Raw genomic sequence first — 54620 nt, 5'->3', positions numbered from 1 at the left:
CTGGCGACTACATCGCCTACCCCGGCGACGTGCCCCACCTGTTCAAGGCACTCGTCGCCAACACCACCGCAGTACTGGTCTCCGAGACGTCGTAGCACCTCGCGAACGGCGTCAGGCCTTGCGGCAACACCGTCCCGGGGACGGTGTCAGACCTTGCGGGCGATGCCGCCGGCGATGCACTCCTCGATCTGGCTGAGCGGCTTGACGCGGGGACCGTCCGGCCACCACTCGTCGCACAGGACCAGGCCGGGCTCGACCATCTCCAGGTCGCCGAACATCGCGCGGATGTCGGGGTACGTGCGGAACAGGCCGCTGCCCATCGGGCTGTGGGTGAACCGCTCCTCCAGCGCCCGAGCCGTCTTGGCGTGCTCCGGCGTCTCCGGGTCGAGGAAGTGCGAGATCACCACGTAGGAGCCGGACACCAGCGCGTCGGCGTACCGCTTGACCAGGTCGGGCGCGTCGTCGCCGAGGTAGTGGTGCAGGGTGCCGTTCTGGATCAGGGCGATCGGCTGGCTGAAGTCGAGGAAGCTGCGGACCTCGGGGTGGTCCAGGATCTCGTCGGGCTTGAAGATGTCGGCGCTGATGAACAGCGTCTTGTCGTTCTCCTCCAGCAGCGCCCGGCCGTGCGCGAGCACCACCGGGTCGTTGTCGACGTAGAGCACCTTGGCGTCCGGCTGCAGCCGCTGCACGATCTGGTGGGTGTTCTCCGCCGTCGGCAGGCCCGAACCACAGTCCAGGTACTGCGTGATGCCCGCCTGGCCGGCCAGGAAGCGGCAGGCCCGGACCAGGAAGTTGCGGTTGGACCAGGCCAGGTCGGTGACCTCGGGGGCGACCGTGGCGACCTGGCGGAGTACCTCGCGGTCGATCTCGAAGTTGTCCTTGCCGCCCAGGAACGCGTCGTAGACCCGGGCGATGCTGGCCCGCGTGGTGTCCACGCCGACCGGAACCGAGCTCGGGGACATCTTGGCGTCGGGCATGGGCGACCTCGCAGATCGTGGTGGGTCAGGAGTGGGAAAGGCAGAGCCTACTAACAGTAGGGGAACGATTCCAGGTCTTGGGGGCGCGTCGGCCTGCCCCGGCCTGGCCGTAATCGTGAAATGATCCATCACAGCGTCAGGGACAGGGAGGACGGGCGGTGACGGAGCAAGGCACGCCAGGCGGGCCGACCGCGTTGCGGATCATGCTCGGTGCCCACCTCCGCCGGATGCGCGAGGAAGCCGGCATCACCCGCGCGGAGGCCGGCTACGCCATTCGCGGCTCCGAGTCGAAGATCAGCCGGCTCGAGCTGGGCCGGGTCGGCTTCAAGGTCCGCGACGTCGAGGACCTGCTCAGCCTGTACAAGCTGGCTGACGAGGACGAACGCGCGCGGCTGATCAACCTGGCCAAGGAAGCGAACAACCCGGGCTGGTGGCAGCGCTACGACGACATCACGCCGAACTGGTTCCACTCCTTCCTCGGCCTGGAGATGGCCGCCGAGCTGATCCGTACCTACGAGGTCCAGTTCGTCCCCTGTCTGCTGCAGACCCCCGACTACGCCCGCGCGGTGATCCGGCTCGGCCGTGGCGAGCGGCCGCTGCCGTCGGCCGAGATCGACCGGCTGGTCGCGCTGCGCGAGACCCGCCAGCGGATTCTCCACAGCTCCTCGCCGGCCCGGCTCTGGGCGATCGTCGACGAGGCTGTACTCCGCCGCCCGATCGGCGGCCGGGCCGTACTGCGCGCGCAGCTCGAACATCTCGCCGAGGTGTCCCGGCTGCCGAACGTGACGCTGCAGATCCTGCCGTTCTCGGCCGGCGGTTATGCGGCCACGGGTGGAGCCTTCACGCTGCTCCGGTTCGGCGACCCGGACCTGCCCGACGTGGTCTACATCGAGCACCTGACCAGCGCCGTCTACGTGGACAAGCGGGAGGATGTCGACGAGTACGTGATCACGATGGACTCGCTGTCGATCGCGGCCAGTACGCCGCGCAAGACCCAGGAACTGCTCACCGAGATCACCAAGAGCTTCACCTGAGGGTGCAGCCGGTGATGACGGGCGCGCTGGGTGACATCGCGGCGACACTGCGTCAGTAAACGTCAGGCCTTGGTTAACCGACAACCAAGTGCACCCTGAGTACGTCATATTGTGTGCGCCCAACTCTCCCTTGGACGGAGTTGTAGACACACCGATGCCGAGCGACGATCACGAACCGGAACACTCACGGGGCCGCGCCCGGCGATCCGCCCCGCGGCGGCGAGCCAACCGGCCGCGCACCGCAGGCACCGTCGCCTGGATGACGCTGCTCGGAGCCGTCGTCCCGGGTACCGGCTACCTGCTGGCCGGCCGCAAGAAGCTCGGTGCGGCGGTGACGACGATCTCGGTCGGTCTGCTGCTGCTGGCCGGCTACCTCGGCCTCACCCAGCGGGACCGGATCCTCGAGGTGGCTGTCGCGCCTCGGCAGTTGCAGTTCGCCACGATCGGGCTCTGCCTGCTCGGCACCCTCTGGATCGTCGTCATCGTCACCTCCCACCGGGCCCTGCGCTCCGGTACGGCGAGCAAGGGCTCGCGAGTCGGCGGCGCGGTCCTGGTCGGCCTGCTCAGCTTCGCGGTCGCAGTACCGACTGCTCTGGCTGTGCAGACGGCGCAAACGCAGCGGGACCTGGTCCAGACCGTCTTCGCCGGTGGCAACAGCAAGAGTGCGACGCGACCGACCATCAAGAACAAGAAGGATCCGTGGGCCGGCAAGCCGCGACTCAACGTGCTCCTGCTCGGTGCCGACGACGCCCAGGGCCGCGATGGCGTCCGGACCGACACAGTGATCGTCGCGAGCATCGACACGGTGACCGGCAACGTCTCGCTGATCTCGCTGCCCCGGAAGCTGATGTTCATGCCGTTCCCGAAGGGCACCAAGCTGCATGAGGCCTACCCGAACGGGTTCGGCAAGGAGGGCATCAGCCTGCAGGAGCGGCTGGAGTGGATGCTGGACGCGATCTACAAGAACGTGCCCGCGGAGCACCCGGGCATCGTCGGGGAGTCCGACAACGAGGGCGCCGACATCCTCAAGCTGACCGTCGGCGAGGCGACCGGGTTGACCATCGACTACTACGTCCAGATCAACCTGGCCGGGTTCACCGAACTGGTCAACGCGCTCGGCGGGATCACCGTCAACATCAACTACCCGATCCCGGTCGGTGGCAGCGACGACGACAAGCGGCCGCCGAACTACTACCTCAAACCCGCGCAGAACAAGCATCTGTGGGGCCTCGAGGCACTCTGGTACGCCCGCGGCCGGTACGGCATCGCGAACCCGGACGACGCCCGCAGCGCCCGGCAGCGGTGCGCGATCCACGCGATCGCCGAGGCCGCGACACCGCCGAACCTGCTGAAGAGCTACCGCAACCTGGCCAAGGTCGGCAAGAACATGCTGCGCACCGACATCACCGAGGACCTGCTGCCGGCCTTCCTCCAGCTGGGACTGAAGGTCAAGTCGGCGAAGGTCTCCGAGGTGCCGCTGGACGGGCGCAAGCTCAAGTTCGCCTACCCGCATCCGGACTACGACGGACTGCGAGCGACGGTCGCGGCAGCACTGTCGGGCACGCCGGCTCCCACCACCCCGGGCGCCACTACGCGGCCCCGCAAGACCGCACCCGTCACGCCGGCCGTCCCGAGCTCCAAGCCGACCACCCGGCCGACCACGGAGCCGACCGGCCCGGCAACGGGCAAGCCGTCGACGGGACAGGCCGACCTGGCCGACGCCTGTGGGTACCACCCGGAGCAGACGCCGTAGTACGGGCGTCTGGCCAGTGCTGGACACCTGATTGCGGCGGTTTGGCACTGGGCTCTACGGTGGTCGCCATGTTTGAAGGGTGGGGAGGCCGGGGACGCCGGCGCGTGGAGTCGAGTGTGGCGTGGCTGCGGGAGACTATCGGCCACAGTGAACTGGCTGCTGCGCTGCGGACGCCGGCTGTAGTCGCACAACTGGATCAGCACGCTGCGGCGGTGCGGGACATCCTGACCTTCGGCGTACCGTCCGGAGGCGGTGTGGATCAGAAGGTGTTGCTGGCCGGGTACGGGCGCGGTCTGGTGGATCGGGCCGCCGAGCTCGGCCGCCCGGTCGGTCGAGTGGGGCACTGGGCGCACGCGGAGTGGCTGGACCTGCGGCTGGCCGCTGTCTGCCTGCTGGCCGACGAGTGGCGCGCGCCGGGCTGGGACGAGGGGCTACTCCCCCAGCCATGAGCGACGGCCGGTCGGGAGCCGACCGGCCGCCATGTGCTGTGCCTTGCTCTCTGTAGTTCTCCCAGTCAGTAGCGGTTCGGGTTGTCGTAGCCCGGTTCGCCGGTGGAGCCACCGGTCGGCCGCATACCGGACGTCGACGTCGAACCGGACCCTGACTGACCCGGCATGGACTGACCCGGCATGGACTGACCCGGCGTGGTCTGGCCCGGGGTGGTGTAGCCCGTCATGGGCTGACCTGCCGCATGCTGACCGGCCATGTGCTGCCCCGTCGCGGACTGCTCGCTCGTGGACTGACCGGTGGGCTGACCCGTCGTACTGCGCGCAGCGGCGTCCTCGCGACCCCGCTGGTACGCCTCGGCCTGCGCCCGGGCTGCCGGCAGCTCGGCGTCGGCGCGGTCCAGCCACCGCTCCCACCGCTGCTGCATCGGGCGGATCAGACCGCCACCCGCACCGACGACGATCACACCGCCGACAGTGGCCAGTACGGCGATCAGCACCGGGGTGGTCACCGTGGTGGCGACACCGATCTGGTTGAGCGCCGCGATGATGCCCAGCGCCCAGATGAACACCGACGCGATGGTGGCCACCGTCTTGCCGTAGGACAGACCGCTCAGCGCGTTGCCGACCAGATCCTTGACGGCCCGCGCGATGGCGCCGGCGATCACGACGATGATGATCGCGACAGCGGCCCGCGGCAGCCAGGCCACGATGTCGGTGAGCAGGTCACTGACCGGGTTGGGTCCCCAGACCCCGAAGCCGATCTGCAACGTGATCAGCAGGATCGCGTAGTACACCAGCTTCGCGATGATGTCGGACGCGTCGTACTGCGACCGGGCCAGCGCCTGTTTGATCCCGCCCCGCTCGACCGCCCGGTCGAACCCGACCCGTTCGAGCGCCGTGTTGACCAGTTTGGCCACGACTTTGGCAATGATCCAGCCGATCACCAGGATCGCCAGGAAGATGATCAGCTTGGGCACGAACGTCGCTATCGCACTCCACGCGTCGTTGAGGCCTTGTTCGATATCCACTGTCTGCTCCTTCCGGTCCGGCACACCTCGCGAGACGGGGACGTGCCTGTCGCCGACCCGGTACCCCGTCTCGCCGTGCAAACGCACGAGCAGGCGGTACCCGTGGAGCTGAGGGCCATTCGGCGTGCATAAGTTTCGCCGCGCGCCGGCCGTCAGGAGCGGGTCAGCCGGCGGCCGGGAGCAGTTCGGCGAGCAGGGCGCGGACCCGGGAGTCGATCTCGTCGCGGATCGGGCGGACGGCGTCGAGACCCTGGCCGGCCGGGTCCTCCAGCTTCCAGTCGAGGTACCGCTTGCCGGGGTAGTACGGGCACTCGTCCCCGCAACCCATCGTGATCACCACGTCGGACGCCCGGACCGCTTCGTCGGTCAGCGGCTTCGGGAACTCCTTGGAGATGTCCAGCCCCAGCTCGGCCATCGCCTCGACGACCGCCGGGTTGAGCTGGTCAGCCGGCTGCGACCCGGCCGACCGTACGACGATGCGCCCGGCCGCGTGATGATCGAGCAGTGCCGCGGCCATCTGTGAGCGGCCGGCGTTGTGGATGCAGACGAACAAGACCTCAGGCGTGCTCTCGGACATGACGCTCACTCTCCTCGACTGGGTAGAAACGGCGCCTCGCCCACAGCGAGACGGAGACCAGGGCAACCAGGACCGGAACCTCGATCAGCGGCCCGACGACACCGGCCAGCGCCTGGCCCGAGGTGACGCCGAAGGTGCCGATGGCAACGGCGATGGCAAGCTCGAAGTTGTTGCCGGCGGCAGTGAACGCCAGCGTCGCGGTCTTCGGGTAGCCGAGGCCGAGCCGGTGACCGAGCAGGAACGAGCCGCCGAACATGATCCCGAAGTACGCGAGCAGCGGCAGCGCGATCCGCGCGACGTCGAGCGGCGCGCTGGTGATCGCGTCACCCTGCAACGCGAACAGCATCACGATCGTGAACAGCAACCCGTACAGCGCGACCGGCCCGATCCGGGGCAGGAACCGCGACTCGTACCACTCCCGACCTCGGGTCAACTCCGCGATCGTGCGGGTCAGAAACCCGGCCAACAGCGGAATCCCGAGGAACACCAGCACACTCACCGCGATCGCGCCGACCGAGAACTCCGCGCTGGTCGTCTCGAGGCCGAGCCAGCCGGGCAGCGTCTGCAGGTAGAACCAACCCAGCCCCGCGAACGCGACGATCTGGAAGACCGAGTTGATCGCGACCAGCACGGCGGCCGCCTCGCGATCGCCGCAGGACAGGTCGTTCCAGATCAGCACCATCGCGATACACCGGGCCAGCCCGACGATCACCAGACCAGTCCGGTACTCCGGGAGGTCCGGCAACAGCAACCAGGCCAGCGCGAACATGAGGGCCGGACCGAGCACCCAGTTGAGCACCAGCGAGGAGACCAGCAGCTTGCGATCGCCGGTGACCCGGCTGGTCTCGGAGTACCGGACCTTCGCCAGGACCGGGTACATCATCAGTAGGAGTCCGATCGCGATCGGCAGGCTCACCGAGCCGATCTTGACCGCGTCGAGTGCGTCGTCCAGCCCCGGCACGACCCGGCCGAGCAGCAATCCGAGGGCCATGGCGGCGATGATCCAGACCGCGAGGAAGCGGTCGAGGAACGAGAGTCCGGCGGCGACGGGCGGCGTACCGGCCGGTTGGTGGGCGTCAGGCAGCGCCTCGGCAGAGGTGGGCAAGGCGTGATCTTCCTGGTGAGGGGACGCTTGGCCGGCTTGGCTCAGCGAGCGAGCGCGGCGGCTTCGGGGACGGCGAGCAGGGCGGAGACCCACTGCATGCGCTCGGGCTTCGGCCAGTAGTAGACCCAGGTGCCGCGGCGTTCGCAGTCGACCAGCCCGGCCTGGCGCAGTACCCGCAGGTGGTGGGAGATGGTCGGGCCGGACACGTCGAACTGGCCGGTGAAGTCGCAGACGCAGATCTCGCCGCCGGCCGAGGCGATGATCGACATCAGCCGGAGCCGGATCGGGTCCGACAGCGCCTTGAAGACCGCGGCGCCCTCGGCGGCCTGCGCCTCGTCCAGGGCCGAGACGGAGATCGGCGCGCAGCAGCCACCGCTTCGCTGACCGGCGCTTTCGGCAATCTCCTGATTCGACATGCGTCTATCTTGACTCTCGTCTAATCAAAAGGCAAGCTGGGCATCGCTGATTAGATGAACTTCAACATAGTGGAGACGGGAGACCGATGAGCGAGCAGAACACCGCCGCAGTCGCAGGTCAGGCAGCACAGGCGAGCGAGGCGGCGCAGCCGGTACGGACAGCGCCGGAGGGTCCGGTCGTGGTGATCGGGGCGGGTCCGGTGGGGCTGGCCGCGGCCGCCCACCTGGCCGAGCGGGGCGTGGAGTTCCTGGTGCTCGAGGCAGGGCCCGGCGTCGCGGCCGCGATCGACGAGTGGCGGCACGTGAAGCTGTTCAGCCCATGGCGCTACGACATCGACTCCGCGGCCCGCCGGCTGCTGGAGCAGTCCGGCTGGGTCGAGCCGGACCTGGGCGCCCTGCCGACCGGAGGCGACCTGATCGACTCCTACCTCGAGCCGCTGACCAAGACGCCGCAGCTGAACGACCGCATCCGCTACAACGCGGCCGTCGTCGCAGTGACCCGGGCCGGCTTCGACCGGGTCCGTACTGCGGGCCGCGAGCAGGCACCCTTCCTGATCCGGCTGTCCGACGGCAGCGAGATCCTCGCCTCCGCGGTGATCGACGCAGCCGGGACGTGGCGCCGGCCGAACGTCCTGGGCGGCTCCGGCATCCCAGCCCGCGGCGAAGCCGAGGTTGCCGACGGCATCGCTCGCGCCCTGCCCGACGTACTCGGCCGTGACCGCGACCGGTACGCGGGACGCCGTACTGCGGTAGTCGGCGCCGGCCACTCCGCCGCCACGACTCTGCTGGACCTCGGCGCGCTGGCGGACGAGGTCCCCGGTACAGAGATCGTCTGGGTGGTGCGCGGGACGGACCAGGCACGCACCTACGGTGGCGGCGACGCGGACGAACTCCCCGCTCGGGGCGCGCTGGGCAGCCGGCTGAAGAAGCTCGTCCAGTCCGGTCAGGTCGAGCTGGTGAGCAGCTTCCGCATCGAAGCCGCCACCCGGACAGCTGACGGCCGGATCGAGTTGGCCGCTGGCGAGCGGCGCGTGGTTGCGGACACGGTGGTGAACTCGACCGGGTTCCGTCCTGACCACGACATGGTCGGTGAGCTCCGGCTGGACCTCGACTCGATCATGGGCTCGACCAGGGCGCTCGCCCCGCTGATCGACCCGAACAAGCACTCCTGTGGCACTGTGCCGCCGCACGGGGTGGACGAGCTGGCTCACCCGGAGACCGGCTACTACGCGATCGGTGCGAAGTCCTACGGCCGCGCGCCGACCTTCCTGCTCGCCACTGGGTACGAGCAGGCCCGCTCTGTCGTTGCTGCGGTGGCAGGCGACTGGGAGGCAGCCCGCGACGTGCAGCTCGACCTGCCGGAGACCGGGGTCTGCTCCTCGAACCTCGCCTACGGTGACGCCAGTGGCGACGAGGCCAGCGGCTGCTGCGGACCGGCGCCGCAGGCAGTCTCTGCTGGCCGGGGGCTCTCCACTGGCATCAGTGGCGGGCTGTTGACCGTCATCGAGACCAAGGCTCCCGCCCAGTCGAGCTGCTGCGGCTGATGAACCACCCTGCCCCGGCGACCGCCACAGGCCTCGGTACTGGCCTCGGTACTGGCGGTCGCCGCGGCACCCAGCGCCGCGACATCGTCGCAGCGCTCGCCGTCACCACCACCATCGGCTACGGCGTCCTGTACTACGCGTTCAGCGCCCTACTCGCGCCGATGAGCCGCGACCTCCAGATCTCCACCACTACGGCGACTGGAGCACTGACCACCGCAGTACTCGTCAGTGCGGCCATGGCCATCCCTGTCGGTCGCGTGCTCGATACCCGCGGCGGCCGCGGGATCATGGCAACAGGCTCCATCCTGGCCACCATCGCCGTACTGGCCTGGTCACAGGTGCAGAACGCGACCCAGCTGTACGCCGGCTTCGTGCTCATCGGCGCGGCCTCGGCGATGGTGCTCTACCAGCCGGCCTTCACCGTCATCGTCGCGGTCACCGAACCTGCGCGACGTGCCAACGCCTTGCTGGGCGTCACGCTGGTGGGCGGCTTCGCGAGCTCGATCTTCATCCCGCTCACCGGCCAGCTCATCCAGGCCATCGGCTGGCGCGACACCCTCCTCGTCCTGGCGATCATTGTGGCCGTAGGCACCATTCCCCTGCATGCGATCGTGCTTCGCCGTACGGGACCGCCGGCGCCGGCAGCCGCTCATGAACGCCGCTCACCGGCCCGCGTACTACGAGACGCCGGCTTCTGGCTGATCGCCATCGCGTTCGTGCTGCACAGTGCGTCCCAAGCAGTGATGGCGGTGCACCTCGTCACTTACCTGACCCAGCTTGGCCATTCACTGACCACCGCGGCCGGCCTCACCGGCCTGCTCGGACTCCTGTCGGTCACCGGCCGCATCCTGACTACAGTCGTCCAGCGCTGGATATCCATCACCCTTGTCGCCGCCGCCGTCTACACCCTGCAGGGCATAGCGATCGCCCTGCTGCCCTTCATCGGCCAAAGCGTCGGCGGTGCCACGGTCAGCCTTGTCCTCTTCGGCCTAGGCTTCGGCGTCGCGTCGATCGCGATCCCCGCCATCCTGCTCGACCGCTACGGCGACGACGGCTACGCGACCATCTCCGGCATCCTCGGCACGCCGACCACCATCAGCCGCGCCACAGCCCCACTCGCGGCCGCCGCGATGGCCACCACCATCGGCTACCGCCCCTTGATCCTCACCGCCGCCGCAGCCTGCCTGATCGCCGGCGCCGCTCTCACTTACTCCAGCGGAGCAAGGCTGCGACCGGCACGCCACCCAAGGCGGCTCGCGGAAGAGTGACGACCTCGGCCGTGGTCCGGACAGCCGCCGCTACCAACGCTTGGTCCGCACGAAGCGGCTGATCGACCGGTACGGCGCCAAGGTCCAACCCAGGATGGTCCTGTACCACGACCTCGTGAGCGGCCGTCTCGCCCGGATCCAGCAGCAGCGTCTCCACCTGCCCGCGGACGAAAGCGCCGGCTACGTCCCGGACACCGGTGGCAACCGCGAAGTCCTGACCGAGCCGGTCCTTCAACCGATGGACGAGCTCGACCTGACGCGTGACGGAGTGCGCCATCAGCGCCTCGCGAATCGCCTGCGCCTGGGCCTCGTCACCACCGTCCTCGGCCCGGCCACCGGACTCCAGGTGCACCACGGTCGCCTCGGACTTCTCCAGGCGATCCATCACCTGGCCGACAGACCGGGGATCGCCCGCCACCAGGATCAGCCGTACGCCGCGACGGATCACCGACTCCAACTCGGTCACGACCGCGTCGGCGTTGCGGCTCCAGACGTTCTCCGTCTCGTGCTGGTAGCGCAGCGCGGACCAACCGCCGACCGGCACCTTGTGCACGTGATGGGTCTCGCCGCCGGCCGAGGTCTGACTCTCCGGTTCCGGTACGTCGGAGTTGTAGACCGCGACGTCACCGCCCTCGTGGTCGACCAGGGCCAGCGCGAACCGGATGTTGCGGTCGGCCAGCCGGATCCACTCCGCCAGGTCGGGCAACGGCCCCCAGCTCACCACCGGCTGATCCACCCGCTGGTGCGTGACCTCGTCGAGAAGCGTTCCCGTCACGTTCGCCACCACCATCCTGGCGGCCGGGGCCGGCGCCTCGACCTGCTCGGTCAGCCGCTCGGAGACCGACCGGACGACGGCGTCCGGCGCACCCGCGGAGGCCAGTTCATCGGCTGCGGCCCGCGCCCGCAGCTCCTGCTCGTGCGCACCGGACTCGGACTCACGGCTCACGTCCAGCAGCACACTCGCGAACGGGCCGTCTTCGGCAAAGACATTGCTCAGTCGCGTGGCATCCATGCCGCCCGGGTACCCGGGAAGGCGATCGGAAAACATCTATCCGACAAGGAGTTTGATCGATGACGGAGCGACTGAGGGTCGCGACCTTGAACATCTGGTGCCGGCACGGCGACTGGCCGGCCCGGCGAGAAATCCTCCGGGACGGATTCCGCGCACTGCAGCCCGACCTGGTGGCACTGCAGGAGACGGTGGTCGGCGACGGCGACGACCAGGTCGCGGAACTCTTCGACGACGAGTACTACGTGATCCACCAGGGCCGGCGTACTCCGGACGGCGTCGGCTGCTCGATCGTGAGTCGGTGGGAGCCGGTCCGGGTGGACGAGATTGACCTGTGTGTCACCGAACGGGTCGACCCGGAGGACTTCCCGGGCCGGTCCACGGTTGCCGAGTTCGCCACGCCGCTGGGTCCGGTGCTGTTCGTCCAGCACAAGCCCGACTGGCAGGTCGACCGCGAACGCGAGCGGGAACTGCAGGCGGTCACCACCGCGGCGGAGGTCGAGAAACTGGCCGCCGACCGGGACGTGCACGTCATCCTGGCCGGCGACTTCGATGCCCGACCGGAGACCGCGAGTGTGCGGTTCTGGACCGGCCGGCAGTCGCTCGGTGACCTGAGCGTCAACTACCAGGACGTCTGGGAATTCGCTCGTCCCGGCGAGAGCGGCCATACCTTCACGCTGGAGAACCCGCAGATCGTCGCGGAGGCCGACTGGGGCCGCATCCCGCCCCGGCGGATCGACTACCTGATGGTCCGCTGCAACGAGCGCGGCCCGACCCTGCGCATCCTGTCGGCGGACCGGCTGTTCGACACCCCGGTCAACGGCGTCTTCGGCAGCGACCACTTCGGCGTCACCGCGGAGCTCGAACTCCCCTGACGGCGCAGTAAGGTGTCGTCGATGGACAGGGTGCGGATCGGATCGGGGCTGCTCAAAGCCCTGATCGCCGCCTGCCTGCTGGCCGGCGTCTTCACGATGCACGGCCTCACCGGCAACCACGACGCCGCCATGGCGCTGGTCCACCAACTGCCAACGCAGGTCGGCGTACAGCACTCGGACGGGTCCACGCAGGTTGGCGTGCCGCACTCGGACGAGTCGACGCTGGTTGGCGCGTCGCACTCGCACGGGTCGACGCAGGTTGGCTTGCCGCATTCGGACGAGTCGGCGCCGCACACCGGCGTACCGGTGTTGGCTGTCGGGCAGGCGGTCGTCGAGATCGGTCCGTTCGAGGATCACGGCCACATCCACTCGATGGAAGACGTCTGCCTGGCGATGCTCGTCGCGCTGCTGCTCGCGCTCGTCGTCGCCGTAGCCCTGCGCAGTTCGGTGACCGCGCACCCCGCAGTACTGGCTGCTGCCCCGGTCCGGGTGGTCGCCGACGGGCCGTCGCCGCCGTGGCGCCGGCCCACCTTGTCGAAACTCTGCGTACTCCGTACCTAGGCCGAGCCCTGCCCAGAACCGGGTGATCGGCCCGCTGGCGCGTGCGCTGCACCCGGAGTTCTCGCAGTACTCAGCTTTCGACGACAAGGACCACTCATGCGACACCACCTGTGGAAAAGCGCTGCCCTGATCCTGCTGTCCGGCCTGGTTCTGGCCGGTTGCGGCCACGACACCGACGGCGGCTCACCGGCGAGCGGCCACGGAGCAGGGCACGGCAGTTCGACCACCGTGACCGCGAAGACCGGGGACTTCAACGACGCCGACGCCACCTTCGCGGCTCAGATGATCCCGCACCACCGGCAGGCCCTGCAGATGACCAGCATGGCCGGCCGCAAGGCGACGACGGCCGAGGTCAAGAAGCTCTCCGCGGCGATGGCCACCGCGCAGCAGGCCGAGATCACGACGCTGTCCGGCTGGCTCACCGACTGGGGCAAGCCGGTGCCGACGCCGGCCCCGCACGACGACCACAACATGACCAAGATGCCCGGGATGATGACCGAGGCGCAGATGTCCGACCTCGGCAACGCCACCGGTCCGCTGTTCGACCGGATGTGGGCCCAGATGATGATCGAGCACCACCAGGGCGCGGTGGTGATGGCCAAGACCGAGCAGACCGCGGGCAAGAACGCGGCCGCGATCGCGCTGGCCCAGAAGATCGAGACCGACCAGAACGCGGAGATCGCGACCATGCGGCGACTGCTCGGCCGGATTCCCGCCAACTGATCCGGGAATACCCCCATAGGGTATGCTGTTAACAGTGTCGGGAGGCCCCGGAGTCCGTTCGTGGCCTCCCGGCACACCGGACGCTCGAGAGGACACATCATGGTCAAGGCAACCGACCAGGGCCACGATCACCACCACCCTGACAACGCACCCGCCACCCACCAGCACGCCCCGGCCCACGCTCCGACGCCCACCGAAGCCGGCCACCAGGCGCACGGCGAGCAGACCCACGCGTCGCACGGTCAGCACCAAGCCCTGGGCGATCACGGGTCACACGGCCACGAGACTCACGGCGGGCACGACTCGCACGGGCACGGCGCGCAGACCCACGGATCGCACGGGCACGACGCGCATGGCGGGCACGGTGGGCATGACAAGCACGCCGGGCACGACCCGGAGATGTTCCGGAAGAAGTTCTGGCTGAGTCTGCTGCTGACGCTGCCGATCGTTGCCACCAGCCACATGGTGATGGACTGGTTCGGCTACTCGCTGGACTTCCCCGGCATCGACTGGGTCGGCCCCGTGCTCGGCACCTTCGTCTTCTTCTACGGCGGCTGGCCGTTCCTGGTCGGCGGTGTCCGCGAGGCCCGCGACCGGGCCCCGGGCATGATGCTGCTGATCTCGATGGCGATCACCGTCGCGTACGTCGCGTCGCTCGCCACCAGCCTCGGCGCTTTCGACCTGGACTTCTGGTGGGAACTGGCGGCCCTGGTCACGATCATGCTGCTGGGCCACTGGCAGGAGATGAAGGCGATCGGCCAGGCGCAGGGCGCGCTCGCCGCGCTGGCGGCACTGCTGCCCGATGACGCCGACCGGGTCACCGACGACGGTGTGGAGACGGTGTCGATCGCCGACCTCCGGATCGGCGACGTAGTACTGGTCAGGTCGGGTTCGCGGGTGCCGGCCGACGGCGAGATCGTCGACGGCGCCGCCGAACTGGACGAGTCGATGATCACCGGCGAGTCCCGCCCGGTCGCCCGGACCGTCGGCGACCGCGTGGTGGCCGGAACCGTGGCGACCGACTCCGCGATCCGGGTCCGGGTCAACGCGGTCGGCGAGGACACCGCGCTGGCCGGCATCCAGCGACTGGTCAGCGAGGCGCAGCAGTCGAGCGGTCGCGCCCAGGTGCTGGCCGACCGGTTCGCCGCGATGCTGTTCTACATCGCGACCGCGGCCGCCCTGGTCACTTTCCTTGCCTGGTGGGCCTTCGGGACCCTGAACGAGGCCGTCGTACGAACCGTCACCGTCCTGGTGATCGCCTGCCCCCACGCCCTCGGGCTGGCCATTCCGCTGGTGATCGCGCTGTCCACGGCGGTCGCGGCGAAGGCCGGAATCCTGGTCAAGGACCGGCTGGCGCTGGAGCGGATGCGGACCGTCCAGGCCGTGCTGTTCGACAAGACCGGCACGCTGACCAAGGGCGAGCACGTCGTCACCGGCATCGTCGGCGACGGGATCGACGACCAGGAGGTACTGCGGATCGCCGGTGCCGTCGAGGCCGACAGCGAGCACCCGTTGGCCCGTGCCATCGTCACGGCGGCCGACCAGCGGGGCGGGCGAGCCAAGGCCTCCGACTTCAAGTCGCTCACCGGCCGTGGCGTCCAGGCCACTGTCGAGGACGTGAACTACGCCATCGGCGGACCCGCACTGCTGCGGGAGCTGGACGCGACCGTACCGAGCCTGCTGCGTGACCGAGCCGAGGAGTGGTCGAACCGGGGTGCCGCGGTGCTCTACCTGCTCCGCGTCGACGACTCGACCTCGGTCGCGACCGGAGCGATCGCGCTGGAGGACGAAGTACGGCCCGAGGCGCGGGAGGCGGTCGAGCAGTTGCGGGTCGCCGGCGTGGCCAAGCTGGTCATGATCACTGGAGACGCCGAACCCGTCGCTCGTGCGGTGGCCGCCGACCTCGGCTTCCGCGACGGCGTGGACGAGGTGTTTGCCGAGGTGCTGCCGGCCGACAAGGACAAGGCGGTCAGCGAGTTGCAGGCTCGGGGTCTGACCGTCGCGATGGTTGGCGACGGCGTGAACGACGCACCCGCGCTGGCCCGGGCCGACGTCGGCATCGCGATCGGCGCGGGAACGGATGTCGCCATCGAGTCGGCCGGGGTCGTGCTAGCGTCCTCCGACCCGCGCGGTGTCACCGGCGTGATCCGGCTGTCCAAGGCGTCGTACCGGAAGATGATCCAGAACCTCGCCTGGGCGGCCGGCTACAACGTCGTCGCGATCCCGCTCGCGGCGGGCGCACTGGCCTGGGCCGGAATCACCCTCAGCCCGGCTCTCGGCGCCGTCCTGATGTCGGCTTCGACCATCGTCGTCGCCGCCAACGCCCAGCTCCTACGCCGAGTCCACCTCACCCCGGAACGCTGACTCAACCACACCGGTACGACGCCTGAGCCACTCTCAGGCGTCGTACCGGCGAATGAATCAGACAGGAATCAGCTCGGCCAGTAGGCCGTAGTGGTCGCTGACGGTCCTGGAGGGTTGATCGAAGATTCGGTGGCAGTCGGAGATCGCCAGGGTGGGGCCGCCGTGGGCGCCGCAGCCGACGAGGATGTAGTCGATCCGGCGGAAGGGCCAGTCCCAGTCGGCGCTGTGCGGATTGCCAGGAACGAACGTCTCGCCGCCCCCACCCGGATGGACACTGCTCCAGGCATCGCGATAGCAGACACTCAGATCGTCGATGACGTGCTTGCCGGTCCAGAACCGCAGGCTGTCGGCATCCGGCTCGGCGTCGAAATCACCCGCGACCAGCACGTGCCCGGGTTCCTCGGCGAGCAGATCGTCGAGGACGCGAGCAGTGGCGGCCGCCTGGAGACGTCGTTCGTGTTCGTGGTCGAGCTGCCAGTCGGGGAAGTGGTTGGCCAGCCAGATCCGGCCGATCGGTTCCGGCGCCAGGATCTCGGTGACCAGGGCCGTGCAGGCGAAGTCGGTGGCCCGCGTGGTGAGGTGGAGATCGATCTCCTCGACCCGCCCGACCGGCCAGCGGCTCGCCGTCGTGATCCCCTGCCCGTCCGGCTCCCGCGCGACCTGATGAATCACGTGGTACGCCGGCTCGAGGAACTCCTGCACCTGGTCGTAGTCCGCCGTTGCCACCGTCTCCTGCAACGTGATCAGGTCAGGCGCAAGCTCGGCGAACTCCCGCCGCAGCACCTCCCGCCGAGCCGGCCAATCACCGCGAGTCCCCCACACGTTGAGCGTGGCGATCTTGAGGTTGGTCATGCCGACCGTTACCCATCTCCGGCCGGAACACTCAGGTGAGGTGGGTGAGGCTGCTGGCGAGGCGGGTGGCCAGGCGGGTGAGGTCGGCGTCGGTGCCGTGGTCCGGGTTGACCTCGGTCAGGACGAGGCCGGCGGCCGGGCCGGTCAGGAACTCGTCGAGGCAGTCCATCGTCAGGTCGAACGGCAGGCCGGTGTGGTTGTCGAGGTGGACCGGGATGTCGGCGAGTTGAAGGTCGAAGAAGTCCACGACGTCGATGTCGAAATGGATCAGGTACGACGACGCGAACAGCTCGCGGGCCTCCCGAGCGGTGCGCACGCCATCGCGTCGTACGTCGGTTGACGTGAACCGGCGCAGGGCGGAAAGCCGCTCACTCTCGTCGAGTCCCACATTGACGCCGAAGCCGACCAGATTCTCCAACGCCAGCAGCGGGCGGCGTGGTCCGATGCCGGCGAGCGGCTCGTAGCTGCCGGGCTCGTCCAGCATGTGCGCCAGCCCCATCGAGTCGAGGATGCCGCTCGGGGTGCGGTCCGGCGTCCCGAGATCGAGACCGCCGTCGAAGTACAACAACCCCGGGTCGGACCCCGCCCTCAGCAACCCGGACAACGCTCCGACCGTGATCGAGCAGTCTCCCCCGATCACCAACGGGAACCGGCCGGCGGCGACTGCAGCGGCGACCCGCTGAGCCGTCTGTTCGGCGATCGCGACCACCGCGGAGGCATTCGACACCCCGCGGTCCTCCCGCACCGGCTGCCATCGCGTGACGGGCTGCTCACCCTGGTCGACCACGTCCAGTCCGTGGTCGGCGAACACCTTCACCAAGCCGGTACGCCGCAACGCGGCCGGCGCCTTCTCCTGGCCGGGTGAGTGCGCGCCGGCACTGGAGGGGACATCCAGCAGCTCGATGGTGACCATGAAGATCAACTCACTTCCAGTCAAACAGGTTTTGATGGAATTGCTGTACCCTGGCAGCATTCCTTCAAACAACAGTTAGGTGGAAGCGATGGCGAATCCCACGCCGGGCCGCCCGCGGTTCTACGCGGGTGTCGCGTGCCTGGACTTCGCCAACACGGTGGAGCCCCGCGTCACCGAACCGGAGTTCGACTTCCTGCCCGACTACGCAGCGCTGATCGACTGGTCGGACGAAGCGAAGCTTCTCAGCCCGGCCCAGCGCCGGCGGCTCAGCCGCCAGGCAAAGGAAGACCCTGCGGCGGCGCGCCGCGCGTACAACGCCGCGATCACCTTCCGCGAATCCCTGTACGCGCTCTTCGCCGCAGTCGCAGCAGGCAAACAGCCTCGAAGTAACGAGCTGCAGGCCCTGCAAAACGTCTATGCGGAGGCGCAGCGGCATGCAACCGCCACTCTGATCGACGGCCGGCTCGAATGGACGTGGCGCGAACCGTCCCTCGCCTACCCCGCCTGGCAGATCGCCGGTGACGCCGTCGAACTACTCCGCTCCGACCGGCTCCAGCGAGTCAAGAGATGCCAGCCGACCTGCGGCTGGCTGTTCCTCGACACGACCAAGAACAACAGCCGCCGCTGGTGCAGCATGCGCGAATGCGGCTTCGAAGCAAAGGTCCAGCGGCAACGCGAGTCCACCCGAATCAGCTGAGGTCCAGCAAGTCGCCCGGGCGGCAGTCGAGGGCTTCACACAGCGCGGTCAGGGTGGAGAACCGGATCGCCTTGGCCCGGCCGTTCTTGAGAACCGAAAGGTTCACCACCGTCACGCCGACTCGCTCGGCCAGCTCGGTCAGCGTCAGGTCGCGCTCGGCGAGCAGACGGGTCAGGTTCACCTGGATGCGGTGCGGCTCCTCGGGTGGCATCAGATCAGCCCCTCAGTGTCCTCGCGCAGCCGGACACCGATCCGGAACGCCTCAGCCAGAGCGGCGAGCAGTACGGCGACAGCCACCGGCAGCAACGAGATGTCCGCCGAGAACGGAACATGCTGCTCCAGCGGCGTCCCGGCAACGAGCAGATTAGTGGTCACGGCGGTCAGCAGACTGCCGACGACGTACCCGATGCCGAGCAGCACAGCGATCCCGTAGAGGCGCAACGGGTTGCGCGAGGCAAAGGGCTCCCCGGCGGACAACGTCCGCGCGACCTGGAACAGCAACCAGATCCCCAGCAGGATCAGCACCGCAGCGAAGACCCCCGGCAACTCCAGCAGCACCCGCTGACCGAGCCCCGGATCCGCAACGGCCAGCGTCGCCGTCCCGGTCGCCGACAGCTCCACTCCATCCGCCGCCGGGAGACCGAGAGCCCCCGCATCGGCGAGAGCAACGGTCCGGCTGCTCGACATGTCGAGCAGCCCCGCCACACCGAGCAGTGGAACCACCAACCCAATGACCGCCTCGAGGACGAACGCCCCAGCGAGCAAACCCTGCAGGACCACCGTGTCAGTACGCCCCCAACGGTCAAGCCCCGCCACCGACAGCCTCATAGCCCCACGCCCTTATCGATCCTCGATACCATCGTTATTCGATAATAACGATAATCGATAGGTACCTGTCAACCAGCCGCAGACGGCCTGCAGAGAGCTTGCCGTTTCTTGTCTCAACGTTGACCGGCTCTTGTCCTGAAGGCGCCGGATCTGCGCGGCCGGCGGCCGTACGATGGCTATTTCCTGCCAGGAAAGGGATCGGATGCGTGTACTGCTGGTCGAGGACGACCCGTCGATCGCCGGCGCGCTGTGCGAAGGCCTGCCCCGGTACGGATTCGCCGTCGACCACGTGACCACCGGAGCCGAGGCCCTGGCGGGTTTCGGCGCCGCCGAGCTGGTCCTGCTCGATCTCGGCCTGCCCGATGCCGACGGCATCGACATCTGCCGGCGGATCCGGGCGGTCAGCGAGGTGCCGTTGATCATCATCACCGCCCGCTCCGACGAGATCGAGCGGGTGGTCGGGCTCGAGCTGGGCGCCGACGACTACGTCTCCAAGCCCTTCGGCCTCCGCGAACTGGTGGCCCGGATGCGCGCCGTCACCCGTCGCACGGCGCCTCGGTCCAGCGCAGCCGAACCAGAACCGCCCCCGGCCGTGGCGACCCAGCAGCTCGGATCGCTGCGACTCGACCGCGGCGCCCGACGAGCCTTCGTGGCAGAGACCGAGATTTCCCTGACTCCCAAGGAATTCGACCTGCTCAGCCTGCTCGCGGCGACTCCCGGCGTCGTCCACACGCGTGAGCAACTGATCGAGGAGGTGTGGGACAGCAACTGGTTCGGCTCGACCCGCACCCTCGACGTCCATGTCGGTGCCCTGCGCAAGAAACTCGCCGACGCCGTCGAGGTGAACACCGTCCGCGGGGTGGGCTTCCGGCTCGATCCGGTCGCCCGGTGAAACTCCGGCTCGTCGCCAGCTACGTCCTGCTGGTGGCGGTCGCGCTGGCCCTGTTCACGATTCCGGTCGCCCTGAGTTCGTCGGCCATCCTCCGCTCGACCCTCGAACAGACCGCTCAACGCGAAGCTCAACTGTTCGCTCCTCTGGAGCGACGAGACGACGCGGCCGCGGCGCAGGCGGTCGCCGACCGGACCCGTGACTTCGAGAGCGCTACCGGTTCACGCGTCGAACTCGTCGAAGCGGCGGACAAAACCGCCGATGCCCAGGTCCGGCAGGCCCTCGACGGCGCTGATCCCGCACCCGTCTGGGGCCGGCATCCGTTGCTCCAGGCCGATGCGGTCAGTGTGGTTCTTCCGGTCAAGGATCAGGGCCGCACGGTCGCGGTTGTCCAGATCGTCTCCCCGGCCGCCGACGTCAACGCCCAGATCGCGCAGATCTGGCGGTTCCGGCTGCTCGTCGGCGGTGTCGTCCTGCTTGCCGCCTCGGCGGTCGCGGTCGTCATCGCCAGCACGCTGGCCCGCCCGTTGCGCCACCTGGATGCGGTCGCCCGCCGAATCGGTGACGGCGACTATTCGGCCCGCGCGTCGACCAAGGGCGCACCCGAGATCGCGACCCTCGCGCGCACCCTCAACGACAGCGCCCGGCAGACCAACGCGCTGCTCACCTCCCAGCGATCCTTCGTCGCCGACGCCTCCCACCAACTCCGTACTCCGCTCGCGGCCATGCGACTCACCCTCGACAACGTCCGCGACACCACCAACGACCCAGCGCTCAGCGGACGGATCGCCACCATCGATGCGGAGATCCACCGGATGAGCCGCATGGTGGAAGGACTCCTGGCGCTGGCCAGGGCCGAGTCGACCTCGGCACCCGCCCAACCGATCGACCTGGCAGCGATCATCGACCTCCGGGTGTCCACCTGGTCGGCCGCTCTTCAGGACACCGGGGTCGAACTCGTGGTGGAGCTCGATCGCCCTTGCTGGATCACCGCGACTCCGGGCGCTCTGGAGCAGGTCCTCGACAACGTGCTCAGCAACGCGCTGGCCGTAGTACCGGCGTCGAGCCGGATCACCATCGTCGCTCGCCGGACCGGGGCGTCGGCAGAGTTGATCGTTGAGGACCAAGGGCCCGGGATGAGCGCGGACCAGCGCGCCCGCGCGTTCGACCGGTTCTGGCGTGCCGGGCCGCCTGGCACCGGCACGGGCCTCGGTCTGGCCATCGTCAAACAGCTCGTGGAACACGACGGCGGTCAGGTCGAACTCCAGCCGGCGCCGGCCGGCGGTCTCGCCGTCCACCTCACGCTCCGGGCCGCGACCCCACCTTCCAAGCGCTGACCGAACCCTGTCGCGCTCCCAGCACTCTCCTGACTTTCTGTTGCCATGCGCAACAGCAGGCTTGGTGGTGTCCCGGTAGCACTCGGCTACCGGCCGCCTGACCAGGAGCTTCCCGTGATCCGAAACCGTACGACGGCCTTCGCCGCCACCACCGCCATCGCTCTTCTCACCCTGACCGGCTGCGGCGCTGACGCCGGGCCGACCAAGCAGGAAATCGCGGGCCTGTTCGACCAGTGGAACGCTGCGCTGGCCGGCGGCAACGCCAGCGCGGTCGCCGACCTGTACGCCGTCGACGGGGTGCTGCTCCCGACCCTGAGCTCGGAGATCCGGGCGAACCGCGACCAGATCACGGCGTACTTCGAGACCGAGTTCCTGCCCAAGAAGCCGCAGGGCACCATCACGGAGTCACACGTCCGGATCCTCGACGAGCACAACGCGACGCACAGCGGGAACTACCGCTTCTCGCTCACCGGCAAAGACGGCGGCAAGAGCGAGGTCGACGCCCGGTTCACCTACGTCTACGAGAAGATCGACGGCCGCTGGCTGATCGTCGAGCACCACTCGTCGGCGGCACCCGAGAAGGACTAGCTGTCCTGCGGCCTGGACTCCGAGGCCGAGGCGCGCAGTGAGCCTGCGTGCGCCTTGGCCGAGGGGTCGCCCTTGGTCTTGATCAGGCTGGCCACCACGACGATGACGAGAATGCCCAGGATCACGCCGAGGCTGACCGGCGTCGCCACCTCCGGGACGCGGTCGTCGATGTCGACGTGCGCCCAGTGCAGGATGAGTTTGACGCCGATGAACGCCAAAATCACCGCCAGGCCGGCCGACAGGTACACGAGCCGGTCCAGCAGACCCTTGACCAGGAAGAACAACGCGCGCAACCCGAGCAGCGCGAACGCGTTCGCCGTGAATACGATGTAGGGCTCCTCGGTGACGCCGAACACCGCCGGAATCGAGTCCAGCGCGAACAACAGGTCGACCCCGCCGATGGCCACCAGGACCAGGAACAGCGGCGTGACGAGCTGCCGGCCGTCGACCTTGGCGAACAACTTGCCGCCGACGTACTCGTCGCTGATCGGCAGCAGCTTGCGGGCGGCCTTCACCACCACGTTGTTCTCGACGTCCGGGTCCTCGTTGCGATGCCGGAAGAGTTGCACGGCGGTGAACAGCAGCAACAGGCCGAACAGCAAGAACATGAACGAGAACAGCGACAGCAGGGTGGCGCCGACCGCGATGAAGATCGCCCGCATCACCAAGGCCAGCACGATGCCGAAGGTCAGCACCTTGTGCTGGTGCTCCTCCGGGACGGCGAACGTGGTCATGATGATCACGAACACGAACAGGTTGTCGACCGACAGGCTCTTCTCGACGATGTAGCCGGCGAAGTACTCGGCCCCGAACGAACCGCCGTGCACGCTGGCGAACCAGACCCCGAACCCGATCGCCACCAGCACGTAGAAAACCGACCAGGCGGTCGCCTCCCCGAACCCGACCCGATGCGGCCGCACCGCCGCGAGGACGAGGTCCACCGCCAGCAACAAGACGATCAGTCCGATCGTCAACGCCCACGTCAGCCAGCCGATCTCGAGCACACTACCTCCCACTCACCGGTACCGGAGCGGCCAGTCTGCTACCCCCGTTCAAATCCACCCCACCGCCACGCCGACCGTTGCTCTCGGCCCCCATGTCCGAATCAGGTGACATCACGCCGAAGCGGCAAGGCGACTGCTGCCGTTGCGGCCAGCAGCGTGTAGGCGGCGAGCACCAGTGCACCTGCGGCAGTCGGCAACGGTTGCCCGGTCGCGTTTCCGGTCTGCTGGGCGATGGCGTCGGTGAGGTAGCCGAAGTCGGTGATGGACGCCGTCGCGCCACCGGGAAGGTACGGATAAATCGCAGTAGCCCCAGGAATTGCGAGGATCGCGGTCTCCAGGAAATAGAGGTAGCCGATGACAACTGCCAAGGCCGCGACCTGGTTGCGCAGCAGGGCGCCGACAGCAACCCCCAGTACGGCGTACCCGGTCATCGCCACCGCGATGCGCAGCAGCAGTTCGAGGACGGCCGACAACCCAAGACCTACAGAGGTCCCCTGGGCGGCGCTTGTTCCATACAGGGCAAGGCCGGCCGTGGTCGCCGCGGTGAGGCCGTAGACCAGACCCGCGCCGGCGAAAACGATGAGTTTGGCGGTCAGAATCCGCCACCGCCGCGGCACGAACAAGAACGTGAGCGAGATGGTCTGGTGACGGTACTCGGCCGTCATCGCGATCGCGCCCAGGGCAGCGGGCACCACGACAGTGACTGTGACGAGGCCCAGCACGCTCAGCACCCCTTCGGCGGTGTTCAGGCCGGGCATCGGCGGGTCAACGTTCTGCGGCCCGACGGCGCCGATCAGCCCGACCAGGCCGCCTCCGCAGGCCAGTGCCGCGAGCAAGGCCCAGATCCACAGCCTGGTGGACAGAAGACGCCGGCCTTCGGCCGCGACGAGTGCGATCACTGCTCCGCTCCTTGCGAGGTGAGGGTCAAGAATGTCTGCTCGAGCGATCCGGTCGATGCGGTCAGCTCCTTCACCGAACCGGTGGCCACGAGCCGGCCTTCATGGATCACCACGGCCTCGTCGGCGATCTGTTCGAGCTCGCTGAGCACGTGACTGGAGATCAGAACGGTCCGCCCCTCGGCGGCCAGCCCGGCCAGAAGTTCCCGCAGCCACGCCATTCCTTGCGGGTCCAGGCCGTTGCTCGGCTCGTCGAGCAACAGCACCCCGGGATCTCCGAGCAGTGCCGTCGCCAGGCCGAGACGTTGCCGCATGCCGGTGGAGAATCCGCCGGTACGACGATCGGCATGAGCCGTCAGACCGGCCTGGTCGAGCACTGCGTCGACACGCTCCGGCCGCAAGCCGGCCATCGCGGCGTAGATCCGCAGATGGTTCCGCGCGGTGCAAGCCGGGTGCGCGTCCGCACGATCGAGGACCGCGCCGACAATCCTGGCCGGATGCGTCAGGTCGGCGTACCGGACACCGCCGATCGTCGCGGTCCCCGCGGTCGGGCTGACCAGACCGAGGATCATCCGCAGCGTGGTCGTCTTGCCGGAACCATTGGGTCCGAGGAACCCGGTGACCTTGCCCGGCCGGACCGAGAAGCTGAGATCCGCGACCGCGGTCACCTCCCCGAACCGCTTCGTCAGCCCTTGTACGTCGATCCGCCGGCCGGCTGCGCTCATCGCCCGACCCGGCTCGTCAACGCCGCCGCCAACTCGTCGGCGCGATCGGTGCTGATCAAGAGCTCGTCGAACCCGGCTGTCTCGTCAACCTTGACCAGCAGTCCCGGTACGCCGCGCCGCACCGACACCAGCTGTCGCATGCCCGTCCCCAGACCCCACCTGCCGATCTTCAGCACCCCGGAGATCAGGAAACCCACGCGGCCGCCCCGGGTGGAGCGCAGCGGGGCGGCGACCACCTCAGCCGACCGCACGGCCGCCAGCGGAACGCGCACCTCCCTGCGCCACGTCGCCCACCGCTCCACCGCGGAGAACCGGATCCGCAGCTCGTGGCCGTCGAAGTCGAGCTTGGCCATCGTCATCACCTCGTCTGTCGTCACTGAGCTATCTGTTATAGCTGAACTATAACAGCTATCCTGATCGGGTGATCCTGACCCTTGACCTCTTCAGCGAGGTGCCGATCTACCAGCAGATCCGCGACCGCGTCGTGGAAGCGATCGCTGACGGGGAGCTCGCCGAGGGCAGCGCGTTGCCGTCGACCCGGCAACTGGGCGCCGACCTGGGCATCAACTTCCACACCGTGAACAAGGCGTACGACCTGCTGCGGACGCAGGGCGTCATCCAGGTCAACCGCAAGAGCGGGGCGGTCGTCCGGCGCGATCCGACCTCAGGCCCGCCGGAGGCCGGGTTCGCCGACGAGTGGCAGGAACGGCTGCGGACCCTGCTCGCGGAGGCCGTCGTCCACGGCCTGACCCGCGACGAGGTGGCCGATCGGTGCAGCACGGTGATGGCGTCGTTCGACGCGAAGACAGGAGGCCGGTCATGACGCTGTATCTCGATCTCGCGTTGGTGGCTCTGGTGGCTGCCTCTTTCTGGTCCGTGCCCGTGCTGGGCCGGGCGACGCTGCCGTTCGGCGTACGGGTGCCGGGAGCGCGCGTCGCTGATCCGGCGATCTTGCGAGTACGCCGGTGGTACGGCCGCGGCGTTCTGGTGGTCGGCGTCGTGTCGGGCGCGATCCTCGTCGTGGCGGAACTGTTCTTCCACCGTCGGCTGCCCATCGAACTGGTGGTGACCGTCGTCGCGCTTGCCCTTTGCCTGCTCGGCTATCACGCACACCGCTCGGTCGCCGCGGCGAAACGTGCGGGCGATTGGTATGCGGGCCTTCGGCAAGGAACTACCACCGACACGTCCTTGCGCACCGATCCCGTCCGTCCGCCTTGGTTGCTGCTGGCACCGACTGTGCTGATCAGCGCGCTGACGGCCGCCATCGGCGTACTGCGGTACGGCGAACTGCCGTCGACCCTGCCCACCCCCAACGGTCTGACCGTCGACGCAGGTACGCGGACACCCACCACCGTGAGCTTCGCGTTCTCGACTGTCACCGCGCAGGTGCTAATCCTCTTGCTGATCGCCCTGCTCGTCGCGGCCCTCCCCCGAGTCCGCCCCGACCTGGATGCGGAGCAGCCGCGCGCGTCAGCCGCGAAGTACCGGGTCTATCTGAAGGGTCTGCTCCAAGTCCTGCTGATCTCGGCCGCCTGCGCCACCACCAGCCTGCTGGTGGCGTCCCTGCAGGTCTGGGAACTCCTCAAACCCACCGCGCTTGTGACGGCCGTCAGCTATCTGCCCCTGCTGGTCGGCCTGATCGCCTGGGTGCTCTTCATGGTCCGCACCGGTGAGGTCGGCAGCCGCCTGCCGGACACCGAGCCGGAGCAGAGCACCCGCGTCCAGTACGACGACGACCACCACTGGTACGTCGCCGGCATGGTCTACATCAACCGCAACGATCCAGCCATCCTCGTCCACCGCCGGGTAGGCACCTACCTGACCCTCAACCTCGGCAACCCCATCAGCTGGCTGGTCCTCCTCGCCCTGACCGCCGTCGCCGTCCTAGCCGGCACCGGCGTCATCGACCTCCCCCAGAAGGGCTCCTGACCTCTTCGCGTCGGCTCGGTTGCTCCGAGGGCGAGCGGTTGGGCCATTGCATGACCAGGACGGCACTGAGGACCAGGAAGCCGCCGAGGAGCTGGATTGTGTTGAGGGATTCGCTGAAAGCCGCGGCTGCCAAGGTGACGGTGACGACGGGCTCGAAGGTGGAGAGGATCGAGGCTGCCGACGGGCCGACGCGGGCCATGCCGGCGAAGAAGGTCAGGATGGCGGCGACCGTGCTGACCAGGGCGATCGCGATCAGCCAGAGCCAACCGCTGGGTTCGAAATCGAGCTGCGGGCCGCCCTGTACTGCGGATGCCAGGGCGAAGGTGATCGCGGCGCCGGAGCAGACGAGTGCGGACAAGGCGATCGGCGGGGTGGTCCCGCCGACTCGATCACCGGCGAGGATGTAGATGCTGTAGGCAACTGCGGAGCCAAGGCCCATCACAGCGCCCAGCGGGTCGAGCCCGCCCGAGGCCGCGCCGCCGAGGACCAGAGCCGTGCCACTGGAGGCACTCAGCAGCGCGACGATCCGGCGAGTCGACGCCTTCTCGCGGCCCAGCGCGATCGCGCCGAGCATCACCAGAGCCGGGTAGACGTAGAGGATCAACGCGAGCAGCGAGGCGTCCATCCGTTCCAGCGCGCCGAAGAAGAGACCGGCCTGGGTGGCGTAGCCGATCCCGCCCATCGCCAGACCGGCTGCCACCGATCGGCGCGACAGCCCGCGGAAGGCCCCGGTGGCGCCGGCGATGGCCAGCAGCGCCGCGGCGGCGAACACAAAACGAAGGAGCAGGAGGTCTCCGAGACCCACCCCCTCGCCGTACGCGAGTTTGCCGAAGATCGCCATGGCACCGAAGCAGGCGGCGGACAGAAGGCAGAGAAGAGGACCCACCTCGACGATGCTGCCATCGGCAACTGTTCACGTCTATCTCATATTCACGGACAGAACTGAGTAGAATTAGTGAACGATGCTCGACCTTCACCGCCTCCGGATCCTCCGCGAACTGAGTGCTCGCGGAACGGTTCACAGTGCCGCCCGGTCGCTCGGCTACTCGCCGAGCGCCATCTCGCAGCAGCTTGCCGTGCTCGAACGCGAGGCAGGCGCAAAGCTGCTCGAGCGCACCGGCCGGAACGTGCGACTCACCGATGCCGGCCGGGCGCTGGTTCGCCACGCGGCCGTCCTGCTCGACGGGATGGAGGCCGCTGAAGCAGAGGTCGCCGCGATCGCGGCCGGCCGGCCGACCGGCGTCGTACGGGTGTCGGCTTTTCAGTCGGCCTTCCTGCGCATCGTCGCGCCCGCGGTCGCGACGCTGGCCGGAAGCCATCCCGACATCCGGATCGAAGTCACCGAGGCGGAGGTCGAGGCAGCGATACCGGCCCTGCGACTGCGTCAGCTCGACGCGGTGGTCGGTGACGAGTACTCCGACCAGCCGCGGCCGGTCCACGCAGACCTGGCCCGCGAGTCCCTGGTGCGGGAACAGGTGCGTCTGGTCCTGCCCGAAACGCATCCGCTCGCGGGCCACCGGCAAGTGCGAATGGCGCAGCTCGCCGACGCGCGATGGGCCGCTTGCCAGCCCGGTACCGGCCATCGCGACATGCAGATCCGCGCCTGCCGCGCCCTCGGCGGCTTCGAACCCGACCTGCGCTACGCCTCGGACGACTTCCTGATCCTAGTCGAGATGGTCCGGGCCGCCGGCGCCTGCGCGCTCCTCCCCGACCTCGTTCTCGGGTACGGCGTACCGGGCGTCGCCGTACGGACGCTTGCCGAGGGCACCATCGACCGCGAGGTCTTCCTCCTCACCCGCGCCGCCCGCACCCCTGCGGTCGAGGTTGTCGCCGCCGCCCTCCATGAAGCCGCGCCCTAGACCTCCTTCGACGGCTGGACGACGATCTGCGAGAGGTTGACGTGCCGGGGACGGCTCGCGATGTACGCGACCACGTCGGCAAGCTCCTCCGGCTGGACAGCCGACAGGCTGGCCCGCATTTCGTCGACCATCGCCCGCAGGTCTGCCGGGAAGTCGTCGGCCAGCTCGGTCCCACCAGTCATCCCCGGTTCGACATTCGTCACCCGGATCCCGTCGGGTGCGAGCTCGGCCCGGATGCTCCGCGACCAGTATGTGACGGCCGCCTTCGTGGCGCCGTACGTGGTCATCCCTGCCATGTACCGGTCGGCCGCGAGGGAGGAGATGTTGACGAGGTCGGTCGTCCGCTCGGCGGCGGACCGCTTCAACGCGGGCAGGAAGGCGTGGGTCACCTCCAGCAGACCTTTGAGGTTCACATCCACCATTTGCTGCCATTCAGTCACCGGCACCTCGCCGAACGGCTGGAGTTTCATCAGCCCGGCGCTGTTCACCAGCAGATCCACGTCACCAAGCTGCTGCTGGACTGTGGCCGCTGCTCGCTCGACCGCTGCCGGGTCGGTGATGTCCGTCGGTACGGCGAGGGCTCGTCCACCTGCTTCGACGATCTGGGCGGCGAGCTTCTCCAGCCGGTGGGCCCGGCGGGCGAGCAGGGCAACCGCGGCACCGTCGGCGGCGAGGCGGGTAGCGATGGCGGCGCCGATTCCGCTGGCGGCGCCGGTGACAACTGCGATTCGAGATTCAGTCATGGCTCCACCCTCGGGCGGACGCCGGGGCCGGAACAGATCCGCTCCGACCCTAGGTCTGGCAGTACCACCCAGCCTGGATACTGGAACGGTGAGACGTGAGCTCGGTGAGTATCTGCAGAGCCGGCGCGCCCGGGTGAGCCCGGAGGAGGCCGGCCTGCCCAACGGCGCGGCCCGGCGGGTGCCAGGGCTGCGCCGCGAGGAAGTGGCGATGCTGGCCAACGTCAGCGTCGACTACTACATCCGGCTCGAGCAGGGTCGCGCCGGCAACCCCTCCGAGACGGTTCTCGGCGCGGTAGCGGACGCTCTCCGGCTGACCACGGCCGAGCGCGACCACCTGTTCTCGCTCGCGGCACCGGGCCAGCGGCCCAGCCCGCCACCAGCCGAGGTACGGCCCCAGCTCGCCGCGATGATCCACGCGCTGCGCGACGTACCGGCGATCGTGGTCGACCGGCTGACCAACGTCCTGGCCTGGAACGACGGCGCCGCCCTGATCCTCGCCGACTTCGCCGAGCTCTCCGTCGAGCAGCGCAACCTCACCCGCATGCACTTCCTCGACCCGGCGATGCGCGCCCTGCACGGCAACTGGGAGCAGGTCGCCCGGGACGCGGTGGCCCAACTCCGGCACACCGCAGCCGGCTACGCCTCCGACCCCGAACTGGCCGCGCTGGTCGCGGAACTCAGCGCCGCCAGCCCCGAGTTCGCCGCGTACTGGAACGCCCACGACGTCGCGACCCGGACTCCGTGCGCGAAGGTCCTCAACCACCCGACGGCCGGGCGACTCAGTTTCTCCCTGGAGTCGCTGGTGCTTCCGGCTGACGACGGCCAGTACGTGATGACGTACACCCCGGCCGACGAGCCCACCAGAATGGCCCTGCTCGCCGCCGCTCGCTGACGGTTAGGTGCGGAGCGACTCGAGCAGCCCGGTCAGGGCCGTGAGGGTCTGTTTCAGGTCGCGGCGCGGATGGTCGGAGCCGGCCAGCCAGAGCGCGGCCTCGTTCATTGCCCCCGACAACAGATGCGCGAGGGGGACGACCGGCTGACGAGCAATCTCACCTTCGTCGACCAGCCGGTTCAGCACGTCGATCAGCTGCTGCATCGAGGTGGACGCGTCGAGCCGACGCCAGGTCCCCCAGCCAAGCACCGCCGGCGCATCGATCAGCATGATCTGCTGCCTGTGCGGCTCGGCGCTCGCGGTCAGGAAGGTCCGGCAGCCGACAACCAGTTGCTGCCAACTGTCCAGCCCCTCAGTTGCCTGCTCGATCCGCTCGGCGACCTCGGCGTGGACCTGCTCCAGCACCGCCTGGAACAGCGCGTCCTTGCCATCGAAGTAGTGGTAGAGCGCGCCTTTGGTGACACCGGCCGCGTCGACGATCTCGGCCAGGCTCACCTGGCCATATCCCTTGTCTGCAAAGAGTTCACGAGCCGCGGCGACCAGCGTCGCGGTCGTCTCCTCGCGCTGTTGCGCCTTGGTCCTGGCCGGCATGGGGCCACTCTACCGCGATTGACATACCGATGGTACGGATCTAGCTTTGCAGAACACATACCGACGGTATGTATCTCGTTCGATGAGGAGAGCCATGAAGGTGTCCAGCTTTTACCCCGTGATCTGCACCGAGGCCGAGCTGGTCGCGGTGACGCGCGACTTCTACGTGCAGCACTTCGGCTTCACGGTGACGTTCGACTCGGGGTGGTACGTCAGCCTTCGGCTGGACGGTGACCCCGGCTACGAACTGGCCGTGCTCGACGCGTCCCACTCGACCATCCCGGCGGCCGGACGGCGTACCGTCAGCGGTTTGCTGCTGAACTTCGAGGTCGACGACGTCGACGCCGTCCACCACGACCTCGTCGAGGTCGCCGGCCTGGAGCCGGCCTTGACATTGCGCAGCGAGGACTTCGGCCAGCGACACTTCATCGTGACCGATCCGGCCGGCGTCCTGATCGACGTAATCACCGAAATCGAGCCCTCCACCGACTTCGCCGCCAACTTCACCGGCGCCTAGACACGATGGTGCTCGAGCGTTTGGTGGTGCTCGGCGCCGATCTCACCGACCGGGCTCACGTGCACCGTCGCATCGAGCAGGCGAGGCACAGCATGCAGCAACGCGTGCTCGGCCTCGACGGCGATCAGGTGGCCGGCGACGAGATCGAGACCGGGATCGGCACTGATACTGGCTTCGGCCCGCAATCGATGGCCCGTCCAGCGCAGCCGGACGACGGCGACCTCGCGCACCCCGCGCACCGCTCGCAAGGCCGCCTCCGCGGAATCCAGCAACTCCGGCTCCACGGCATCCATCAGGCGCCGGTAGATCGACACAGCCGCTCCCTTGAGGACGACGAGGATCGCGCCGGTGATGAGGAGCCCGACGATCGGATCGGCGAGCGGGAAGCCGGCCAGTACGCCGAGCGCTGCCAGCACCACGGCGAGCGACGTGAACCCGTCGGTGCGCGCGTGCAGCCCGTCCGCGACCAACGCGGCCGACCCGATCTTCCGGCCGACCCGGATCCGGTAGACGGCAACCACCTCGTTCCCCGCGAAGCCGATCAGGCCGGCCGCGAGGACGACGTACGGGTTCTGGATCGGCTGCGGTTCGACCAGGCGCCGGATCGACTCATAGCCCGCGACCACGGCCGACAGGGCGATCATCAGCACGATGAACACGCCGGCGAGATCCTCGGCGCGCCCGAACCCGTAGGGGTAGCGGCGGGTGGCCGCGCGCCGGCCGACAACGAACGCGATCCACAGCGGTACCGCGGTCAGCGCATCGGAGAAGTTGTGGATGGTGTCGGCCAGCAGGGCCGTCGAACCGGTGAAGAGGACAACGACCAACTGCGCGACCGCCGTCAGACCGAGCACGACCAGACTGATTTTCAGCGCCCGCACACCCTCGGTACTGGCCTCCAGTTCGGAGTCGACCGAGTCGGCCGCGTCATGGCTGTGCGGGCGAAACACCGAACCGATGGCCGAGCGCAGCCCCCGGCCCTCATGCCCATGCCCGTGCCCGTGTCCATGTCCAAGTCCTTGGCCGCTCATCACGTTACTATGTCATATGCGCATGTATGCATGGATGCGATCGTGAAGTCCGACGAGGACCTCGGATCGCCGTCCGACAGCCAGGTGACGGTCGCCGTCGACACGTTCCGCCTGCTCGCCGATCCGACGCGTCTGCGCCTGCTCTGGGCGCTGGCCGACGGTGCGGAACTCGATGTCAGCACGTTGGCGGAGATGCTCGGCGTGCCGCAGCCCGCGACGTCGCAGCACCTTGCCCGGCTCCGTCTGTCCGGGGCGGTGGACGTTCGCAAGGACGGCCGTCGATCGCTGTACTCGATCCGCGGCGTCCACCTGCGCCGGGTGATCTCCGAGGCGCTCTTCCACGCCGACCACACGGTGACCGGAGAGCCACCCCACAACTGACAGGACGTACGCCGCCCCGACCGCCCGGAACGGTGGTGGACACGCCGGGTGATCGAGCGGCGGTTGGTGCGGCTGTTCGACACTCAAGGTGACGAAAACGGCCATCGGGAGGGCGTCGATGCTCACTGATCCTCCGCCTCCGCATGCTCACTACGACCGTGCCGCGGCGGCCCGGATCCTCTTCGAGTTGGCGGCGGGCGAGCTGTTCCGGCCGGCCGCGTGGGACGAGCAGCCTCCCCGCACGATCGAGTACCGCGAAGAGGTACTGCGCCCGGCGCGCGGAAGTCACCTCACCGCCGGACAACTGTCCTACGTACTGCGCTACCTCCAGCCCTGCCCGACCTACCTGGTCACCTCCGCCGGCTCACGCATCACCTGGCGCGACAGCGACGGCATCGTCAACGTCGGCCACACCGGACCGCTCGGCGCGGCCGTTCCGGTGGTCGCACGCGAAGCGACGCTGATGCTGTGGAAGATGCTGGCCGGCAACCAAACACTCGCCCGTCGAGCGGCCGAGCTGAGCCGCGAGGAGCGGGCCGTCCTCGCCGCGACGACGACCGACGGGGTGCCGCTCGACATCTTCCGCACCGGCATCGACGCAGCAGCGAAAGCCCTTGTCCAGCACGCTTTTCTGGCCAGACAAACCTCCTGTACTACGCCGGCCGAGTTCGCTCGCGCGCTCCTCGACGGCGGCATCTTCAAGACGGTCGCCAGCACCTGGTACTGGAGCCTGCAGGCAACCACCTATCGGCGCGGCATCATCCCGGCCTCCTTGGTCACGTACGCCGGTCAGGTGCGCTACTCGGTCGACACCACGATCACCCTTCGCGCCTTGAAGGACGCCCAACTCGAGGCCGCCAGGGAACTCGCCGACCGAGCCCGGTCGGCGAACGTGGAACTCGGGACGCTCCTGGACGACGGCCACGGCACCACCCCATCCAGCGCCGCGCAGTACGCACATCTGGCGGCCGGCGATCGGCCGCGCTGTCCCGCGCAGGCGACCCAAGCGAGCAACGGGCACCGATGGAGCGTTCTCGACCAAGTGGCGCATGCCTTCGTCGAGACCTTCACGCAGCTCGTCGACGTCATCGAGGTGATACCGACCGCGGCCGCTGCCAAGGCCGCGTCCGGTGTGATCGGCGAGGTGTTCGAAGTACCGGACATGACGTGCGACCACTGCACGAAGACCATCACGCGAGCGCTCGGAGAGCTTGGCGTCGATCCGCCCGAGTTCGACCTCGTCACCAAGCGGGTGATCGCCGCGTTCCCGTCCGCCGAGATCCGGGAACGCAGTTTCGAGGCGATTCGCGAGCGCGGCTACACCGTCGTACCGGTCACCTGACGCTGGCAGTTCGGGCAGATGCCGACGAGCTCGACGGTGTGCGCGACCTCGGCGAATCCCGACTCGTCGGCCAAACGCGCGGCCCAGTGCTCGACGACGTCGGCGTTCACCGTGCGACTGAAGCCGCAGCTCCGGCAGACGAGGTAGTGACAGTGCCCCGCCGCCGGACGCCGCCGGTAGAACCGCTTGCCCACTTCATCTCGTATGACGTCCACGCGACCCGCTCGCTCCAGCTCCCGCAGGGCGCGGTACACCGTCGTCAGACCGACGGAGGTGCCGGCCGACTCCAGCAACTCATGCAACTCGCCAACCGAGACAAGATCCCGGCAGCCGGACAGAGTATCGAGGATCGCAGCCCGCTGCCGCGTCCGGCGCAACCCGATACTCGCGGCCGACAACTCCTCCATACCCCAACTGTACATGGAAATCATTTCCAACAACTGACATCAGACGACGCGACTACTTGCCGGCGCAGGGGTGCGGAGTACTAGTACGCCGATCGCGGACCACGTCGCGCACATGACCACCAAAGCGACGTCGTGCCACGGATCGACCGGGATCGCGATTGCTGCGAACGCCGCGATCCCGGCAAGTGCCAGCAACTGCCACCCACCTGGTGCCCGCGAGTGTCGACGCAGTGCCAGTCCCCAACTGACCTGGCCGATCGACAGCAACAGCATGCCCAGCGCGAAGAGCAGGAACGACAGTTCCAGCGGTCCTCCGAGGACGACGCCAGTGATCAGGACGACTAGGCAGAACGCCGTCAGGAGCCCGGCTCCGGCCATCGACAGGAAAGCTCCGGCGCGGGCCGGCTTCGTACTGCGCGCTGATTCTCGGCGCAGGCCGCTCACGGCAACAGTCAGCAGCGCGAACCCGAGCGTGCTCATGGTCAGCAGCAGCACGAACGCCGGCATCTTGGTGACGGTTCCGTCGTCGCGCTGAGCGTTCAGCAGCCACTCACCTTGGGTGCCCGCCACCATCAAGACACCAGCTGCGGCCGCTGCTCGGCCGGTGGAACCAACAGTCGTCAACATCAGGAAGCTCCTTCCCCTTCCGGCGTCCGTCGCCGGTCCTTCGAAGCTAGGAAAGGCGAGCACCACCGGTCGTCGGCCGCGCTGCGGTTTTCGTGGTCACCCGTGTGGCGGACGGGACGGCCGCGCGACTCCACCTCACTATGGATGTACGTCGGCAGCGAAGTCGCTACCGTCGAGACATGCCCCGCGCGCGTTTGCCAGTACTCGCCGACCTCGTGGTCGTGCTTGTCCTGGCGCTGTCCGCGCTCGGCCAGGTGTGGACCTCCCCGGTGACCGCCTTGGAAGGCGGCCGGGGTGTGCACAGCCTTCTGGTGGTGGGGTTCACGCTGCCCCTGATGGTCCGGAGGAGGTTCGCGGTCGCCGTCTTCGGGATCGTGATCGCCGCCGCGTGGATTCAGCTCCAGCTGGGTGGTGGCCTCGGGCAACCGTTCTTCGCAGTACTCCTTGCGCTGTACTCCGTGGGCGCCCATGCCCCCCGGCCTGCGACCCTGGTGGGGCCGGGAGCCGTTGTCCTGATGGCGGTGTTCATCGACGGTCCGCGCCTGAGGGACGGGGAGCCTTGGGACCAGGTGGTGCCGGCCTGGTTCATCCTCCTTGCGGTTTGGGCGTTCGGTCGCTGGATGCGCCGCCGGGCGGTGGAATCCGCCGCGCTCAACGCGCGGGCGGAGGCGGCCGAGCGGGACAAGGAGGAGCAGGCCGCGCGTGCCGTGGCCGACGAGCGGGCCCGGATCGCCCGCGAGCTGCACGATCTCGTTGCCCACAGCATGGGTGTCATCGTGATCCAGGCCCAGGGCGCCCAGCGGGCGATCGATGCCGCACCCGAACAGGCGCGCGCCGCACTGTCTTCGATCGAGACCGCGGGCCGTACCGGGCTGGCCGAGCTGCGGCGGCTGCTCGGACTACTCAGCCCGGAGCCCGGTGACGCGGACACGACTCCGCAACCGACGCTCGAGCAGCTACCCGACCTGATAACCGGCGTACGAGGGGCAGGCCTCACTGTCGACCTGAAGATCGAGGGAGTGGTCCGCGCCCTGCCCGCAGGCGTGGAGTTGACCGGCTATCGCGTTGTGCAGGAGGCGATGACCAACGTCTTGAAGCACGCCGCGGGGGCTCCGGTCGAAGTGCGGCTCCGCTACGAGCCGGACTGCCTCGACATCGAAGTACAGGACACCGGCCCTGCGGACGGTGACAGCGGCGACGGGGCGGACAGTGGAGGTCGGGGGTTGATCGGGATGCAGGAGCGAGTTTCCCTGTACGGCGGGACGTTCCGCGCCGCTCCCCGACCCGAAGGCGGCTTCGCTGTCCACGCGCGGATCCCGGCCGACGGGCGGCAGCGATGATCCGCGTTCTGCTCGTCGACGACGAAGAACTCGTCCGCACCGGACTGCGGATGATCCTCGACGCCGAGCCCGGCATCACCGTGGCCGGCGACGCCGCCGACGGCGAGGCCGCGCTCGCTCGCCTCGATGAGCTCCACCCGGACGTCGTACTGATGGACGTCCGGATGCCGCGGATGGACGGCCTCGAGGCGACCCGGCGCATCTGTGCCGGACATCCCGGGGCGAAAGTCGTCGTACTGACCACCTTTGACCTCGACGAACACGTCTACGCGGCCCTGGCCGCCGGCGCCAGCGGCTTCCTGCTCAAGGACGCCCCAGCAAGCCAACTGGTGCACGCCATCCGCGTCGTCGCCGACGGAGACGCCCTGCTGGCGCCAAGCGTGACCCGCCGGCTCATCGCGCGGTTCACCGACCAGCCACCCCCTCGACCGAAACTCCCAGCTGACCTGACACCCCGCGAGACCGAAGTACTCGCACTGCTCGCCGAGGGACTCTCGAACACGGAGATCGCCGAGCGCCTGGTGGTCGGCGACGCCACCGTCAAGACTCACGTCGCCCGCGTACTGATGAAGTTGGGCGTCCGGGACCGCGTCCAAGCAGTCGTGCTCGCCTATCGCTCCGGATTGGTCAGCTGATCAAGTCGCGTGGCGGCGGCGGTAGGCCGCGATCCGGTTCCGGTTCTGGCAGGTGACGGAACAGAAGCGGCGGTGAGCCCGCGGCGAGATGTCGATGTAGACGTCGGCACAGTTGTCCGCCGAGCACAGGCCGACCCGGGCAGAGTCGTGGTCGGCGAGCTGTTGGCGCAGGGTGAGCCCGGCGGCTGCCAGCACCGCGAGGCTCGGGTCCTCGACCCACCAAGTCGCCGCGAGGCCTCCGTCAGCGAGCCCGATCGTGGGTCGTACGCCGGTCCGTTCGAGAACACCGGAGAGCGTGCGGACCCGTTCGGCCGGGTCGCCGTTCGCGAACACCGGGAAGATCGCGTCAGCGGTCCGCTCCAGAGTCTGCGAATCCGCGCCGGCCCAGCCTGGCAGCAGCGCTTCAGTCGACTCCGGAAAACCTTCCCGCTGGCCGGTTGCCCGTGGGACCGTCCCCCAGCCGTTGACGACCGCCACCACCGTCGGGATTTCCAATCGGTCGATGAACATCCTGCCAGTGTAACGCCATGAACCCAGACATGGCGTTGCGGAACAGCCGCGGCGTACCGTAACGTCATGGATGGGTTGATGACGTTACGAGAGTGATGGTGACCTGATGCGGGCAGGCGTGCGGGAATGGATCGGGCTGGCGGTCTTGGCTTTGCCGTGTGCAGTGGTTTCGATGGATGCGACCGTGCTGAACCTCGCGATCCCGAAGATCAGCACCGCGCTTCATCCGAGCGGTCCGCAACAGCTGTGGATCGCCGACAGCTACTCGTTCGTGCTCGCTGGACTCCTGATGACGATGGGCATGGTCGGCGACCGGATCGGGCGCCGCCGGCTGCTCCTGGCAGGTGCGAGTGTCTTCGCGGCAGGCTCGGTTCTCGCCGCTTTCGCAACAGGTCCCGGCCAGCTCATCGCGGCCCGCGTACTCCTCGGACTGGCCGGTGCAACGCTGATGCCGTCCACGCTCTCGCTGATCCGCACGATGTTCGCGGATGCAGCGCAGCGGCGTTTCGCCCTCGCAGTCTGGACGGCAAGCTTCGCACTCGGCGGATTGGCCGGCCCGCTGATCGGAGGTCTGCTGCTGGCTCGCTACTGGTGGGGTTCGGTGTTTCTGGTCGCCGTACCAATCATGCTGGTGCTGCTGACACTCGGACCGCTCGTGCTTCCGGAATTCCGCGGCCGGAACGCACCGCGCATCGACGTTCTCAGCTCGGCGCTCTCGTTCGGTGCCGTTCTGAGCTTCGTGTACGGAATGAAGAAGCTGGCCGCCAGCGGCCCGCAGCCGATGCACTTCGGCGCGGCAGCAGCGGGCGCCGTACTGGCAGGGTGCTTCCTCCTGCGTCAGCGGCACATTGATCAGCCGGCCATCGAGCCCGCGCTGTTCCGTACGATCTCCTTCAGCGTGCCGCTCGCCGTCTTGGCGTTGAGTTTCTTCGTCCTGTACGGCACACAGTTCATCACCGCGCAGTACCTGCAGGTCACCCTCGGCCTGTCCGCACTACAGGCAGGCCTAGCGTCCCTCCCTGGAACGGTCGCCTACCTGACAGGATCGCTCCTGGCGCCAAGCATCACCAGACGACTAGGCACTTCCCGCGGCCTGTCTGGCAGCCTGCTCATCAGTGCGACAGGCTACGGCCTGCTGGCGCTGGTGGCATGGGGCGGACTGTGGATAGTGGTCGCCGGCTTCGTTGTCTTCTCCATCGGCCTGGCCGGGGTCTACGTCCTGGCCACAGACCTCACAGTCTCGACAGCACCTCCAGAACGAGCCGGAGCGACGTCGGCCCTCTTGGAGACCAGCGCCAACCTGGGAGGCGCACTCGGCATCGCGAGCCTCGGCAGCATCGTCCTGGCCGTGCGCAACCACGCCGACACAAGCTCTACCCTCACCCAGGGCTATCAACTGGCCGAACTGGTAGCCACCTCAGCCATCCTCATCGCCGCCACCGCGACCATCATCCTTCTGCGCTCGCGATCAGCGCAGAAGGTGCCTTCAGCAACAGTTTTGTAGGTAGGTCTGGAGGTCGGCGAGGGCGGCGGCACTGCCGTCGCGGTCGGCTTGGTACAGGACCGTTTTGCCTTCGCGGCGGGAGGTGACGATGCGGCCGCGGCGGAGCAGGTCGAGTTGCTGGGAGGCGGTGGACTGGCCGATGCCGGCCTGCTCGGCGACCTCGTTGACCGACAGCTCGGCGCCACGCGAGAACAGCAGCATGATGCGTTGCCGGGTCGGGCTGGCGAGAGCCTTGAGGAAGTCATGCGTGGAGGCGGACAGCTCGGTACGACCACTGGTCGGAGACGGCGCCGGATCGCTCGACCGACTCTTACCCGCTGCCATCCCGCGACTCCCTTCGCCGAAGGCCAGCCTAGCTCATATCGTTATTTCGTCATATCGCAATATGACGATATGTTGCCGTCATGACTTCCTCTCCTGTGGTGATCATCGGTGCCGGCCAATCCGGCCTAGCTGCTGCGAAAGCCGCCGAGTCGGCCGGTCTCCGGGCCCTGGTGCTCGAAGCCGGCGACCGACCGGCCGGTTCCTGGCCGTCGTACTACGACTCGCTGACCCTCTTCTCCCCAGCCCGCTACAGCAGCTTCCCCGGTACGCCGTTCCCCGGCGACCCGGATCGGTATCCAACCCGCGACGAGGTGGTGGCCTACCTCGAAAGCTATGCCGCGACGCTGGACACCGAGATCCGTCTGGGCACCCGAGTGGCAGCAGTCGAGCAAGCCGACCCGGGTTTCATCGTGCGCGCTGACGGTGGAGAAACGATCAACGCAGCCGCGGTCATCGCCGCGACAGGTTCGTTCGCCACACCTTATGTACCGACGATTCGCGGCCAGGAGCGGTTCGACGGCGAGGTCCTGCACGTAGCGGAGTACAGGGATCCGAAACCGTACGCCGGGAAGCGGGTTGTCGTGGTCGGAGCGGGCAACTCCGCGGTGCAAGTCGCGTACGAACTGGCCGAATTCGCACATGTCACCTTGGCAGCGCGAAGACCGGTGCAGTTCGTACCGCAGATCCGTGGCGGGCGCGACATGCACTATTGGCTGCACACGCTACGGCTGGACCTACTGCCACCTTCAGTGCTCTCCCGCCTGATCAAAGGCACCCCGGTCTTCGACACCGGCAACTACCGCGCGGCTCTGGAGTCGGGCGAAATCACTCAACGCCCGATGTTCACAACCTTCGACAGTGAGGGCGTCGTCTGGGAAAGCGGCGCCCGAGAGCCTGTCGACGTCGTGCTGTTCGCCACCGGCTACCGCCCCCACCTGCCCTACCTGGAACCCCTAGGATCCCTCGACCCCACAGGCCTGCCGCTCCACAAACGCGGCATCTCACTAACCCACCGCGGCCTGGCCTATCTCGGCGTCGAGTTCCAGCGATCCTTCTCATCAAACACCTTGCGCGGCGTACATCGTGACGCCACCTATGTCGTCAAAGCACTGAAAGCCCGAGGCTGAGTCATCACGATCACCCGACGGTGGCCATCACTCCTCAGATCCGACCGGCCCGGCGCCGATCACGGCGACCGGGAGGGCCTACGAGGGACGATCACCGGGTTTCTCCAAGTTTTACAGGTGATTTGGTCAGATGCTCTACCGTCGCCACGACGAGAGCGGCGGCGGCGAGCAGGGTTCGGGGCTCGACTCGATCAGGGGTCTCGGCTGGTGTTTGATAGCCCGGCATGCCCATACCGATGCCGATCGATGGCAGGCCGGCAGCGGCGTAGCGACGGTTGTCGGACGCCATCGCGCCCGCACGCAGCGGTACTCCGGTTTGCCGACCGGCCTGATCGAGAGCGGCCAGTAACGGCTCGGCGGGGCCACCAGCCTCGACAGCAGCCGCTTCACCAAGCTGCGCGGCACCGTCGACGTTGACGACATAGGTGCCAGCGGCAACTTGTGGGGCGTGATGCGCAGAACCACGCGCACCGGCTTCCTCGCCGTCGAGCAAGGCCACCGCCAGGCCTGTACCGCTTGGCAGACTCCCGGCCAGCAGCCGGGCCGCCTCCAGGACCACCGCTACCCCTGACGCGTTGTCGGCCGCCGCCGGCAATCGGACTTCCGGGTCGTCACCCACGCCGTCGTAGTGAGCCGTGAGCAAGACGGACAAGCCGCCTGGCGAGGGGGCCGAGAAGACGCCGTACACGTTGCGACCGGTTGTGCGGATCGTGCGCATCGGGACAGATCCCGCGATCTCACCGAGTCCGTTGCTCAGCTCGGCATGCAGGTCGGTGCGCACCGACAGAATCGGGACGAGTCCGGTCGGCGGACCGGCGATCATCTTCGGCATCCATCCTTCGTCGTCGACACCGCGAGGCACCAGCAGGCCGATCGCGTCTTCGGCCTCTGCCCGGGACACCGTCTCCTGGTCGGCGGCCGGTACGAGCAGCCATCGTGCTCGCCACGACCGCGCCTCCGCGGTGGCCAACTGACCGGTCACCGGAGTGGGCAGCTCGGTCGAGGTGAGTTGCTCGGCGAAGTCCCGGCGATGGACCAGCAGCGTATCGCGGTAGCTCAGGACCGGCGTTGCCTGCAGTTCGCGGACGCCGCTGACCGCGAACTCGTCGACCTCGACCACCGCACCAAGCTCAGCGAGCCGGCCGGCCAGCCACTCAGCCGCGGCCCGACCGCCAGGTGTGCCGACCCGGCGGCCGGTGAACCGGTCCGCCGCCAGCGCATGCACGGTAGCGAGCATGCGCTCCGCGGAGGCGTCACCAGGACCGCCGCTGCCGAACAGAGGAGCCGCAGCGGCGTCCAGAGCAGCTGGCGATCCCGGCGACGCGGTAGTCATCCGCAGCACCCGCCTACAGCAGCCGCTGCAGGCTCAGTCGCAGCCGTAGAACCGCAGCAACCGCCAGCGGCCACCACTGCATCGGTGCCGCAGCAGCCACCGGCTTCAGCCGAGGTGGACGCCGTACCGACCGCCGTACTGCCGCAACAGTTGCCAGCTGCCGGCGGCGTGAATGCCTCGGATGGGCTCCCAGCGAACCCGCCAGCCGTACTTTCGCTTGCCATGATCTTCTCCCTTGGTGCCACAGTTCAGTGAACGATCGGGACGTGCAGCGATTGCGTGCGAATCCGGTCGCGCAGCGCTTGCGAACGGCACTGCGCAGTGCACACCTGGCCGCAGGCCTCGCAGAGTTCGACCGACGCACGACTCCTCGACAGACGCTCGATGAGCTTCAACATCACTCCTCCTTCCACCCGGGCCGGAGTCGGCACCGGGAACTATATTGACATTCATCGAATTAGCGATACCCAGCTTGCCTTCTGTTTCGACAAGAGTCAAGATAGACACATGTCGAAACAGGAGATCGCCTTCGGATCAAGCGGTGGCTGCTGTAGGCCGATCTCTGACGCGGCGCTGGATCCGGTGGCGGCGAGCGAGGGCGCGGCGGTTTTCAAGGCGCTGGCCGACCCTGTCCGGCTGCGACTGATGTCGATCATCGCCTCGGCCGGGGACGAGATCTGTGTCTGCGACCTCACTCCGCTGTTCGACGTCAGTGGTCCGACGATCTCCCACCACCTGCGCGTACTACGCGATGCCGGCCTGGTCGACTGCGAACGCCGCGGCACATGGGTGTACTACTGGCCACTCCCCGAGCGCATGGCGTGGCTCTCCACCTTGCTGTCAGTGCCTGCCGGCGCCGGAGCAGGCAACTGAACGCGCAGGCGCCTCGCGAGGTCGGCACGGTAATTGTCGGTGGCGGCCAAGCAGCACTGGCGACCGGTTTCTACCTGCGCCGTGCCGGCCTCACCCCTGGCCAGGACTTCGTCATCCTGGACGCCTCGGACCGGCCCGGTGGCGCTTGGGCGAAGATGTGGCCGACTCTCCGGACCTTCTCGCCGACCCAGCACTCCTCGTTGCCGGGCTGGATGATGCCGCCCTGGACCGCCGACGACGGGTATCCCCTCGCGGCCCACGTCGTCGACTACCTCACGCAGTACGAGAATCGGTACGAACTCGCAGTACGCCGTCCTGTGCGGGTCACCTCGGTCCGGTACGGCGATCGCGGCCGCCTCGCGGTCTCCACGGATCACGGTGACTGGCTAGCCGACAACGTCATCTCCGCCACCGGCACGTGGTCCAGGCCGTTCATCCCGAAGTACCCGGGGCACTTCGCCGGGCGACAACTCCACACCGCGCAGTACCGGCGGGCGTCCGACTTCGCAGGTCAACGGGTGATGATCGTGGGCGGCGGCAACTCGGCCGCCCAGATTCTCGCCGAGGTGTCCGAGGTCGCCGAGACGACCTGGGTGACCCCGCGACCGCCGCGCTTCCTCCCCGACGAGGTCGACGGCCGCGCCCTCTTCGAGATCGCCACCGCCCGCCGCCGCGCCCGCGATGCCGGCCAAACCGACACGGGCGGCGTCGGCGGCCTTGGCGACATCGTCATGGTCGACACCGTCCGCAAGGCCCGCGACCGCAACGTCCTCCACTCCCGCGGCCCACTGCACCAACTCACCAAGCATGGCGCCCGCCTGTACGACGGAAGCCAGGTAGACCTGGACACCATCATCTGGTGCACCGGCTTCAGACCCGCCCTACAACACCTAGCACCACTTGACCTCCGCGGACCCCACGGCCTCATCCCCACCGAAGGAACCCAAGCCCGCAAGGAACCCCGACTCCACCTGATCGGCTACGGCGACTGGACCGGCCCCGCCTCAGCAACCCTCATAGGCATAGGCCAAACCCTCCGCACCTTGCCCACCACAATCAAGTAAGCCGAACCACGGTCAACTGAGCAGATCAGAGGGGCGCAAGTCTCCTGCGGGCAACCGTGCGGTCCGGTCAGGGACTGTGAGCCCGGTGTCTATGCCTTGCTCGCCACCACCATGTAGTTCTCGGCCTCGGGGTTGTACGTGCTCCTTTCCGTCCGGAGTCCGACGTGGTGCAACTCGGCTACGAGTTGGTCGTATCGGTAGGGCCAGCACGACAGCAGTTCCGAGCGGACAAGAACCGACCCAGCCGGATCAACTTGCGCGATCGCGATCTCGATGTGGTGCTCCTCCTCCCAATGCGGCGCAATCTCCCAGCGGTAGACCACGACGGCATCGCGACCGTTCCGGCGTACAAGACGGTCACTGATGTCGAGCCGGGAACCTCTGGCTCTCACGAGTTCCCAGGTGCGGGAGGTGAGTACCAAGCGCCCGCCACGGCGCAGAACCCGTGACATCGACTCCAGAGCAGCAACCCTGCCTCTCGCGCCCTCGGCATGGTGCAGCGAGTTGCCAACGCAGAACACCATGTCGAAGGTGTCGTCATCGAAATGGTCGGGCAACTCTTGCCAGTCCGCCCGCACTGTCCGGACAGGTGCCGCGAATTCCTCAGCCAACTCTGCAGTCCGACGAACCATCTCTTCGCTGGCGTCAGTTGCGACCACCTGCATGCCACGACCGGCGAGGCCGACCGCCAACTGTCCGGTTCCGCACGAACAATCGAGGACGTGAGCGTTCGGCGGCAGGAGACTGAGGACGTCGTCGAACGACGCAGCGAACTCGGCCGGGGCCAGCTTCGCATCCGAGATGAGCCACTCGTACACCTCGGCCAGCGCGTTATAGCTCGTCACAACTACTACCTCCGACACGGGGCAGACTCACGGTCGCACATCAGTACATCAGCGGAGCAAGCCGACCCACCAATGGTTTTGCAAGGCCAACCCGCCCCACTCCTCATCGCGGAAACCTGCATTAAACACACCGGGGCTTACCCTTCGGCTCTATACCTACATGCTGCCGTCTTCGCACGGGCGAGCGCGTAAGGCCGTCGACAACCTACTGGCTGCGATCTTCCTTTGAAATCTCGAGCCTCCTCGGCCCGGCCGGACCCGCCGCGACCCGGACCATCCACCGCGTATTCCCGCGGCTGGACGGTGGGCGCGACGGCGGCGCGTGCATGCGCCGGAGGCGCCAAAGAACTGTCGCCGCCGGAGGCGGTGTCCTTTGGTGGAAGCCTAGGCGGGTCGATGGATCTGGTCAGGCGACCGTCGCCACCGCGATCAGGTACTCCCAATCGCTCACCACCGTGCCGTCGGTACCGCGGTTCGAGGCTGCGGCCAGGGCGATCATGTCGTCCCGGAGCGCCGGCCGGGCCTCTTCGGGAAGCCGTTCCGCCGCCTTGTACGTCGGGCCGTAGTAGGTCAGGAAGAAGTCCGCGAAGTACTCCGGACTCGGGAACCGCTGCGTCACCGTCGCGGTGGCAGTGCTGACCTTGGCGACCCCGTCACCGAGCAGTTCGCGCACGCTGTGCTCCACGCCCCAGCGGGTGGGCGGCAGCGCGCCGGGCGGCGGTGCGGCGTGCCGCCCGACCGTCTTGAGCAACTGGCCGACGAAGCCTGTCGGGGTCCAGCTCGCCAGAGCGATCCGTCCACCTGGTTTGACGACGCGGACCAGCTCGGCCGCGGCCCGCTCGTGATCGGCCGTGAACATCACGCCGATGGCGGAGAGCGCGTAGTCGAACGAGTCGTCCGGGAACGGCAGGTGCTCGGCGTCCGCCACGCGGAAGTCCACCGCGAGCCCTTCGGCCCGCGCACGACGGTCGGCGGTGGCAACGAGCTCCGGTACGTAGTCGATCCCGGTGACGTCGCAGAATCGGCGGGCCGCGGCCAGCGCGACGTGGCCGGTGCCGGTCGCGACGTCCAGCACTTTCGCGCCGGGTCTCAGCTCGGCCGCGGCAGCCAGCATCTCCGCGATCGGCACGGTCAACCAGGCGATCCTGCCGTAGTCGCCACTGCTCCACGTGGCCTGCTGTTTCGCCTTGATCTCCTCGAACGTGGCAATGGTGGTCATGGGTCACAATCCCTTCTTCTGTTGGTTTCCCAGGCCCTCATGGCCTGGAAGTTGGTGGTCTGGGCGTTGATCGGCTGCGAGCGGGTACGGGGCGATGATCGACAGGTACGGGGCGGGATCGCCGTCCCAGTCGTAGGTCCGGATCCGGGTCGCGCTGCGTCGGCCGGTGATGGTGCGGAAGAGTTCATGCCGGTCGGCTGTCAGGGTGGCAGCGGGCTCGCCGTCTCCCAGCACCCAGTGGTCAAGCCCGTCCGACAACCGCAGCGGCGGCAACCCGGTCTCCGCCAAGCGCGCCCGCAGCCAGTCCCGGTACGCCGCGAAGCCGACCCGGGCGACCGGAGCCGATTCGTCGGGCTCTTGACTCAACGCCTCGCGCAGATCGGCCAGATGTACTGCGAGGTCGGCGACCGGCGCGGTCAGGAGCCACTCGGGCCCGTCGGAGACGGCACCGCTGCCGCCTCGCAGCATCGTGACCAGCCGGCGGGTGTGTTCGTCGAACTCCCGCAGCAGCGACTCCAGGTCGCGGTCGGCGCGGCTGGACACCTGATCGGCCGTCCACTGTTCCCGCCTGGTGGCTGTCTCGGAGTCACGCCAGGCATCGAGGGCGTCGGGGAAGTAGGTTCCCCTGACGGTGTCCTCCACGATCCCGACGAGGTGCGCGACGAGGTCTCGCACCGTCCAGTCCGGACAGGCCGGCACAGTGCGGGCAAGCTGATCCGGGCCGAGGTCCTCGACCAGCGCTCGCACCCGGCGCTGCCCGTCCTCGTAGGCCCAGGCCGCGTTCCAGCGGGCCATTCGTTCCGGGGTGAGGACGCGGGCCGGCGGGACGCGCTTGGTGAAGGTGTCCAGGAACTCCTGACCGGCCACTGGATCCGCCGCGAGGCCCGAGAACTGGGCCGCGGCCCGCCCCGATCCGAAGGCGGCCAGCCCGAACGACCACTCGTAGTACCCGGTGGCCCGTCGGTCGCGCCACGGTCCGTATCCGCTCAGGTCGCGGCCGCTGGTCAACGTGGTGGCGAGGTACCAAGCCTGCTCGACCGCATCGCCGATGCCCTGGGCCGTGACCGGATGCTTGAAGTGTCCGGCGTCCCCCAGCAGCGCCCATCCTGGACCGGTCGCCTCGCGATAGTGCCCGCGCATCATGGTCTCGGGCACCACGACCAGAGGCGAGATCCGCTCGGCCTGATCGAGCAGCCGGGCGTTCAGTACGGCCGGGAACTGGCGGAGTCCGGCTCGGTAGCGTTCCTCGCGTTCCGCGGTCGACCCGCGGGTGAGCTCGGGCGGCCCGGCCAGAGACAAGAGATGAATGCCGTCCTCGCACGGCACGGACATCAGCGCCGACCGCTCGTGCACGTCGATGTGGCACCACTCGGAGGCCGGCAGCCCGGTCCAGTACGCCAGCAGGAACGCCATCGCACCGCGCTTCTCATCGGTTGCCGGCAGCCCCAATCGCCGCGCGACAGTGGAGACCCGACCGTCAGCGCCGAACACCCAGTCCGACTCGATCGTCTCGCCCGTGTCGAGCACGACGCCGCGCACCGGGTCGTCGGTCGTGCCCGCACCGATCAGCGCGGTGACCTCACGCCCGCTTCGTACTTCGGCGCCGGCCGCTGCCGCCGTATCGACCAGGGCCGCGTCGAGCACGATCCGCCGGATGCAGGTCGCCCGGTCGTGACCGCCGATCGGGGTGAAGTCTCCGGCCACGTCGTGACCGAGCACTCGCCAGCTGAAGTGGACCATCGGCAGGTGATGGGCGGTCTTGAGGGTTTCCAGGACCCCGAGCTCGTCCAGGCGCTTGAGGGTGTCGGGGAACATGACGTGCGTCGACACGGTGTCGCTGGGGAACCGGTCGCGATCCAGCAGCAACACCCGCCAACCCGCCCGGGCGAGCAGGGTTGCCAGGGTCGATCCCGCACACCGTGCGCCGACCACGACCGCGTCGTACCGCTTGCTCATCGTGCACCCACCTTCAGGTTTTCGGTACTGCGCCGCGCGCTGCCGCGGTCCGCGGCGGTCACGGCGACGGAGATCAGCAGAGGCAGAGCCAGCACGGCACCGACGACCGACCAACCGCCGAGCGCGAGTCCAACGCCACCCAGGACGGCACCGCCCAGGTATCCACCTTGCATCGAAGCGGCCCGGATGCTCATCGCTTGCAGCGCACCGACTCCGGCCAGATCCAGACCCACCGCGCTGCCGGCGATCATGCGGGCACCTGCGAGGAAGGCGATCACGGCGAACATCGTGACGGAGAAGCCGAAGGACGGCCGGACCGCGCCAAGGATCAGGGCAGCCGCTGCCATTCCCGGACCGGTGATGAGCAGCATCGGCCTGGCCGCGTGCTCCACCCAGCGCCGGGCCACAAAGGTGCCGATGACGAACCCCGAGGCGCCGCCGCCCAACGCGATACCGGCTGCCGCTGCGGACGCTCCGTGAGCCTCGGTGAGCAAGCTGCCGCAGTAGACGAGCACCCCCGCCCAGCCGGCGTACGCCATCAGTTCAGTGGTTGCCCACCGGGTCGCCCCCGGCCTTCGGAACAGCTTCCGGACAGACGTGGGAGCCGGCTCCGGCGTACCGGGTTCGCGTCGGAGTACCCGGATGAGGGTGAGGACGCAGGCGGCGAGTGGCACGAGCCAGGCGAGACGCCAACTGTGATCGCCGACGAAGCCGATCACCGGCATACCGACGATCCAGGCACTCGGCTGGCCGACCAGTGCCCACGACAGCAGAGTGGCGCGCTGCCCGTCGGGCGCCCAGCTCGCGGCCGCGGCCAATCCGCCCGCCAGCACCAGGGCGACTCCGCCGCCGAGCACGATCTGCGCGACCGCCAACGCTGTGAAAGACGGTGCAGCCGCACTCGCCACTGCGGCGGTCGCGAGCAGGCCGAGCCCGAGCGCGAGCAGGCCGCGCAGCTCCCACCGGCGCCGGATGATCAGCAGGCCGACGGCGACGATCACCGCGACCACGCCGGACACGGCCCGGAGCTGCCCCGCCGCCGCGGGCGAGACCTCCAGATCGGCCGCTACCCCGGACAGGATCGGGGTGAGAACCAGCAGGCTGGACTGGGCTGCGAACAAGCAGCCGAACAACGTCGCGCTCGCCGAGCCCGAGGCCCGCTGCGTCTTGATCGTGGTGACGTTCCGCATGCCAATCACGATGACCGGGCGATGTTGAAGTTCTGTGGAACCAGCATTGACGGCGGCGCTGGTCACGGCCCGGCCGCCGCGCCGTCCGTGGCTAGGCGAGCGGCCGGCGCCATCGCTGTGGCGCCCCGATCTCGTCGTAGACCTGCCACGACGCCCGGTGCTTGCGAGCGGCCTCGTCAGAGCGGTCCATCGCCGCCAACGACTCCGCCCACGCGTGCAACGCGGCAGCCCGCCGCCACGGAAGCTGGTACGCGGTGAAGATCGCAACGGCGTTCTCGTACGCCGCGTCGCACTCCTCGAGCTGCCCCTGCGCACCGGCCACGGCACCACGCGCCAGCTCGACCACGCCGACCTGTCCGCGCCAATCCTGTCCGTCGGCGATGATCTCGTCGCAGCGCCCCACCTCCAGGACTGCTTCCCCGATCTCACCGCCCACTGCCAGCACGCGGCCCAGCTCAGCCCTGGCCGCAAGCTCGGTGGGCACCTGCGGACCCTCGACGCCGATGGCTACCGCACGTCGCAGCGCGGCAACGGCGCCGGCCCGATCGCCGAGGAGCACGCGGACACCGGCGAGCCAGCGGGCATTCAGGGCGGCATCGTGCAGGTCCCCGGCCTCCTCGTCATGGCGGAGAGCGGCGGCCCAGTCCCGCTCGGCCTTTTCCCACCCCCCGTCGAGAGAGGTCAGGATCCTGCGGCAGACGGCGTCGGCCGGCAGCGGCTCCGCCAACCGGCGAGCGTCGTCCAGGTCGCCAGTGCTCGCCAGCGCCAGCACCAACTGGTCAACAACGGTGTCGTGCGGATGCGCGAAGGTTTCGAACCTGGCCTGGGCGAGGCCTCGCCGGCACCACGACCGCGCGGCGGCCGGGTCCAGCAGGTACTCCGTCTCGCACAGCGCCGCGGCCCCCACCGCGATCCAGCCAAGATACGGATCGGCGAGCTCGTGGGCGGTGGCCCACATCGTTTCGCGGAGCGCCGACGCGGCACGCAGCTCGCCACGGTTGAACTCGAACCAGCCTCGACCCCAGGTCGCCATCACGGCCAGATCGCGGCGACCCAATTCGGTCCCAAGCGCGGAAGCCCGGTTCGAGTAGTCCCCGAGCAACTCGTTCCGGACGCCGTACATCGCCGCCTGCGCCATCCCGCGGTACAGGTGAAAGGCTGCCTTCCGATCCCCGAGCAGTCGTTCCGCGGCGGCGATGTGCTCGATCGCCCGGGGAATGTCCATCACCGAATGGTGGGTGCTGAGGGCTCCGCCGAGTCGGCTGTGCACCGTTGCGACGGCGTTGTCCCCGACCCCGCGATACAGCTCCAACGCAGTCTCGAGGTGTTGGACCGCCTGTCGGTATCCGAGGCTCGACTTCAACCGGAGCATCGCAGTACGGACCGCAGCCTCTGCTCGTCGCGCGGGCGAAGCACCGGCATGGTCGAGGATCTCGACTGCGGCCTCGGCATGGTCGACGGCCTCGTGCCACGCGTAGAGCCGGGCCGCCTCGTCGGCGGCCTGCATGCTGAGCTCCGCGGCCCGCACCGGATCGGCGGCCGGACCCGCGGCCCGCAGGTGCACCGCAGCCGCCGCGATGCCCTTGCTCGCACCAGGAGACTGCCCCGTACCAGAAGATTGCAGGGCCTCCGCCGCGCGCAGGTGCATCCGCTGCCGTCGCGTCATCGGTATGTCGGCGTAGACCGCCTCCCGCATCAGATCGTGGGGGAAGGCGTAACTCACCTTCCACGAGCTGCCGGCCTCGACCAGGAATCCGGCAGCCAGCGCCTGCTCCAGTGCATCGATCAAGGGATCTTCGGCCAGGTCCGCGAGCCGCGAGAGCAGGCCGAACTCGACCTCCCGACCGAGCACCGCGGCGCAGCGCACCACTTGCTGGGTCGGCTCGGACAGCGCGCGAAGACGATGCCGCAGTACATCCCGCACTCCGGACGGCACGGGCAGCGAACCGGGGCGGCCCAGCTCGCCGCGGGTCTCGAGATCGCGAACCACCTCGCCGGCGTAGAACGGATTCCCACCGGTGCTGCGCCAGAGCTCGTGCACGAACGACGCGGATTCACCACCGGTCAGTCCGGCGACCAGGGCACCGAGGTCACCCTCGTCCATGGGGCGGAGCACCAGCCGGTCCGCCAGACCACGGCCCTCCAGCTCACCGAGCAACTCCAGCAGCGCGGGATGCCTGGTCCCTGGCGGATCCCGGAAGCAGACGACGACCAGGATCCGCTCGGGCAGATTGCTCACCAGGTGACGCAGCAACAGCGCGCTGGCACGGTCTATGCGTTCCGACTCCTCCACCACCATGACTACGGGTGCCAGCTCCACCAGTTGCGCCAGCACCCACTCCACGGCCTCGAATCGGGCTGCCTGCTCGACGTCCGACCAGGATGAGTCCGGCTCGTCTAGCAACCAGCCGAGACGACCGCGAATCGCTTCCGGCGCGTCGGCAAGGACTGCCTCCGCCTCCGGACTCGTACGGAACGCCGACGCCACCGGCTGATAGGGAATCGAAGCCTGATCACACCTGCCCACCAGGAACACCGCATCGTCCGCGGCCGCCTGATCTGCGAACTCAGCGACCAGGCGCGTCTTGCCGACCCCGGCTTCACCCGACACCAGTACTACGCGGCGTCCGCCGTCGCGAACCTCGCGCCACAACCCGGACAGCCGGTCCAGTTCGCTGGACCGCCCGACCATCGGCACCCGGCGTACGACGCTGAACAGCGCATCCGGCGGCGCCTTCACGAACGATCGCCGGGTCGCCGCGGCCTCAGCGGCAGGCGACACCGTGGCCGTGGGCAACAGCGCCGGATCTCGCCGCAGGATCGCGGTCTCCAACGCCGACAGCGCGGGACCTGGATCGAGCCCGAGCTCGTCGGCGAGGCGTTGCCTGGCCGACGAGTACACCGCGAGCGCATCGACCTGCCGCCCGGCCCGATACAGCGCGAGCATGAGCTGGCCGCAGAACCGCTCCCGGAACGGGTGATCGGCCACCAGTTGCTCGAGTTCGCCGATGATGTCGTTCCGGCCCAGCGCGAGGTCGGCGCTGATCCGTGCTTCCAGCGCATCCAGCCGCAGCTCCTCGAGCCGGGCCGTCTCCGCCTCGGCGAACAGCGGCCCGCCGAGCTCGTCGAGGACGGGCCCACGCCACAACTCGAGTGCCTCCCGCAACAAGTGCGCGGCCCGCGCGGGGTCGGCGAGTCCAAGGGCCTCCTGCCCCAGCCCGACGAGCCGTTCGAATCGGTAAGCGTCCACCTGCTCCGGATCGAGCATGAGGCTGTATCCCGACCGCCGGGTGACCAGCGATTCGGACGCGCCGATCGCCGCGAGCCGGCGACGGAGATGAGACACGTGGGTGCGCAGAGTGACCTCGGCGCTGGCGGGAGGCTCGTTCTCCCACAACGCCTCGGCGAGCCGGTCGGCCGACACGAACTGGTTCAGGTTGAGCAGCAGCACCGACAGCAGCCAGCGCTGCTTCGGTCCGCTGAGCTCCAGCCGATGGCCGTCGAGCGTGACGTCGAGTCCACCGAGGATCTTGAACCGCGGTCCGGTCACATCCGAACCGTACGTCCTTCAACAGCACTTCCACACGCCCTCAACACGACCCGGCCATGGTGAATGAAAGGCACCACACCATTTGAGGAGAAGAGAAATGACCAAGAAGCTCACAGTCGCACGGGTTGTCGCCGCAGTGACCACGACGGCCGCGGCCGCGCTACTGGCCGCCGCGCCCGCGAACGCCCGCGTTCCGTACGAACCCGACCGCCACCCAGTCGTCCAGGCCCAACCGTCCGCCGAAGCTGCCGGTCGGCAGACGAGCCAGGCCACGGCGGGGGCCTTCAGCGGCGGCGCGCTCGCCGGTATGGCGGCAATCGGCGTCGCGGTCGCGGCGCGACGGAGGTTCAGTCAGCAACTGGTCCAGAACTGACCAGGACTGGCTCAGCCGGGGTCTTTTGAGGGTCTGCTCCGGGTCCGAACAGGGCTGATGCCGGCCGCATGGTGAGCCGTTGTGCCGGAGACTGGTAGTCACCCGTCCACACTCGGAGGAAACAGGACATGATCGGCTTCATCATTGCCGGCCTCATCATCGGTGCGCTCGCTCGGCTGTTCACGCCGGGCAAGCAGAAACTCGGCCTCATCGCCACGCTGCTGCTCGGCCTCGCCGGCTCGGTAATCGGCGGCGTGATCGCCAACCTGCTCGGCACCGGCAGCATCTTCGAACTGAACATCCTCGGCTTCGTCGTCGCCGTGATCGCCTCCGTCCTGCTGGTAGGCACCGCGGAAGGCCTGGCAACCCGCGCCAAGAAGTAACAGCCATACCGTAGGCCCGCATGAACAGTGCGGGCCTACGTGTATGCCTCAGCGGGCCGGCGGTGGACCGAAGGCAGCACGTGCTGCCGCGGAGCTGCCATCAGCACGCGACCACGTGGCGCGCATGCGCCGGAGGCGCCACAAGAACAGTCGCCGCCGAAGGCGGTGTCCTTTGGCCGGAGCCTAGGCGAGGCCCTTCAGGAGTTGGCGGGCCATCACGATGCGCTGGACCTGGTTGGTGCCTTCGTAGATTTGGGTGATTTTGGCGTCGCGCATCATGCGTTCTACTGGGTAGTCGTGGGTGTAGCCGTAGCCGCCGAGGAGTTGTACTGCGTCGGTGGTGACGGCCATGGCTACGTCGGAGGCGAAGCACTTCGCGGCAGCGCCGAAGTACGTGAGGTCGCTGTCGCCTCGCTCGGAGCGGGCTGCGGCGGCGTAGGTGAGTTGGCGGGCGGCTTCGATCTTCATGCCCATGTCGGCGAGCATGAACTGCAGGCCCTGGAACTCCGCGATCGGCTTGCCGAACTGCTTGCGCTCCTTGACGTAGCCGAGCGCATAGTCGAGCGCCCCCTGCGCGATGCCGAGTGCCTGGGCCGCGATCGTCACCCGGGTGTGGTCCAGGGTCGCCATCGCGGTGGCGAAGCCGGTACCCGGGTCGCCGATCATCCGTGACGCCGGGATCCGGACGTTGTCGAAGTACACCTCGCGGGTCGGTGAACCCTTGATGCCGAGCTTCTTCTCCGGGGCGCCGAAGGAGACGCCCTCGTCGGCCTTCTCGACCACGAAGGCGCTGATGCCCTTCGAGCGGGCGTCCGGGTCGGTCACCGCGAAGACGGTGTAGTAGTCACTCACGCCCGCGTTGGTGATCCAGCGCTTCACCCCGTTGAGCACAAACCCGTCACCGTCGGCTACGGCGCGCGTCTTCATCGAGACCGCGTCCGAGCCGGCCTCGGGCTCCGACAGGCAGTACGAGAACATCGCGTCGCCGGCGGCCACCGGCGGCAGGTAGCGATCCTTGACCTCATCCGACGCGGACAGCAGCAACGGCAGCGAGCCGAGCTTGTTCACCGCGGGGATCAGCGAGGTGGACGCGCAGGCGCGGGCCACTTCCTCGATCACGATCACGGTGGCCAGCGCGTCCGCGCCGGCGCCGCCGTACTGCTCGGGGATGTGCGGCGCGTGGAAGTCCGACGCCTTCAGCGCGTCGTACGACGCCTTGGGGAACTCGGCGAGCTCGTCCACGTCGCCCGCGTGCGGGGCCACCTTCGCGTCGCAGACGTCGCGCACGGCCGCGCGGATCGCCTGGTGCTCCTCGGACAGCGCGTACAGGTCGAATGAGTTACTCACGGGTACCAAGGTACGACGAAACCCCCGTCGCCGGGAGTCGCCGGACCCGGAAAGTGACCAACGGCGCACCCACTGCCCAGCAGCCAGACGGCACCCGGACGGCGGCCGGACACGAGGCGGTCACCTGGTGCTCGCCTGGATCGGTAGAGTCCCCCGCATGACTGAAGGCACGCCCACCAGCGCGCGACCGCTGCGGATCGCGGTGATCGGCACCAACTACCTCGGGGCCAACACCGCCGCGGGAATGGCCGAGTTCGGCTTCGACGTGATCGGCGTCGAGATCGACGAGCACCGGCTCAAGCTGCTCAACGACGGC

The 54620-nt window shown here is 68.5% G+C and carries 60 protein-coding genes (2 of these 60 running past the window's edge); 30 read left to right on the top strand and 30 right to left on the bottom strand.

Going from position 1 to position 54620, the window contains the following annotated elements; genetic code table 11:
• Positions 1–95, top strand: partial view of a helix-turn-helix domain-containing protein gene (locus AB0F51_RS22205; RefSeq protein ID WP_360282781.1) — the end only. It extends 475 nt beyond the left edge of the window; the window shows 95 of its 570 coding nt (coding positions 476–570); the start codon falls outside the window, past its left edge; it ends in the stop codon at positions 93–95.
• Positions 96–146: 51 nt separating this feature from the next.
• On the opposite strand, the gene AB0F51_RS22200 is transcribed toward AB0F51_RS22205, so the two are convergent.
• Complete coding sequence (locus AB0F51_RS22200) at positions 147–977, bottom strand: SAM-dependent methyltransferase (RefSeq protein ID WP_360282779.1); 831 nt, start codon at positions 975–977, stop codon at positions 147–149.
• A gap of 158 nt (positions 978–1135) precedes the next feature.
• Between AB0F51_RS22200 and AB0F51_RS22195 the strand changes: the two genes are divergently transcribed.
• From AB0F51_RS22195 to AB0F51_RS22185, 3 genes are all read left to right on the top strand, one after another.
• Positions 1136–2011 (top strand): helix-turn-helix transcriptional regulator, encoded by an 876-nt coding sequence (locus AB0F51_RS22195; protein ID WP_360282777.1) that lies wholly within the window; start codon positions 1136–1138, stop codon positions 2009–2011.
• 259 nt (positions 2012–2270) lie between these two features.
• Entirely contained in the window at positions 2271–3764 is a 1494-nt protein-coding gene (locus tag AB0F51_RS22190; RefSeq protein ID WP_360282775.1) for an LCP family protein, read from the top strand.
• Between the two features lie 104 nt (positions 3765–3868).
• Positions 3869–4213, top strand: a complete 345-nt coding sequence (locus tag AB0F51_RS22185) for a DUF6401 family natural product biosynthesis protein (protein WP_360282773.1) — start codon at positions 3869–3871, stop codon at positions 4211–4213.
• A 65-nt stretch (positions 4214–4278) separates the two neighbouring features.
• Here the strand turns inward: AB0F51_RS22185 and AB0F51_RS22180 are convergent, their stop codons facing one another.
• The 4 genes from AB0F51_RS22180 to AB0F51_RS22165 form a co-directional block, all read right to left on the bottom strand.
• Complete coding sequence (locus AB0F51_RS22180; protein ID WP_360282771.1) at positions 4279–5241, bottom strand: hypothetical protein; 963 nt, start codon at positions 5239–5241, stop codon at positions 4279–4281.
• A 163-nt stretch (positions 5242–5404) separates the two neighbouring features.
• Positions 5405–5818 carry an arsenate reductase ArsC gene (locus tag AB0F51_RS22175; RefSeq protein WP_360282769.1) on the bottom strand — a complete coding sequence of 138 codons (414 nt, stop codon included), beginning with the start codon at positions 5816–5818 and terminating at the stop codon, positions 5405–5407.
• Positions 5799–6902, bottom strand: coding sequence for an ACR3 family arsenite efflux transporter (arsB, locus tag AB0F51_RS22170; RefSeq protein ID WP_360283454.1), 1104 nt, complete (start codon positions 6900–6902; stop codon positions 5799–5801). The genes AB0F51_RS22175 and arsB overlap by 20 nt, the downstream gene beginning before the upstream one ends.
• A 62-nt stretch (positions 6903–6964) precedes the next feature.
• Positions 6965–7339 carry a metalloregulator ArsR/SmtB family transcription factor gene (locus AB0F51_RS22165; protein WP_360282767.1) on the bottom strand — a complete coding sequence of 125 codons (375 nt, stop codon included), beginning with the start codon at positions 7337–7339 and terminating at the stop codon, positions 6965–6967.
• An 86-nt stretch (positions 7340–7425) separates the two neighbouring features.
• On the opposite strand from AB0F51_RS22165, the gene AB0F51_RS22160 reads away from it, so the two are divergent.
• On the top strand, positions 7426–8883 hold the full coding sequence (locus tag AB0F51_RS22160; protein ID WP_360282765.1) for an FAD-dependent oxidoreductase: 1458 nt from the start codon (positions 7426–7428) through the stop codon (positions 8881–8883).
• Entirely contained in the window at positions 8883–10151 is a 1269-nt protein-coding gene (locus AB0F51_RS22155; RefSeq protein ID WP_360282763.1) for an MFS transporter, read from the top strand. Before AB0F51_RS22160 ends, AB0F51_RS22155 begins: the two co-directional genes overlap by 1 nt.
• On the opposite strand, the gene AB0F51_RS22150 is transcribed toward AB0F51_RS22155, so the two are convergent.
• The gene (locus AB0F51_RS22150; RefSeq protein ID WP_360282761.1) at positions 10087–11163 is read right to left on the bottom strand and encodes a Vms1/Ankzf1 family peptidyl-tRNA hydrolase; all 1077 of its coding nucleotides are present in this window, start codon (positions 11161–11163) and stop codon (positions 10087–10089) included. The genes AB0F51_RS22155 and AB0F51_RS22150 overlap by 65 nt on opposite strands.
• A 59-nt stretch (positions 11164–11222) precedes the next feature.
• On the opposite strand from AB0F51_RS22150, the gene AB0F51_RS22145 reads away from it, so the two are divergent.
• The 4 genes from AB0F51_RS22145 (at position 11223) to AB0F51_RS22130 (ending at position 15683) form a co-directional block, all read left to right on the top strand.
• A complete protein-coding gene (locus tag AB0F51_RS22145) occupies positions 11223–12035 on the top strand; it encodes an endonuclease/exonuclease/phosphatase family protein (RefSeq protein WP_360282759.1) in 813 nt (270 codons plus the stop codon).
• 21 nt (positions 12036–12056) lie between these two features.
• Complete coding sequence (locus AB0F51_RS22140) at positions 12057–12596, top strand: hypothetical protein (RefSeq protein WP_360282757.1); 540 nt, start codon at positions 12057–12059, stop codon at positions 12594–12596.
• Positions 12597–12692: 96 nt separating this feature from the next.
• Complete coding sequence (locus AB0F51_RS22135; protein ID WP_360282755.1) at positions 12693–13319, top strand: DUF305 domain-containing protein; 627 nt, start codon at positions 12693–12695, stop codon at positions 13317–13319.
• Positions 13320–13718: 399 nt separating this feature from the next.
• The gene (locus AB0F51_RS22130; RefSeq protein ID WP_360283452.1) at positions 13719–15683 is read left to right on the top strand and encodes a heavy metal translocating P-type ATPase; all 1965 of its coding nucleotides are present in this window, start codon (positions 13719–13721) and stop codon (positions 15681–15683) included.
• A gap of 57 nt (positions 15684–15740) precedes the next feature.
• Here AB0F51_RS22130 and AB0F51_RS22125 read toward each other — a convergent pair whose 3' ends face one another.
• Both AB0F51_RS22125 and AB0F51_RS22120 read right to left on the bottom strand, forming a co-directional pair.
• A complete protein-coding gene (locus AB0F51_RS22125; RefSeq protein WP_360282753.1) occupies positions 15741–16535 on the bottom strand; it encodes an endonuclease/exonuclease/phosphatase family protein in 795 nt (264 codons plus the stop codon).
• A gap of 31 nt (positions 16536–16566) precedes the next feature.
• Complete coding sequence (locus AB0F51_RS22120) at positions 16567–17472, bottom strand: arginase family protein (RefSeq protein WP_360282751.1); 906 nt, start codon at positions 17470–17472, stop codon at positions 16567–16569.
• A 64-nt stretch (positions 17473–17536) separates the two neighbouring features.
• Here AB0F51_RS22120 and AB0F51_RS22115 point away from each other — a divergent pair, with 64 nt between their 5' ends.
• Positions 17537–18145 carry an ABATE domain-containing protein gene (locus AB0F51_RS22115; protein ID WP_360282749.1) on the top strand — a complete coding sequence of 203 codons (609 nt, stop codon included), beginning with the start codon at positions 17537–17539 and terminating at the stop codon, positions 18143–18145.
• Here AB0F51_RS22115 and AB0F51_RS22110 read toward each other — a convergent pair.
• Both AB0F51_RS22110 and AB0F51_RS22105 read right to left on the bottom strand, forming a co-directional pair.
• A complete protein-coding gene (locus AB0F51_RS22110; protein ID WP_360282747.1) occupies positions 18138–18356 on the bottom strand; it encodes a helix-turn-helix transcriptional regulator in 219 nt (72 codons plus the stop codon). The genes AB0F51_RS22115 and AB0F51_RS22110 overlap by 8 nt on opposite strands.
• Positions 18356–18973 carry a DUF2975 domain-containing protein gene (locus AB0F51_RS22105; RefSeq protein ID WP_360282745.1) on the bottom strand — a complete coding sequence of 206 codons (618 nt, stop codon included), beginning with the start codon at positions 18971–18973 and terminating at the stop codon, positions 18356–18358. Before AB0F51_RS22105 ends, AB0F51_RS22110 begins: the two co-directional genes overlap by 1 nt.
• 202 nt (positions 18974–19175) lie before the next feature.
• Here AB0F51_RS22105 and AB0F51_RS22100 point away from each other — a divergent pair, with 202 nt between their 5' ends.
• The 3 genes from AB0F51_RS22100 to AB0F51_RS22090 all read left to right on the top strand — a co-directional run bounded on the left by AB0F51_RS22100 (position 19176) and on the right by AB0F51_RS22090 (position 21787).
• Positions 19176–19865: a response regulator transcription factor gene (locus AB0F51_RS22100; protein WP_360282743.1), complete on the top strand. Its 690-nt coding sequence runs from the start codon at positions 19176–19178 to the stop codon at positions 19863–19865.
• Positions 19862–21199 (top strand): HAMP domain-containing sensor histidine kinase, encoded by a 1338-nt coding sequence (locus tag AB0F51_RS22095; RefSeq protein ID WP_360282741.1) that lies wholly within the window; start codon positions 19862–19864, stop codon positions 21197–21199. Before AB0F51_RS22100 ends, AB0F51_RS22095 begins: the two co-directional genes overlap by 4 nt.
• 114 nt (positions 21200–21313) lie before the next feature.
• Positions 21314–21787 (top strand): SgcJ/EcaC family oxidoreductase, encoded by a 474-nt coding sequence (locus AB0F51_RS22090; protein WP_360282739.1) that lies wholly within the window; start codon positions 21314–21316, stop codon positions 21785–21787.
• Here the strand turns inward: AB0F51_RS22090 and AB0F51_RS22085 are convergent.
• From AB0F51_RS22085 to AB0F51_RS22070, 4 genes are all read right to left on the bottom strand, one after another.
• A complete protein-coding gene (locus tag AB0F51_RS22085) occupies positions 21784–22791 on the bottom strand; it encodes a TerC/Alx family metal homeostasis membrane protein (RefSeq protein WP_360282737.1) in 1008 nt (335 codons plus the stop codon). The genes AB0F51_RS22090 and AB0F51_RS22085 overlap by 4 nt on opposite strands.
• 101 nt (positions 22792–22892) lie before the next feature.
• Positions 22893–23690 (bottom strand): ABC transporter permease, encoded by a 798-nt coding sequence (locus AB0F51_RS22080; protein ID WP_360282735.1) that lies wholly within the window; start codon positions 23688–23690, stop codon positions 22893–22895.
• Positions 23687–24412, bottom strand: a complete 726-nt coding sequence (locus AB0F51_RS22075) for an ATP-binding cassette domain-containing protein (protein WP_360282733.1) — start codon at positions 24410–24412, stop codon at positions 23687–23689. Before AB0F51_RS22075 ends, AB0F51_RS22080 begins: the two co-directional genes overlap by 4 nt.
• Positions 24409–24789, bottom strand: a complete 381-nt coding sequence (locus AB0F51_RS22070) for a hypothetical protein (protein ID WP_360282731.1) — start codon at positions 24787–24789, stop codon at positions 24409–24411. The genes AB0F51_RS22075 and AB0F51_RS22070 overlap by 4 nt, the downstream gene beginning before the upstream one ends.
• Before the next feature lie 44 nt (positions 24790–24833).
• Between AB0F51_RS22070 and AB0F51_RS22065 the strand changes: the two genes are divergently transcribed.
• Positions 24834–25235 carry a GntR family transcriptional regulator gene (locus AB0F51_RS22065; protein WP_360282729.1) on the top strand — a complete coding sequence of 134 codons (402 nt, stop codon included), beginning with the start codon at positions 24834–24836 and terminating at the stop codon, positions 25233–25235.
• Complete coding sequence (locus AB0F51_RS22060; RefSeq protein WP_360282727.1) at positions 25232–26341, top strand: hypothetical protein; 1110 nt, start codon at positions 25232–25234, stop codon at positions 26339–26341. The genes AB0F51_RS22065 and AB0F51_RS22060 overlap by 4 nt, the downstream gene beginning before the upstream one ends.
• Here AB0F51_RS22060 and AB0F51_RS22055 read toward each other — a convergent pair.
• Complete coding sequence (locus AB0F51_RS22055; RefSeq protein WP_360282725.1) at positions 26313–27227, bottom strand: DMT family transporter; 915 nt, start codon at positions 27225–27227, stop codon at positions 26313–26315. The two genes, AB0F51_RS22060 and AB0F51_RS22055, sit on opposite strands and share 29 nt — an antisense overlap.
• A gap of 76 nt (positions 27228–27303) precedes the next feature.
• Between AB0F51_RS22055 and AB0F51_RS22050 the strand changes: the two genes are divergently transcribed.
• On the top strand, positions 27304–28200 hold the full coding sequence (locus tag AB0F51_RS22050) for a LysR family transcriptional regulator (RefSeq protein ID WP_360282723.1): 897 nt from the start codon (positions 27304–27306) through the stop codon (positions 28198–28200).
• Here AB0F51_RS22050 and AB0F51_RS22045 read toward each other — a convergent pair.
• A complete protein-coding gene (locus tag AB0F51_RS22045) occupies positions 28197–28943 on the bottom strand; it encodes an SDR family oxidoreductase (RefSeq protein ID WP_360282721.1) in 747 nt (248 codons plus the stop codon). The two genes, AB0F51_RS22050 and AB0F51_RS22045, sit on opposite strands and share 4 nt — an antisense overlap.
• An 88-nt stretch (positions 28944–29031) precedes the next feature.
• Between AB0F51_RS22045 and AB0F51_RS22040 the strand changes: the two genes are divergently transcribed.
• Positions 29032–29835, top strand: coding sequence for a helix-turn-helix transcriptional regulator (locus AB0F51_RS22040; RefSeq protein WP_360282719.1), 804 nt, complete (start codon positions 29032–29034; stop codon positions 29833–29835).
• 3 nt (positions 29836–29838) lie between these two features.
• On the opposite strand, the gene AB0F51_RS22035 is transcribed toward AB0F51_RS22040, so the two are convergent.
• On the bottom strand, positions 29839–30426 hold the full coding sequence (locus AB0F51_RS22035; RefSeq protein WP_360282717.1) for a TetR/AcrR family transcriptional regulator: 588 nt from the start codon (positions 30424–30426) through the stop codon (positions 29839–29841).
• Positions 30427–30520: 94 nt separating this feature from the next.
• Here AB0F51_RS22035 and AB0F51_RS22030 point away from each other — a divergent pair, with 94 nt between their 5' ends.
• A complete protein-coding gene (locus AB0F51_RS22030) occupies positions 30521–30943 on the top strand; it encodes a VOC family protein (protein ID WP_360282715.1) in 423 nt (140 codons plus the stop codon).
• On the opposite strand, the gene AB0F51_RS22025 is transcribed toward AB0F51_RS22030, so the two are convergent.
• Positions 30940–31974 (bottom strand): cation diffusion facilitator family transporter, encoded by a 1035-nt coding sequence (locus AB0F51_RS22025; protein WP_360282713.1) that lies wholly within the window; start codon positions 31972–31974, stop codon positions 30940–30942. The genes AB0F51_RS22030 and AB0F51_RS22025 overlap by 4 nt on opposite strands.
• 30 nt (positions 31975–32004) lie before the next feature.
• Between AB0F51_RS22025 and AB0F51_RS22020 the strand changes: the two genes are divergently transcribed.
• Entirely contained in the window at positions 32005–32355 is a 351-nt protein-coding gene (locus tag AB0F51_RS22020; RefSeq protein ID WP_360282711.1) for a metalloregulator ArsR/SmtB family transcription factor, read from the top strand.
• A gap of 118 nt (positions 32356–32473) precedes the next feature.
• On the top strand, positions 32474–33697 hold the full coding sequence (locus AB0F51_RS22015) for a heavy-metal-associated domain-containing protein (protein ID WP_360282709.1): 1224 nt from the start codon (positions 32474–32476) through the stop codon (positions 33695–33697).
• Here the strand turns inward: AB0F51_RS22015 and AB0F51_RS22010 are convergent.
• Both AB0F51_RS22010 and AB0F51_RS22005 read right to left on the bottom strand, forming a co-directional pair.
• Positions 33673–34104, bottom strand: a complete 432-nt coding sequence (locus AB0F51_RS22010) for a Fur family transcriptional regulator (protein ID WP_360282707.1) — start codon at positions 34102–34104, stop codon at positions 33673–33675. The two genes, AB0F51_RS22015 and AB0F51_RS22010, sit on opposite strands and share 25 nt — an antisense overlap.
• Before the next feature lie 39 nt (positions 34105–34143).
• Positions 34144–34731, bottom strand: a complete 588-nt coding sequence (locus AB0F51_RS22005; RefSeq protein ID WP_360282705.1) for a hypothetical protein — start codon at positions 34729–34731, stop codon at positions 34144–34146.
• Positions 34732–34910: 179 nt separating this feature from the next.
• Here AB0F51_RS22005 and AB0F51_RS22000 point away from each other — a divergent pair, with 179 nt between their 5' ends.
• Together AB0F51_RS22000 and AB0F51_RS21995 are read left to right on the top strand one after the other, a co-directional pair.
• Entirely contained in the window at positions 34911–36071 is a 1161-nt protein-coding gene (locus tag AB0F51_RS22000; RefSeq protein WP_360282703.1) for a histidine kinase, read from the top strand.
• Positions 36068–36706: a response regulator transcription factor gene (locus AB0F51_RS21995; protein ID WP_360282701.1), complete on the top strand. Its 639-nt coding sequence runs from the start codon at positions 36068–36070 to the stop codon at positions 36704–36706. The genes AB0F51_RS22000 and AB0F51_RS21995 overlap by 4 nt, the downstream gene beginning before the upstream one ends.
• Here AB0F51_RS21995 and AB0F51_RS21990 read toward each other — a convergent pair whose 3' ends face one another.
• Complete coding sequence (locus AB0F51_RS21990; protein WP_360282700.1) at positions 36707–37216, bottom strand: CGNR zinc finger domain-containing protein; 510 nt, start codon at positions 37214–37216, stop codon at positions 36707–36709.
• Positions 37217–37388: 172 nt separating this feature from the next.
• Between AB0F51_RS21990 and AB0F51_RS21985 the strand changes: the two genes are divergently transcribed.
• A complete protein-coding gene (locus tag AB0F51_RS21985) occupies positions 37389–38720 on the top strand; it encodes an MFS transporter (RefSeq protein WP_360282698.1) in 1332 nt (443 codons plus the stop codon).
• Here AB0F51_RS21985 and AB0F51_RS21980 read toward each other — a convergent pair.
• Positions 38703–39044 carry a metalloregulator ArsR/SmtB family transcription factor gene (locus tag AB0F51_RS21980; protein WP_360282696.1) on the bottom strand — a complete coding sequence of 114 codons (342 nt, stop codon included), beginning with the start codon at positions 39042–39044 and terminating at the stop codon, positions 38703–38705. The genes AB0F51_RS21985 and AB0F51_RS21980 overlap by 18 nt on opposite strands.
• 80 nt (positions 39045–39124) lie before the next feature.
• On the opposite strand from AB0F51_RS21980, the gene AB0F51_RS21975 reads away from it, so the two are divergent.
• On the top strand, positions 39125–40171 hold the full coding sequence (locus AB0F51_RS21975) for an NAD(P)/FAD-dependent oxidoreductase (RefSeq protein WP_360282694.1): 1047 nt from the start codon (positions 39125–39127) through the stop codon (positions 40169–40171).
• A 91-nt stretch (positions 40172–40262) separates the two neighbouring features.
• Here the strand turns inward: AB0F51_RS21975 and AB0F51_RS21970 are convergent, their stop codons facing one another.
• On the bottom strand, positions 40263–41504 hold the full coding sequence (locus AB0F51_RS21970) for a M28 family peptidase (protein ID WP_360282692.1): 1242 nt from the start codon (positions 41502–41504) through the stop codon (positions 40263–40265).
• 248 nt (positions 41505–41752) lie between these two features.
• Positions 41753–41902, bottom strand: coding sequence for a hypothetical protein (locus AB0F51_RS21965; RefSeq protein ID WP_360282690.1), 150 nt, complete (start codon positions 41900–41902; stop codon positions 41753–41755).
• Positions 41903–42011: 109 nt separating this feature from the next.
• Here AB0F51_RS21965 and AB0F51_RS21960 point away from each other — a divergent pair, with 109 nt between their 5' ends.
• Together AB0F51_RS21960 and AB0F51_RS21955 are read left to right on the top strand one after the other, a co-directional pair.
• The gene (locus AB0F51_RS21960) at positions 42012–42377 is read left to right on the top strand and encodes a metalloregulator ArsR/SmtB family transcription factor (protein WP_360282688.1); all 366 of its coding nucleotides are present in this window, start codon (positions 42012–42014) and stop codon (positions 42375–42377) included.
• The gene (locus AB0F51_RS21955; protein WP_360282686.1) at positions 42326–43441 is read left to right on the top strand and encodes an ArsO family NAD(P)H-dependent flavin-containing monooxygenase; all 1116 of its coding nucleotides are present in this window, start codon (positions 42326–42328) and stop codon (positions 43439–43441) included. Before AB0F51_RS21960 ends, AB0F51_RS21955 begins: the two co-directional genes overlap by 52 nt.
• Positions 43442–43530: 89 nt before the next feature.
• Here AB0F51_RS21955 and AB0F51_RS21950 read toward each other — a convergent pair whose 3' ends face one another.
• From AB0F51_RS21950 to AB0F51_RS21930, 5 genes are all read right to left on the bottom strand, one after another.
• Complete coding sequence (locus AB0F51_RS21950) at positions 43531–44286, bottom strand: class I SAM-dependent methyltransferase (RefSeq protein ID WP_360282684.1); 756 nt, start codon at positions 44284–44286, stop codon at positions 43531–43533.
• 406 nt (positions 44287–44692) lie between these two features.
• Positions 44693–45505 carry a class I SAM-dependent methyltransferase gene (locus tag AB0F51_RS21945; protein ID WP_360282682.1) on the bottom strand — a complete coding sequence of 271 codons (813 nt, stop codon included), beginning with the start codon at positions 45503–45505 and terminating at the stop codon, positions 44693–44695.
• A 3-nt stretch (positions 45506–45508) separates the two neighbouring features.
• A complete protein-coding gene (locus AB0F51_RS21940) occupies positions 45509–47461 on the bottom strand; it encodes an FAD-dependent monooxygenase (RefSeq protein WP_360282680.1) in 1953 nt (650 codons plus the stop codon).
• The gene (locus tag AB0F51_RS21935) at positions 47458–48651 is read right to left on the bottom strand and encodes an MFS transporter (RefSeq protein ID WP_360282678.1); all 1194 of its coding nucleotides are present in this window, start codon (positions 48649–48651) and stop codon (positions 47458–47460) included. Before AB0F51_RS21935 ends, AB0F51_RS21940 begins: the two co-directional genes overlap by 4 nt.
• A 91-nt stretch (positions 48652–48742) precedes the next feature.
• Entirely contained in the window at positions 48743–52201 is a 3459-nt protein-coding gene (locus tag AB0F51_RS21930; RefSeq protein WP_360282676.1) for a BTAD domain-containing putative transcriptional regulator, read from the bottom strand.
• Between the two features lie 97 nt (positions 52202–52298).
• Here AB0F51_RS21930 and AB0F51_RS21925 point away from each other — a divergent pair, with 97 nt between their 5' ends.
• Both AB0F51_RS21925 and AB0F51_RS21920 read left to right on the top strand, forming a co-directional pair.
• A complete protein-coding gene (locus AB0F51_RS21925; protein WP_360282674.1) occupies positions 52299–52574 on the top strand; it encodes a hypothetical protein in 276 nt (91 codons plus the stop codon).
• Positions 52575–52702: 128 nt separating this feature from the next.
• A complete protein-coding gene (locus AB0F51_RS21920; protein WP_360282672.1) occupies positions 52703–52957 on the top strand; it encodes a hypothetical protein in 255 nt (84 codons plus the stop codon).
• Positions 52958–53140: 183 nt separating this feature from the next.
• Here the strand turns inward: AB0F51_RS21920 and AB0F51_RS21915 are convergent, their stop codons facing one another.
• Complete coding sequence (locus tag AB0F51_RS21915) at positions 53141–54304, bottom strand: acyl-CoA dehydrogenase family protein (protein ID WP_360282670.1); 1164 nt, start codon at positions 54302–54304, stop codon at positions 53141–53143.
• Between the two features lie 157 nt (positions 54305–54461).
• Between AB0F51_RS21915 and AB0F51_RS21910 the strand changes: the two genes are divergently transcribed.
• On the top strand, positions 54462–54620 hold the 5' end (the start) of the coding sequence (locus AB0F51_RS21910; protein ID WP_360282668.1) for a UDP-glucose/GDP-mannose dehydrogenase family protein. It continues 1188 nt past the right edge of the window; only the first 159 of its 1347 coding nucleotides appear in the window; it begins with the start codon at positions 54462–54464; its stop codon lies off the right edge, out of view.

This window comes from Kribbella sp. NPDC023855, from assembly GCF_040639475.1.
Taxonomy (GTDB): domain Bacteria; phylum Actinomycetota; class Actinomycetes; order Propionibacteriales; family Kribbellaceae; genus Kribbella.
The sequence above is the reverse complement of the archived record's forward strand: the minus strand, read 5'-3'. Positions and strand labels throughout refer to the sequence as shown.

Coding starts and splice junctions, on each gene's coding strand:
- AB0F51_RS22135 (WP_360282755.1), top strand. CDS start 12,693: ATGCGACACCACCTGTGGAAAAGCGCTGCCCTGATCCTGCTGTCCGGC.
- AB0F51_RS22150 (WP_360282761.1), bottom strand. CDS start 11,163: ATGGATGCCACGCGACTGAGCAATGTCTTTGCCGAAGACGGCCCGTTC.
- AB0F51_RS22160 (WP_360282765.1), top strand. CDS start 7,426: ATGAGCGAGCAGAACACCGCCGCAGTCGCAGGTCAGGCAGCACAGGCG.
- AB0F51_RS22165 (WP_360282767.1), bottom strand. CDS start 7,339: ATGTCGAATCAGGAGATTGCCGAAAGCGCCGGTCAGCGAAGCGGTGGC.
- AB0F51_RS22000 (WP_360282703.1), top strand. CDS start 34,911: ATGCCCCGCGCGCGTTTGCCAGTACTCGCCGACCTCGTGGTCGTGCTT.
- AB0F51_RS21985 (WP_360282698.1), top strand. CDS start 37,389: ATGGATGCGACCGTGCTGAACCTCGCGATCCCGAAGATCAGCACCGCG.
- AB0F51_RS21995 (WP_360282701.1), top strand. CDS start 36,068: ATGATCCGCGTTCTGCTCGTCGACGACGAAGAACTCGTCCGCACCGGA.
- AB0F51_RS22155 (WP_360282763.1), top strand. CDS start 8,883: ATGAACCACCCTGCCCCGGCGACCGCCACAGGCCTCGGTACTGGCCTC.
- AB0F51_RS21990 (WP_360282700.1), bottom strand. CDS start 37,216: ATGTTCATCGACCGATTGGAAATCCCGACGGTGGTGGCGGTCGTCAAC.
- AB0F51_RS21920 (WP_360282672.1), top strand. CDS start 52,703: ATGATCGGCTTCATCATTGCCGGCCTCATCATCGGTGCGCTCGCTCGG.
- AB0F51_RS22025 (WP_360282713.1), bottom strand. CDS start 31,974: ATGAGCGGCCAAGGACTTGGACATGGACACGGGCACGGGCATGGGCAT.
- AB0F51_RS22105 (WP_360282745.1), bottom strand. CDS start 18,973: ATGAGGCTGTCGGTGGCGGGGCTTGACCGTTGGGGGCGTACTGACACG.
- AB0F51_RS22020 (WP_360282711.1), top strand. CDS start 32,005: ATGGATGCGATCGTGAAGTCCGACGAGGACCTCGGATCGCCGTCCGAC.
- AB0F51_RS22140 (WP_360282757.1), top strand. CDS start 12,057: ATGGACAGGGTGCGGATCGGATCGGGGCTGCTCAAAGCCCTGATCGCC.
- AB0F51_RS21945 (WP_360282682.1), bottom strand. CDS start 45,505: ATGACCACCATTGCCACGTTCGAGGAGATCAAGGCGAAACAGCAGGCC.
- AB0F51_RS21935 (WP_360282678.1), bottom strand. CDS start 48,651: ATGCGGAACGTCACCACGATCAAGACGCAGCGGGCCTCGGGCTCGGCG.
- AB0F51_RS21975 (WP_360282694.1), top strand. CDS start 39,125: ATGACTTCCTCTCCTGTGGTGATCATCGGTGCCGGCCAATCCGGCCTA.
- AB0F51_RS21960 (WP_360282688.1), top strand. CDS start 42,012: ATGTCGAAACAGGAGATCGCCTTCGGATCAAGCGGTGGCTGCTGTAGG.
- AB0F51_RS21925 (WP_360282674.1), top strand. CDS start 52,299: ATGACCAAGAAGCTCACAGTCGCACGGGTTGTCGCCGCAGTGACCACG.
- AB0F51_RS22010 (WP_360282707.1), bottom strand. CDS start 34,104: ATGGAGGAGTTGTCGGCCGCGAGTATCGGGTTGCGCCGGACGCGGCAG.
- AB0F51_RS21970 (WP_360282692.1), bottom strand. CDS start 41,504: ATGACTACCGCGTCGCCGGGATCGCCAGCTGCTCTGGACGCCGCTGCG.
- AB0F51_RS22190 (WP_360282775.1), top strand. CDS start 2,271: ATGACGCTGCTCGGAGCCGTCGTCCCGGGTACCGGCTACCTGCTGGCC.
- AB0F51_RS22060 (WP_360282727.1), top strand. CDS start 25,232: ATGACGCTGTATCTCGATCTCGCGTTGGTGGCTCTGGTGGCTGCCTCT.
- AB0F51_RS21965 (WP_360282690.1), bottom strand. CDS start 41,902: ATGTTGAAGCTCATCGAGCGTCTGTCGAGGAGTCGTGCGTCGGTCGAA.
- AB0F51_RS22145 (WP_360282759.1), top strand. CDS start 11,223: ATGACGGAGCGACTGAGGGTCGCGACCTTGAACATCTGGTGCCGGCAC.
- AB0F51_RS22110 (WP_360282747.1), bottom strand. CDS start 18,356: ATGCCACCCGAGGAGCCGCACCGCATCCAGGTGAACCTGACCCGTCTG.
- AB0F51_RS22115 (WP_360282749.1), top strand. CDS start 17,537: ATGGCGAATCCCACGCCGGGCCGCCCGCGGTTCTACGCGGGTGTCGCG.
- AB0F51_RS21940 (WP_360282680.1), bottom strand. CDS start 47,461: ATGAGCAAGCGGTACGACGCGGTCGTGGTCGGCGCACGGTGTGCGGGA.
- AB0F51_RS22100 (WP_360282743.1), top strand. CDS start 19,176: ATGCGTGTACTGCTGGTCGAGGACGACCCGTCGATCGCCGGCGCGCTG.
- AB0F51_RS22175 (WP_360282769.1), bottom strand. CDS start 5,818: ATGTCCGAGAGCACGCCTGAGGTCTTGTTCGTCTGCATCCACAACGCC.
- AB0F51_RS22050 (WP_360282723.1), top strand. CDS start 27,304: ATGCTCGACCTTCACCGCCTCCGGATCCTCCGCGAACTGAGTGCTCGC.
- AB0F51_RS22075 (WP_360282733.1), bottom strand. CDS start 24,412: ATGAGCGCAGCCGGCCGGCGGATCGACGTACAAGGGCTGACGAAGCGG.
- AB0F51_RS22130 (WP_360283452.1), top strand. CDS start 13,719: ATGTTCCGGAAGAAGTTCTGGCTGAGTCTGCTGCTGACGCTGCCGATC.
- AB0F51_RS22125 (WP_360282753.1), bottom strand. CDS start 16,535: ATGACCAACCTCAAGATCGCCACGCTCAACGTGTGGGGGACTCGCGGT.
- AB0F51_RS22035 (WP_360282717.1), bottom strand. CDS start 30,426: ATGCCGGCCAGGACCAAGGCGCAACAGCGCGAGGAGACGACCGCGACG.
- AB0F51_RS22045 (WP_360282721.1), bottom strand. CDS start 28,943: ATGACTGAATCTCGAATCGCAGTTGTCACCGGCGCCGCCAGCGGAATC.
- AB0F51_RS22030 (WP_360282715.1), top strand. CDS start 30,521: ATGAAGGTGTCCAGCTTTTACCCCGTGATCTGCACCGAGGCCGAGCTG.
- AB0F51_RS22005 (WP_360282705.1), bottom strand. CDS start 34,731: ATGTTGACGACTGTTGGTTCCACCGGCCGAGCAGCGGCCGCAGCTGGT.
- AB0F51_RS21980 (WP_360282696.1), bottom strand. CDS start 39,044: ATGGCAGCGGGTAAGAGTCGGTCGAGCGATCCGGCGCCGTCTCCGACC.
- AB0F51_RS22015 (WP_360282709.1), top strand. CDS start 32,474: ATGCTCACTGATCCTCCGCCTCCGCATGCTCACTACGACCGTGCCGCG.
- AB0F51_RS22200 (WP_360282779.1), bottom strand. CDS start 977: ATGCCCGACGCCAAGATGTCCCCGAGCTCGGTTCCGGTCGGCGTGGAC.